The organism is Avibacterium gallinarum, assembly GCF_002921135.1.
GTDB lineage: Bacteria > Pseudomonadota > Gammaproteobacteria > Enterobacterales > Pasteurellaceae > Avibacterium > Avibacterium gallinarum.
In genome coordinates, this window is sequence record NZ_PQVJ01000019.1 from 115081 (window position 1) to 157636 (window position 42556).

The window sequence follows — 42556 nt, forward strand, 5'->3', positions numbered from 1 at the left end:
TCCTGCGTTTTCGGGTGTTCAAGGCGAATGGCATAAGCGTGCAAAAACAACCGATCTAAACCTAATTCCGTCATTTTGCTATCAAACTGTTTATCGCCATATTTGCTGTCTAAGGCGATAGGGTGGCCTGCGTATTGTGTATGTACGCGAATTTGGTGAGTTCGCCCAGTAACAGGGGACGCTTTTACCAAGGTAGCATTGTCATAGCGTTCTTCAATGCTAAATAAGGTTTCTGACGGTTTGCCTTGCTCGCTTACGCACACAATCCGCTCTCCGCCAGCTAATTCATTTTTCAGCAAGGGCGCTTTGATCGCTTTGCAGTGAGATTGCCATTGCCCACGCACTAAGGCGAGATAATCTTTGCGTACTGTTTTATTACGCAGTTGCTCGTGCAAATGACGCAACGCCGAGCGTTTTTTCGCCACTAATAAAATGCCTGAAGTATCCCGATCTAAACGATGAACTAACTCTAAAAAACGTGCTTCAGGACGCAATGCTCTTAAGGCTTCAATCACGCCAAAATCTAATCCACTGCCACCGTGTACCGCAATGCCCGAAGGCTTATTGAGTACCAATAAGGCATCATCTTCAAAAATAATTTGCTGTTCTAATTGCGCAACTTTGTTGAGCTTTTTCGATACTGGCGCTTGCGTTTTCTCACTCACACGCACAGGCGGCACGCGCACTACATCACCGCTTTGTAGTTTATATTCTGGCTTAATTCGTCCTTTATTGACCCGCACTTCGCCCTTGCGCAAAATGCGATAGATTAAACTTTTCGGCACGCCTTTGAGCTTATTTAACAAATAGTTATCAATGCGTTGCCCCGCTTCATCTTCGCTAATCTGCAACATTTTTACGCTAGGATTTACAATTTTTTCATCAGTTTTTTTCGACATTGGTTTCATTTTATCCTTTGCAAAATTGGGCGGATTATAGCACAAATGAGCGGATTTACCTTGCTAAAAAATCCCTATCGTTAGATAATAGAGCGAATTTTTGCCAGCTTACTGGGAAAAATGAAATAAACGCAAAGACAACGCCGCAAACGGCATAAGACGTTGTTTTATAAAATAAATTTTGTCCAAATTAATTTTGTTACTGCGATAACAGAATAAAAAACAGACAATAAGTGTGATAAAAATCACCCACGCTTGCAAAATAATTATTTCAGTCATTTTGTTTGTATCGAAAATTGTTCTTCGATAACGCAATCAATGCACCCAGCAACTGACAGTCGAGAGAATGACATTTTGCGACAGACACGAGGTCGATTGCGAAGCCAAAGTGCGGTGGTTTTTTATGACAAATTTAAGATGAAAATATAAGAGAAAATCGAATGAAAAGAATGTTAATCAACGCAACCCAAAAAGAAGAGTTGCGTGTTGCCCTCGTTGATGGGCAACGTTTGTTCGACTTGGACATTGAAAGTCCAGGCCACGAACAAAAAAAGGCCAATATTTATAAAGGCCGCATCACCCGTGTTGAACCTAGCCTTGAAGCCGCATTTGTTGATTACGGTGCGGAACGCCATGGTTTCCTTCCTTTAAAAGAAATTGCTCGTGAATACTTCCCTGCGGATTATGTGTATCAAGGTCGCCCAAATATTCGTGATATTTTGCACGAAGGGCAAGAAGTTATCGTTCAAGTAAACAAAGAAGAACGTGGCAACAAAGGGGCGGCGCTCACCACTTTCGTTTCCTTAGCAGGTAGCTATTTGGTGATTATGCCAAATAATCCAAGAGCTGGCGGAATTTCTCGCCGCATTGAAGGGGAAGAACGTTTAGAATTAAAAGAAGCCTTAAGCTCGCTTGATGTGCCAGAAGGTGTGGGGTTAATCGTGCGTACCGCCGGCGTGGGCAAATCCCCAGAAGAATTACAATGGGATTTAAAAGTCCTATTACACCATTGGGAAGCCATTAAACAAGCCTCTGAAAGCCGTCCCGCGCCATTTTTAATTCACCAAGAAAGTGATGTGATTGTCCGCGCGATTCGTGATTACTTACGCCGTGATATTGGCGAAATTTTGATTGATAATCAGAAGGTTTATGAAAAAGCCAAAGCACACATTAAATTAGTGCGTCCTGATTTCATTAATCGCGTTAAACTCTATCAAGGCGAAGTGCCATTATTCAGCCATTATCAAATTGAATCGCAAATTGAATCAGCGTTCCAACGTGAAGTGCGTTTACCGTCTGGCGGCTCAATTGTGATTGATGTGACTGAAGCGCTCACCGCTATTGATATTAACTCGGCACGCTCAACCCGTGGCGGCGACATTGAAGAAACCGCGCTCAACACTAACCTTGAAGCGGCTGATGAAATCGCGCGTCAGTTACGCTTGCGTGATTTAGGTGGCTTAATTGTTATCGACTTCATTGATATGACCCCAATTCGTCATCAACGTGAAGTGGAAAATCGTATGCGTGATGCGGTGCGTCAAGATCGTGCGCGTATTCAAATTAGCCGTATTTCTCGTTTTGGCTTATTAGAAATGAGCCGTCAGCGTTTAAGCCCGTCTTTAGGGGAATCTTCCCATCACGTTTGCCCGCGCTGTCAAGGCACAGGGAAAATTCGTGATAACGAATCACTCTCTCTGTCTATTTTACGTTTATTGGAAGAAGAAGCGATCAAAGAAAACACCAAACAGGTTCACACTATTGTGCCGGTGCAAATTGCTTCTTACCTGCTTAATGAAAAACGTAAAGCCATTAGCAGCATTGAAAGACGCCATAACGTAGATATTGTGGTTGCCCCAAATGAGGCAATGGAAACACCGCATTTCAGCGTATTCCGTGTGCGCGAGGGTGAAGATGTTCACGAGTTAAGTTATAACTTAGCCAAATTACATCAAGATCAAGATGATAATTTTGCCGCAGAAGAATCTTTGGTTACGCGCAATATTGAAACCGCGGCAGTAACTACTGAAAGCGTGCTAGAAAATGCAGCGGTATCTTTAGCGATTGAAACGCCAGCGCCAATGCCTGTGGCGAAGAAGGAAAATAAACCTTCATTAATTTCGCGTATTTTAGCGAAAATTAAATCGCTCTTTGTGGAAGAAAAAGAAACAAAGAAAACGCCAAATCGTTCTAATAAAAACAACCGCCGCCGCAATCAAGAACGCCGCAACACGCGCCGTAATCGTAATGAAAATGGGCGTAATGTGGAAGATAAGCGTCAAGAGAAAGTGGTGGAACAAGAAACACGTTCGTCCCGTAAGGCAAAAAAAGCACAAGCTGATGAAAACCAGCAAAATCATCTTGTTGAAACTAAGGTGATTGAAGAAGTGATTGAGCAAGCGCAACCACGCCGCCAACGCCGTGATTTACGCAAAAAGGTGCGTGTTGCCGAAGTGCAAGAACCTGTTGCACCAACAACAGAAACAGCAGAAGTGGTGGAAACGCGCCAAGTTGCAGCATTACCTGTTCAAAAAGACGCTGTTGAAGTCAATGCAGTAGAAAATGTGGTAACGCCAGCACTTGAAATTGAGGAAAATACAGAGAGCGGTGAAAAACGTCGCGATAATCGTCGCCGTTTACCACGTCATTTACGCGTGAATAATCCTCGCCGTCGCCGTCAATCGCAAGGCGAAGAAAAATCACCAATGCCATTATTTGCCGCCGTAGCATCACCAGAATTAGCCAGTGGTAAAGTGTGGATTGATAGCAATGTATTTACCAATAATAAAGGCAATGCGTTTTTATCCGTAGATGAATTGCTTGAGCAACAAAATAATCAATCAGAAGCTGCAGTGGTAACGCCGGCGACGAAATTGATTGTGCAAAACAGTGCTGATGAACCTAAACCATTAGCGGGATTTATTACCCAGCCTGCGAATGAATCGGTGGAGAAGAAAGTTCAGGCTTCTTTACAGCGTTTAAATTCAGTGAGTGCAGAGCCTGCGGCTAATGCAGTGGAAGAGTTTTCTCAACCAGCAAAAATTGAGGAAAAAACCGACCGCACTTATGAATTTACAGGGCGTTTAGGTACGGTATCCGCCGTGGAGCATACCAAAGCGCAAATGACCTTGGCGAAAGCGATTGAAAGTGAAAATACGGCTTATCCAATCGTGCAATGGAAAGAGTCGCGCTATTATTTTTATGGGCGTGGTTCGGCTGGTCATCATAGTGCGATTAGCCACGTTTATTCCGAGCCAACCAAAGCGGTAGCCGAAGAATAATCGCTTTCCTGATTGAATTAAAACCGAGCATTAATATTCTTAATGCTCGGTTTTTTGTTTAAGCCCTAATCAAGTTGCTGTAAAAAAAAGCAATCAATTTAATTTTTATTTTCTTGCTTGACTTGGTATAGCAAAATTCGTATTATTCACCTCGCTTAAATCACGGAGGAATGGTCGAGTGGTTGAAGGCACCGGTCTTGAAAACCGGCGAGGGTTTACGCCCTCCGTGAGTTCGAATCTCACTTCCTCCGCCATCAAATTCTTGAGAAAGCCCTCCTTAATAAGAGGGCTTTTTCTTTATCTAAAATTTTATTTGTTATTTTCTGTTCAGGGTTATTACGAAATTCTTTTCATTTTGTCATCTCCCGTTTTTCCTGAATAAAAATCTTTAAACCACTTTAAAATACAGTGATGAAAGGCATTGTGAAAATTGTTCTTACCTAATCGCAGTGTGGAATTCATTGTGCTGTTTTAGGAAAATGCCAGCATCGCTTACGTGATCAAGCTTGCTTTGGGGCGTTAATAATGGAACGAAAGAAAGGAAAAGCATTTTGTTTAAGCACAATATTCAAATCAAATTGGTTGGTAAGATCAGTAATAACACAGCAAATCAGGTGGCAAAACTGTTTGCTGTTGCGGCGTTGATTATCGCGTTCGCTGTGTTGTTGGGAATAGGGGCGACATTGTTCAGTTATTTTTAGTCAGTCAATGTTTTCATTCGGCAAAAAATAAGTGCGGTGGAAAATTTGGAAATTTTTCACCGCACTTAATTATTTTTGTTAAATGTAATTATTCTTCTTCAATAAAGCGAGTGGCTTTGTAACGCGGATTCATCAGATTTTCTAAAGAGAGAATATCGTCAAGTTGCTCTTCTGTGAGTAAGCCACGTTCTAGTACCACTTCGCGCACGCTTCTTCCTGTTTCTGCACAAATCTTACCAACAATATCACCATTGTGGTGGCCGATAAACGGATTGAGATAAGTAACAATGCCGATAGAATTTAATACATAGTTACGGCACACGTCTGCGTTCACGGTGATGCCATTCACGCATTTATCACGCAAGTTCACACACGCATTGCTGAGAAGTGAAATGGATTCAAACATTGCTTGACCAATCACCGGTTCCATTACGTTGAGCTGTAATTGCCCAGCTTCTGCGGCGAAAGTCACGGTGGTGTCGTTACCGATCACTTTAAAGCACACTTGGTTCACCACTTCTGGCACAACTGGGTTTACTTTGGCTGGCATAATGGACGAACCTGCTTGTAATTCTGGCAAGTTGATTTCATTTAGCCCTGCTCTTGGGCCTGAAGATAAAAGACGTAAGTCATTACACACTTTGGATAATTTCACCGCAGTGCGTTTTAATGCACTATGCACCATCACATAAGCGCCACAGTCGGAAGTGGCTTCGATTAAGTTTTCAGAAGGTACGCAAGGCAGTTGGCTGACTTCAGCAAGGTATTTCACCGCCAGTTCCGCATAGCCTTCAGGGGTGTTTAACCCCGTACCAATGGCGGTTGCGCCAAGATTGACTTCAAGCAGTAATTTTGCTGTGCGTTTTAGGTTACGCACTTCTTCTTCCAATAACACGGAGAAAGCTTTAAATTCTTGCCCTACGGTCATTGGCACGGCATCTTGTAATTGGGTGCGTCCCATTTTTAGCACATCGGCAAACTCTTTGGCTTTGGCTTCAAAACCTTTTTGTAGATAACGGATATTTTTCAGCAAGTGCATAATGCTGTTATATACCGCAATGCGGAAGCCCGTTGGGTAGGCGTCATTGGTGGATTGGCTGGCATTAACGTGATCCATTGGATCGATAATGTCATATTCACCTTTTTTATGCCCGAGCAATTCCAACGCAAGGTTGGCGATCACTTCATTGGTGTTCATATTCACGGAAGTACCTGCACCGCCTTGATACACATCTGTTGGGAATTGATCCATACAGCGTCCATTTTCTAGCACTTCATCGCAGGCTTTGACAATGGCATTGGCAATTTTTTTCGGAATTGCCCCTAGCTCGCCATTGGCTAGCGCGGTGGCTTTTTTCACCATCACCATTCCGCGTACAAATTCTGGCACGTCAGAGATGGTATCATCTGAAATGTTGAAATTTTCCATTGCGCGCAATGTGTGAATGCCCCAATAGGCATCATTTGGCACTTCGCGTTCACCTAATAAATCCACTTCAATACGAGTATCTTTCATAATAATTTCCTTATGCTCGGTTGTTCGTGAAATCATTATAGTCATTTCATTAGGCGAAAAAATTGAGCTAGATCACATTGCGAAAAAGGGATCTAAGATATTAATTTATCGCTAGAATTAGATTTTTTTGTGCTTCAAGGCGGAAAGCATTTTATCGCCTTAACAGGAAAGCGAAAAAATGTTCCTTAAACTTAATGCAATGCCGTCTTCATCATTGCTCGCAGTGATTTGTTTGGCAATGCGTTTAATTTCCTCTGGTGAATTGCCCATTGCAATGCCTAAGCCCACATATTGCAGCATATCAAGATCATTAAAATTATCGCCAAAAGCAATGATGTCTGCTTTATCTACGGCTGCTCGCTGTGCCATAAATTGAATGGCATTGGCTTTGGTCGCCGCTTTGTTCATTATTTCTAAATATTCTTTTTTAGAACGGTGAATAGAAAGCTGTGGAAATTGTTGTTTAAGCAAAGGCTCAATTTGCTCAATCTGTGTCGCTTCGCCCATTAATAAAATTTTGTGTACGTTACTTAAATGTTGCGGTTTTTCTTTTGCTTTTAGCCCTGTGATGTCGCTTTCTTGCTTAATCCAATGGCTGTCTAAATCTGTGGTAAACCAATCAAGATGAGAATAATAGCTCACTGAAAGCGTAGGGTGCTGGGCTAAGATCTGATCCAGTTGAAGCAAAAGCGTATTTTCTAAGGTGATGGAATAAAGTGCGGTGAGATTTTTGTCTAAAATTAATGCCCCGCTGTAGCAGACAATTTCATTTTCATTATGAAGTTGTTCCATATAAGGCAAAATGGCGTAAGGGGGGCGCGCGGAAACAGGAATAAAAGGAATGCCTTGCTGCATAATGCGTTGTATGGCTTGTGCCGTTGCTGAGCTAATTTGATGTTGGCTATTTAGCAAGGTGCCGTCCATATCTGAGAAAACCATTTTATATGTCATTGTCTTTACTCCTTTTCGAGCCAAATTGCGTTTTCATTCTAAGAATCCCTCAGCAAAAAGTAAAGGTTATGTAAATAGCTTCTCTTTTCTTCGCTTCTTTTTGTGATACAGATCATATTTTCAACAAAAAGACGTTTAATCTGCCAAAAATTAGGATTACACTTTCTGAGTATTTGCAATCGGTTGCATTGCTTTACTTATTTTGCTGAAACGTTTTTTCAAACAAATTTGGAGGTTATATGACCCATATTATTGTTGCAACGCACGGTAAATTTTCAGAAGAACTGGTAAATTCAGCGGCAATGGTTTACGGCGAAGATGAAAATACCCACGTTGTAACCTTTTTACCGGGTGAGGGTGGAGAGCATTTAGTCGAGAAATATCAGGCGATTATTGCCCAATTACCAGAAAATGAACCCGTTCTATTTTTGGTGGATTTATTTGGTGGTAGCCCTTATAACGCGGCAAGCCGTGTTGCCACAATGCGTGGAGAAAATACAGATATTGTAACTGGCGTGAATTTGCCAATGCTACTTGAGGTGTTAGACGCGAAAGACGACGCTTCTCTCGCGGAATTAGTGAGTACGGCAAAAGAAGTGGGCGTGGCGGCAGTGCGTTCGTTCCAGCCTGAGAAAACCACAACAAAACAGGTAGCGCCTGCTCAAGTTGCCACTTCAGAAACACCAAAAACTTCAGAAAAAAGCACCGCACTTACTGGCAATATGAATATTTCTTTATTACGCATTGATAGCCGTTTGATTCACGGTCAGGTGGCGACCTCTTGGGCGAAAGCAGTGAAGTGCGAGGCGATTTTTGCGGTGAGTGACGAAGTGTCTGAAGATCCAATCCGCCGTGATTTGCTCTTGCAAGTTGCGCCAGAACATTTGAAATCCTATGTGATTCCCGTAGAAAAAGCCATTAAGGTTTACCACAATCCGAAATATGCAGGGAAGAATATTCTGTGGCTGGTAACCAATCCAACAGATATTGTTCGCCTAATTGAAGGGGGCGTGAAAGTGGATAAAGTGAATGTGGGCGGTATGACTTATAAAGAAGGCAATCAGCAGCTTTCACAAGCGGTTACCGTAAACCAACAAGATGTGGAAGCGTTCCGTAAATTATTAGATTTAGGGGTTGATCTGAGCTTGCAACAAGTGGCAAGCAGCCCGAAAGAACCATTAACCAAACAAAAACTTGACGCATTAAAATTCTAATTAAGAGGACTTATTTATGACGACTATGGAAATTATCCTCGTTACCCTTGTTGCCGCAATTTGCGGTATGGGGAGCGTGTTAGATGAAAGACAAACTCACCGTCCACTAGTGGCTTGTACGCTGATCGGTTTAGTGCTAGGTGATATTACTTCTGGCGTGATTATTGGCGGTACGCTCGAAATGCTTGCCCTTGGCTGGATGAACGTTGGGGCGGCAATGGCGCCTGATGCAGCCTTAGCCTCGGTGATCGCAGCTATTTTGGTGATCAAAGGTGGGCAAGATAAAGGCACGGCGATCGCTATCGCCATTCCTGTGGCAGCGGCCGGGCAGGTGCTAACCATTTTTGTGCGAACCCTCACGATTTTCTTACAACATAAAGCCGATGATTTTGCTAAACAGGCAAATTTCAGAGGTATTGAACTGTGCCATTTTTCAGGCTTAGCCTTACAAGCGTTAAGGGTAGCTATTCCAACTTTCTTCGTGGCACTAGTGGCAGGCACAGATACTGTAACCACTGCCTTAAATGCGATTCCTGAAGTAGTAACCCGTGGCTTACAAATTGCAGGGGGCTTCATCGTGGTTGTGGGCTATGCAATGGTGATTAATATGATGCGTGCTGGCGTGTTAATGCCGTTTTTCTTTATCGGCTTTGTCATCGCCTCTTTCTCAAACTATAACCTTGTTGGTTTAGGGTTATTAGGGGCCTGCTTAGCATTAATTTATATCCAATTAAACCCACGTTTTAATCAAGCAACCCTGCCTGCTGCAAGTGCGAGAAAAGAACTTGCAGATGATGAACTTGAAGGTCTATAAGAGAAGGAATTGATTATGTCAGAGAAAAAACAATTAACGAAAGCGGATATTCGTAGCACTTACTGGCGTTCAACATTTTTATTAGGCTCATTTAACTTTGAGCGTATGCAAGCAATGGGTTTTTGTGTATCAATGATTCCTGCCATTAAGCGTTTATACAGTAAAAAAGAAGATCAAGCCGATGCGTTAAAACGCCACCTTGAATTTTTTAATACCCAGCCTTGGGTGGCTTCCTCCATTATCGGCGTAACCGCAGCAATGGAGCAAGAACGTGCTAACGGTGCGACAGACATTGATGATGCGGCGATTAGTGGCGTGAAAGTGGGGTTAATGGGACCATTAGCTGGTGTGGGTGATCCGATTTTCTGGGGAACATTACGCCCTGTCCTTGCAGCCTTAGGGGCTGGCTTAGCCATTAGCGGTAGCCTTTTAGGGCCATTATTATTCTTTATTGGAATTAATATTTTCCGTGCATTAACCCGTTGGTATGGTTTCCATTATGGTTATGCAAAAGGCACGGAAATCGTGCAAGATATGGGCGGTGGTCGCTTACAAAAATTAACCCAAGGGGCATCAATTCTCGGTTTATTTGTTATGGGGGCATTGGTATCCAAATGGACAACCATCAATATTCCGCTTGAATTATCGCGTTATGTTAATGCACAAGGACAGGAAGTGGTAACTACTGTGCAAAGTGTGTTAAATGAATTGCTTCCGGGGCTTGCCGCATTGGGTTTAACTTTCTTGTGTATGTACTTATTACAGAAAAAAGTGAACGCAATGTACATTATTTTTGCCTTGTTTGGTGTGGGCATTGTGGGATATTATTTTGGTATCTTAGCTTAATTTATCGGGCGGTTTAGTGAATAAACCGCTTTTTTATTATCAGTTGGCAAGAGAGCAAAAGAAGGAATATTTAATGAAGTTTAAAGATCTGATCAAAGCCCCCGAAAGTGAAGGGTACCTAAAAAATAGCTCCAAATTAATTACCGCACTTTTTATTATTGGCGGTATTGCCTATTACCCAACGAAAGGATATGGCACGGTGATTGCCCTGGTAATCGCTCTGATGATATTGGTAGGGCAAAAATTATTACTTTCACAAATTAATAAAGATTTTGCGGAAATGTATTTCGCTAAATCACAATTTGAGCAAAATCAGAACCCTGAGTATCTCACTTTTATCCTTCTCCGTTCTGATCAAATTCTGCAAGACAATAAGGTGCTATCGCAGAAAGCGAAAAAAGAATTATCGGCTTTACAGCAATATGCCACAGAAAAATCTAAACAAATATAGTCGGTTAAGTTCAAAATAAGACGAGGATTTAATCTGTAGATAGTACAAATTGTATGGTAAGGTTCGTAGCCTTGTATGAAAGTGAAATCAATTTAGCTATATTTTGTTAAACGATTATAAATGGGCTTAATGCAATGATTAAGCCCATAAAAACTAAGGAAAAAATGACCGCACTTGAAGTATTAATGCGGTAGCTCAGGGAAGAGCATTTTTATCACATCTAACGTCAAACGGCGGGATTTTCCTGAGTAAGGGAAAATGTGCATCATCATCATTGGATTAAAGTTGGCTTCAATCACGCCCCAAGATTGTAGACTTGGTTCGGCAGGTTTGTGGAGATCTGGAATGATGAGATCCACGCCACACACCGCAGCACCCATTGCTTTGGTGATGCCCACCGCGAGGGCTTTATAGCTCGGGTGCATTTCGTCTGTCATATCAATGCTATCGCCGCCCGTGCTGATGTTTGAATTGGCACGCAGTTGCACTATACGCCCCGCATCGGGAATGCTGTCCACGGTTAAACCTTGCTCTTTGAGCTGGAGTTTTTCAATATCGCCAAGAGCGATTTTTTTCAGTGGGGTACGGCTGCCGTCGCCACGCAATGGGTGATCGTTTTTCGCCGCGACTAATTCTGCCACGCTGTGTTTGCCATCACCCACCACATTAGCTGGCACACGCAATAATACGGCAAGTGTTTCTTCACCCAACACAAAGAAACGATATTCCGTACCACTTAAATAATCTTCCACCATCACTTCTTTATCTTCACGGAAAGCGATTTCAATGGCTTTCGCAAAATCTTCGCGGTTGCTGACCCCTTGTTGGAAAATGGTGATGCCTAAGCCGTAATTGGTGGATTTTGGCTTAATCACTACGGCGCGCCCTTCAAATAAGCCGTAATTCGCAATGGCTTGTTCGGCGGAGGTAAATTCCAAACTCTGTGGCACGTTAAAGCCTGCTTTATGCAACACTTTTTTGGTTACCACTTTGTTTTCCATAATTAATGGTGAAATGTAGCTGTCTTTTGAGGTCATATTGCCGTTTTTCACATATTCAATATGATCGCCCACTTGCAAGCAAAGGAACTGATCCTGCTCGTCTAAAATTTCTGTTTTGATGCCTTTTTGGATCAAATCAAACAATAACGCTTGGGTGGATAATTCCATATTATCGAAGGCTTCCAATGCATAAAAACGCTCAAAAGCATTAGCTTTATATTGTTGTGCGAGAGCTGCCCCAAGTTTTTGGTAATCACCAGCTTTTTCAATGGCTTGCACTAAACGTCCACCAAGGGTTAAAGCTGGATCAGCAAACTGTTGTAATTTTTGTTGCACGATTTCACTAATTTCTTGCGGTGCGTGAATGTCTTGCAACATTGCTAATAGTTGGTTTAATAATTGTTCACCCTCAGCGGCATATTGGGTTGGTGAAAGGGGATTTTCTAGCGCCACTTCAGCCAATCTTGCCTTACCTAATTCCACGCCATTTTGATCCACGGTTTCATCAAGCCAAATCATTAATAAGACGAAATAATGGATAAATTTCGCATCAGTAAGAGAAATACCGCATTGCTCAAATGGGTTGAGATCGAACAATCTAAATTCTAAATATTGAATGCCGTTGTTAAGCAATTCGCGGGCTTTTTTCGCACCACGCAAACGCACATTGGAATAAAACTCTTTTTCGGCAATCAGCTTTCCGCTGTTTACCCAATGCTCAAGGCTTTCTACATATTGCTCAATGCTGTCGAAAGACACTTTGATTTCAGGATCATTCACATAGCCATATTGGCTCGAACGCAGGCTTCGCACATATTGCCCCGCTTTTAATGGGTTGCCTTGTTTGAAATAATTGTCTTGCACCGTTGGCGTAGCTGCTAGTAGATATAGCATAACCCATTGATAGCGAAGGAAATTTTTCGCCATTTTGAGGTATAAATCGTTCTGAAATCTGACCGCACTTTGTTCTTTGTCTTGCAACTTAAACAGGGCCTGAATAAATTCAGGATCAAGCTGGAAGTTGTAGTGAATGCCACTTACCATTTGCTTATTTTGGCCGTAAGATTTCACCAAATGCTCGCGATATGCCACATCTTCGGGGTTATCTAATTGGGCGACTTTGATCTGATCTTCAGGCGGCAAGCCCGCTGGCATACTGAGTGGGAAGAGGTATTCTTCTTCAGGTAGTGAGCGAAGCACCACTTGATGAATGGCAGAAAGCCAACGTAGGCTGTCTTCTAAATTTTTCTGCGGTGGAGTAATGAGTTCCATCTGGCTTTCAGCAAAATCCGTTTGAATATAAGGGTGATACGATCGATTGCCAAAAACCTTAGGGTGTTCAGTGGTTACGATAGAACCGTCTGCGTGTACACGCTGGCTCTCTTTTTCAATCCCAAATGAGCCTTGTTGGAATAACAGCCCAAGATGGTTTTGTTTAATGGTTTGTTGGATTTTCATATTTTTCCTTCTATTCAAGGTCAGGACAATGCTGACTATTATCTAAGCTCATTACTAAAAAGGCAAAAACTAAATCTTTATGAGTTATAGCGATTTGATCTTAAACAAGCATCGCATATTTCGCCATAAAATAGATAGGCGGATTTTACTCCGCCCCAGTTAAATCTTAGTTAGTTTTTGCTTAGCGATGCTTAATGCTCTTCTCTTGCGTGGTTTAAGCTGTATTTTGGAATTTCCACCACCAAATCTTCATTACCAATTTGGCATTGGCAGCTTAAACGGCTATCTACTTCTAAGCCCCAAGCCTTGTCTAGCATATCGTCTTCGGCTTCGGTGCTTTCATTTAAACTATCAAAACCTTCGCGGATCACAACGTGGCAGGTGGTACAAGCACAAGACTTGTCGCAAGCGTGTTCAATTTCAATGCCGGCATCTAATGCCACATCTAATAAATTATCCCCTTCGGCAGCGTCCACCACCATTCCTTCCGGACAAAGGGTTTCGTGAGGTAAAAAAATCACTTTAGCCATAATCACTATTCCTTAAAATTCTCAATTTCATCAATAGAATGCCCTGAAAGTGCCGTTCTGATGGATTTATCCATACGCCGTGCGGCAAACTCTTGCGTGGCACGATCCAAGGCTTTAATGCCTTGCTTAATGGCAAGGCTATCTTCTTGTTGTACTAATTCTTGCAGCGAAATCAACGCATTTTTCACCGCACTTAATTCTTCATCATTCAGCAGACTTTCGTCCTGTTGCAAGGCAGAATGCACGCTTTCAATCACGCGAGTGGCTTCCACGCGCTGTTCCGCTAATAAACGTGCTTGAATGTCTTCTTTGGCGTTTTCCATTGAAGCTTTAAGCATTGCGGCAATTTCTTCATCAGTTAGCCCGTAAGAGGGTTTCACCTGAATGGAAGATTGCACGCCAGTGGATTTTTCCATTGCGGTTACGCTCAGAAGACCATCTGCGTCCACTTGATAGGTTACGCGAATATGCGCTGCCCCTGCTGCCATTGGCGGAATACCACGCAAGGTAAAACGCGCCAGAGATCGGCAATCTGCCACCATTTCACGCTCGCCTTGCACAATATGCACGCTCATTGCGGTTTGACCGTCTTTAAAGGTGGTGAACTCTTGCGCTCTTGCCACAGGAATGGTGGTGTTGCGTGGAATGATTTTTTCCACTAAACCGCCCATTGTTTCAATCCCTAATGAAAGCGGGATCACGTCCAGTAGCAGCATTTCGCTATCTGGCTTGTTACCTACCAAAATATCCGCTTGAATAGCCGCACCAAGTGCTACAACTTTATCAGGATCGATAGAAGTTAATGGTTCACGTTGGAAAAACTCGCCCACTTTTTCACGCACAAACGGCACACGGGTTGAACCGCCCACCATCACCACTTCACGCACATCTTGCGGGCTGATACCAGAATCTTTTAATGCACGGCGACAAGCCATTAATGAACGTTTCAGCAACGGCTCAATGAGCTGATTAAAGGTTTCACGGCTAAGCTCGCCTTGCCAATTTTGATATTCAACGCGGCTGCTTTGCGCGTCAGACAACTCGGTTTTCAGCTGTTTCGCTAAATTCCAAAGCTCACGGATTTGTTGATCATTTTTCGGTGCAATGCCAGATTGTTCCACGATCCAATCGGCGATGAGATGATCGAAATCATCACCGCCCAATGCGGTATCACCGCCCGTAGCCAGCACTTCAAACACGCCTTTGGATAAACGCAAAATAGAAATATCAAAGGTGCCGCCGCCTAGATCGTAAACGGCAATGACGCCTTCTTGTCCGCTGTCTAATCCATAGGCAATGGCAGCAGCGGTGGGTTCGTTAAGTAAACGTAATACGTTTAACCCTGCCAATTTCGCTGCATCTTTGGTGCTTTGACGTTGTGCGTCATCAAAATAGGCTGGCACAGTGATCACTGCTCCTTGCAATTCGCCGCCTAGGCGTTTTTCTGCAAGTGCGGTCAATTTTTTCAGAATTTCGCTTGAAACTTCAATCGGGCTACGCACACCTTGTGCGGTTTCAAATAAAGGCAAACCATTTTCACTTTGCTGAAAACGGTAAGGCAAATTCGGGTAGCGATGTTGCACGTCCGCCAATGAACGGCCGATTAAACGCTTAACAGAAATAATGGTATTTTGCGGATCAAGACTGGCTAATTCCCCTGCTTCATACCCCACAAGCACGGGCTGGTTGGCAGAAAAATTAACAGTTGAAGGCGTTAATGCGCGCTCTTTTTCGTCCAATAAAATTTCTGCCATTCCACTGCGCACGGTGGCAACAAGGGAATTGGTTGTGCCAAGATCAATGCCCACCGCTAATTTGTGTTGGTGCGGCGCGCTGGTTTGTCCTGGTTCCGCAATTTGTAATAAAGCCATTGTTATTCTCTTTAAAAATCCATTAAGTTGTCTTCAATGCGTTCAACTTCAAGTAACAGTTTTTTGATGAAACGTAAACGATCCGTCAGCATTTGTGCCGTTGCCCAATCTTGCGCAGAAAGTGCGGTGTTTAATTGGCTTAAAATTTCCTGCCGTTGTGCGCTGATTTGATCGGAAAACTGCATTAGCGCATCGCTGTCTTTCTGCTGTTCAATGTCTTCAAGTGCTTCGCGCCATTGCATTTGTTGCATTAAAAATGCCATATCTTGGCTGGTTTTTTCTTCCACATTCTGGCTGCCTAAATGCAAGGCGATAATGCTATCAGCACGGGCAATGGGATCTTTTAATATTTGCAAGGCATCATTCACTTCTGCCGATTTTTGCATTGCTAAACGCTGTTCTTGCGTTGAACGATGTGCAAAATTATCGGGATGCAGGGATTTTTGCAATGCCAAATAACGGTTATTCAAGAGATCAAGATCAAGTGAAAATGCCACTGGCAAATCAAACAATGCAAAAGGATTGCTCATTGGTGTTCCTATTAAACGTTAAAACTTTCGCCGCAGCCACATTCATCTTTCACGTTAGGATTGGTGAATTTGAACCCTTCGTTTAAGCCTTCTTTGACAAAATCAAGTTGTGTGCCGTTGAGATACACTAAGCTTTTGGTATCCACGATCACTTTCACGCCGTGATCTTCAAAAACTTGATCGTCTTCATTTAAAGTATCCACAAACTCAAGCACATAAGCCAAGCCTGAACAGCCTGAGGTTTTAATGCCTAAGCGTAACCCAATGCCTTTGCCACGGTTAGCAAGGAAGGTTTTGACGCGATTTGCTGCACTTTCGGTTAATGTTACGCTCATAAGGTTCTCCACAAAATGATGAAAAGTGCGGTTAAATTTCACCGCACTTTTATTTGCTTAAATTATTCGCCGCGTTTTGCTTTGTAATCAGCGATAGCTGCTTTAATGGCATCTTCTGCCAAAATGGAGCAATGCACTTTTACTGGTGGAAGTTCTAATTCTTCCGCAATTTGGCTATTTTTAATGGCTTGGGCTTCATCAAGAGATTTGCCTTTCACCCATTCAGTGATCAATGAGCTTGAAGCAATGGCTGAACCGCAGCCGTACGTTTTGAATTTTGCATCTTCAATAATGCCGTCATCATTCACTTTGATTTGTAACTGCATTACATCGCCACAAGCCGGCGCGCCCACCATTCCGCTTCCCACGGTTGGATCTTTTTTGTCGAATGAACCTACGTTACGCGGGTTCTCATAATGATCGATTACTTTGTCGCTATATGCCATTTTTCTGTTCCTTTTGCTAAATTAATGGTGAGTCCACTCAATTGAGTTAAGATCAATGCCTTCTTTGAACATATCCCATAATGGGGATAATTCTCTTAATTTTTCCACCGCACCTTTCACCAGATTGATGGTGTAATCAATTTCTTCTTCGGTGGTGTAACGTCCCACAGTAAAGCGGATTGAGCTGTGTGCAAGCTCATCGTTTAATCCTAAAGCACGCAACACATAAGACGGCTCAAGGCTGGCTGAAGTACAAGCTGAACCTGATGAAACGGCAATATCACGCAATGCCATCATTAAACTTTCACCTTCTACATAGTTGAAGCTGATGTTTAGGTTGTTGTCCACACGGTGTTCCATTGAGCCATTCACATAGGTTTCTTCGATATCTTTTAAGCCGTTGTACAAACGATCACGCAATGCTTTTAAGCGCGGCATTTCGGTTGCCATTTCTTCTTTACAAATGCGATAAGCTTCGCCCATACCCACGATTTGGTGAACAGGCAATGTACCTGAACGCATACCACGTTCGTGGCCGCCACCGTGAATGATCGCTTCTAAACGAACGCGCGGTTTACGGCGTACGTATAACGCACCAATCCCTTTTGGCCCGTAAAGTTTGTGGCTTGACATCGACATTAAGTCCACGTTCAATTCCGCCAAATTAATCGGCAATTTACCCACACTTTGTGTTGCATCAGTGTGGAAAATAATTTTGCGCTCACGGCAAAGATCGCCAATGGCTTTAATATCTTGGATCACACCAATTTCGTTATTAACGTGCATAATAGACACTAAAATGGTGTCATCACGCATTGCATTTTTTAATTCTTCTAAGTCGATTAAACCGTCTGATTTTGGTGTTAAGTAGGTAACTTCAAAGCCTTCACGTTCTAATTGACGGCAAGTATCTAGCACCGCTTTGTGTTCTGTTTTGCAGGTGATAATGTGTTTGCCTTTGCTTTGATAAAAATGCGCAGCACCTTTAATTGCAAGGTTGTCAGCTTCTGTTGCGCCTGACGTAAACACGATTTCACGGCTATCCGCACCGATTAAATCGGCAATGTGATTACGCGCCACATCAACGGCTTCTTCTGCTTGCCAGCCGAATTTATGAGAACGGGACGCAGGGTTCCCGAACGTGCCTTCGATGGTTAAAAACTCCATCATTTTTTTGGCAACACGTTCGTCCACAGGGCAAGTTGCCGCATAATCTAAATAAATAGGTAATTTCATTCTACACTCCTAAAAAAATCTATTATTTTGCACCGCACTTTATTTATTAAAGCTAAGGGCTTCACTTTATTAAAGCTAAGAGCTTTATTTTTAAGGCAAAAGATTTTGATGATAAAAAAACTAAGCGCTTTCGTTTAGCATCACCAAATTGTCAAAATCTTTATGATGACGGTGCTGAGGCTTTTCCTGATGATGTTTTTCCACCAGTTCCGCCAAAGTAATTTCATTTAAAAAATTTTCAATTCGCTGGCTGAGTTCGTCCCATAATGAATGGGTTAAACATTGCTGCCCGCCTTTGCAATCCCCTTGTCCTAAGCAACGGGTTACGGTGATATTTTCATTCACCGCAGCGATGATCATGCCAATGGAAATTTTATCGCTTGGTTGCCCAAGCTGATACCCCCCACCAGGGCCACGCACACTTTTCACTAAACCGTGGCGGCGTAATTTTGCGAATAATTGTTCTAAATAAGAAAGGGAAATATGCTGTCTTTCTGAAATATCAGCCAAGCTAACAGGGCCATTTTCAGTATTTAATGCAATATCTAAAATCGCAGTTACAGCATAACGACCTTTTGACGTTAATTTCATCTTCTACTTCCTTCTAGCAATTAGGCGGTTATCTTACATAACCTTCTAAATTAGTCAACTATTCCCTATTGAAATTTCCGCTTTTTTCCACCGCACTTAACATTCCGCGTAGGATATTTAATTCATTTTTTTCCACTTCAGCGCGCAGATATAATCGTCTTAATTTTTGCATAACACCTTGATTTTGAATGAAACCTAGCTGTTGATAAAGACGTTCCGTATGGGCAAAAAAGTATTCTAATTCCTGTGCCGTTGGATAGGTGCTTTCTATTGATGAAAGAGAAAAATCCATGTCTTTTTTATTTCCTTCCTTTTTATTTTTTTCTAACCACGCCATTCTCAATTCATAGCTTATTAATTGCACTGCCATTGCTAAATTCAGCGAAGAATAATCAGGATTAGCAGGAATGGTTAAATGATAACGACATTTCAGCAATTCTTCATTGGTTAGCCCAATGCGCTCGCGCCCAAACACGATAGCGACTTTATGTTGTTTCGCAAAGGCGACCGCTCTTTCCGCACAAGCGCGGGGTTCAAGTAAGGTGCTTTGCAAATGGCGTAGGCGAGCGCTTGTGCCAATAACAAATTCACAATCCGCCACGGCTTGATCAAAGGTCGGCACGATAACCGCGTTTCTCACCACATCATCAGCCCCCACCGCTAACGCAATGGCTTGCTCATCAACACCTTGTTTTGGCGCAACGAGATAAAGCTGGTTTAATCCCATTGTTTTCATTGCGCGCGCCGCTGATCCAATATTGCCGCTATGAGAGGTTTCTACAAGCACAATGCGAATATTTTCTAACATTTTGATTCTGCATTATCTGACTACAAATTGTGGGTATTCTAGCACAATACCCACAAAGTGCGGTCAGAAATAGGAAAATTTTTCGCGCCCAACAGGGTTTTTCTCGCTTTTTGCTTAAAAAATCACTATAATTCGTGGCCTTAAATGATGTTCTTTAAAATCTGGTGGAAATATGAATCCAATGTTAAATATCGCTATTCGTGCGGCACGAAAAGCGGGCAATATTATTGCTAAAGGTTATGAACGCCGTGATGATATTCAAACGGTGGCAAAAAGTGCGAATGATTTTGTTACCAATATTGATAAAGCGTCTGAAGCAGCTATTATTGATGTGATCCAAAACGCCTATCCTGACCATACCATTATTACTGAAGAAAGTGGCGCGTTAGAAGGCAAAGAAAGCGATGTGCAATGGGTGATTGATCCACTAGATGGTACGACAAATTTCATCAAAGGATTACCGCACTTTTCAGTTTCTATCGCGGTTCGTGTGAAAGACAGAACCGAAGTTGGCGTGGTTTATGATCCTATCCGTAATGAACTCTTCACCGCTGTGCGTGGACAAGGCGCAAAAATCAACGAACTGCGTCTGCGTGCAGAAAACACCAAGCGTGAACTACAAGGTGCAATTTTAGCTACCGGTTTCCCATTCAAAAAAATGTCTGCAATGCCAATACAATTTGCAATGATGAGCAATCTTGTCAATGAAGGAAAAGTGGCTGATTTCCGCCGTACTGGCTCAGCAGCGTTAGATATGTGCTATGTAGCCGCTAACCGTGTTGATGGCTATTTTGAAATGGGCGTGAAAGCTTGGGACATTGCAGCAGGTGATCTTATCGCCCGCGAAGCCGGTTGTTTAGTCACGGATTTTGAAGGCGGACACAGCTATTTAACATCAGGCAACGTGGTCGCTGCCCCTGCGCGTTTAGTAAAAGAAATCTTAAACCAAATTCAGCCTTGTTTAGCCGTTGCTCGCTAAACAACGCATTTTTAATCTAAACCTCTTAAATTAGCTAAATCGGAAAATAGGCGAGTGAATAACTTGCCTATTTTTTTAGAAGAAAGATAAAAAAATCCCCTCATTAAAGAGGGGATAAGATGAAATTTATTTTGAATGATGAATTAGATGTTTACTTTTTTCTCAAAACGCTCTGCTGCGTAATCCCAGTTCACCACGTTCCAGAATTCTTTAATGTAGTCTGGACGGCGGTTTTGGAATTTTAAGTAGTATGCGTGTTCCCAAACATCTAAACCGAAAATAGGGTAGCCTTCGCAACCTGCGATTTCTTTACCCATTAATGGGCTGTCTTGGTTTGCGGTGGAAACCACTTCTAATTTACCGTTGTTTAACACTAACCACGCCCAGCCAGAACCGAAACGGGTTGCCGCAGCTTTTTCAAATTCTGCTTGGAATGCTTCCACAGAACCAAAATCACGGATAATGGCGTCTTTTAACGCACCTTGTAAGGTAGTGCCTTTTTTCAAGCTTTTCCAGAACAAGCTATGATTAACGTGGCCACCGGCATTATTGCGTAAACCTGTACGTTTATCTGCTGGTACTTCTGCTAATTTGGTGATTAACTCACCCGGGCAAAGCTCGGCAAATTGCGGTAACGTTTCTAAAATGGCGTTGGCGTTGTTCACATAAGCTTGGTGATGTTTGCTGTAGTGAATTTCCATTGTTTGTGCATCGAAATGTGGTTCTAATGCATCGTAGGCATAGCCTAATTCAGGTAGAGTGTAAGCCATAAAATTTTCCTTCTTAAAATAATCATTAGGTACTAAATTCTTGCGTATTCTAGCAAGAAACTTGATTAAGATCATTAAAAGTTTAAATTTCTAGCGAAAAATAAATAGGGCAGAAAATCTGCCCTATTTATTTTTCTTTTTTAAGCTTCTTGCTGTGCTTTTACTGCAGCGACCGCCACCATATTGATAATACGGCGAACGGAAGAGGCAGAGGTTAAAATATGCGCGGTTTTATTTACGCCCATTAAGATTGGCCCAATGGTGATTGGCGTTGCCGTGCCTTGTAGCAAGTTAAGGCTGATACGCGCCGCTTCCATTGTTGGCATAATGAGCAAGTTTGCCGCGCCTTTTAACGGGCTATCTGGCATCACTTCTTTGCGTAAACTTTCGGAAAGCGCAATGTCGCAGTGCATTTCACCGTCAATGATTAATTCTGGCGCTTTTTCACGCACAAGTTTTAACACTTCACGCATTTTTACTGCATTTTCATCATTGAAGCTACCATAGTTAGAATGGGAAACCAACGCCACTTGTGGCTCGATACCAAAACGGCGAACTTCTGCCGCAGACATTAAGGTGATTTCCGCTAATTCTTCTGCCGTTGGATTTGGATTAACGAACGTATCGGCGATAAACAAGTTGCCCGTTGGTAGCACCAAACCATTTACAGTAGCAGGAATTGCGCCTGCTTTCACACCAATGAAATCTTTGATTGCGCCTAAGTGAGAAGCATAAGGCCCAACCAATCCGCATAGCATAGCATCGGCTTTGCCAAGTTCTAACAACACTGTGCCAAGTGCGGTCGGATTATGCAACATTTTACGTTTTGCGCCTGATGGCGTCATTCCTTGGCGTTTTAACTTGTCGTGATAACGTTGCCAGCATTCGTCATAGTAAGGATTGTTTTCGATGTCGATAATGTCAAAATCACGCTCTGCTTCAAGATGTAAACCAAGTTTTTTGATTTTTTCTTCGATGATGTGCGTACGTCCTAGCAACACAGGTTGTGCAATGCCTAAGGTTGCAATTTCTTGCACGGCGTGAAGCACGCGCGTTTCTTCGCCGTCTGTCAGTAAGACGCGTTTTTTGTCTTGTTTTGCTTGGGCGAACACTGGTTTCATAAATAAATTCGTTTTGTAAACGAATTGAGTAAGTTTTTCTAAATAGGCATCAAAATCTTCAATTGGACGGGTTGCCACGCCGCTATCCATCGCCGCTTTCGCAACCGCTGGGGCAATTTTCACAATAAGACGCGGATCGAATGGTTTTGGAATTAAATAATCTGGCCCAAAAGAAATTTCCGCGCCACCATAGGCGGAAGTAACCACTTCGCTTTGCTCTGCCAAGGCGAGATCCGCAATGGCGTACACCGCTGCTAATTTCATTTCTTCATTAATGGTGGTGGCGCTCACATCTAATGCACCACGGAAAATGAATGGGAAACAAAGCACGTTATTCACTTGGTTCGGATAGTCTGAACGGCCTGTACAAACAATGGCATCAGGGCGAACTTCTTTGGCAAGTGGTGGTAAAATTTCAGGTTCTGGGTTCGCCAAGGCAAGAATTAGCGGATTTGGCGCCATCACTTTCACCATTTCTTGGGTTAATGCGCCCGCCGCGGAACAGCCAAGAAAAATATCACAATTCGGCATTGCATCAGCCAAGGTGCGTGTGCCGTTATCTTCAATTGCGTAAAGCTTTTTGGTTTCGTCCATTCGCTCATCACGGCCTTTGAAAATCACGCCTTTGGAATCGCACACGGTGATGTGTTCTTTTTTCATTCCAAGGGAAACCAACAAGTTCAAGCAAGCAATAGACGCTGCACCCGCGCCTGATGCCACTAATTTTACATCTTCAATTTTTTTATTCACAATGCGTAAACCGTTGATCACCGCCGCGGCTGAAATAATGGCTGTGCCGTGCTGATCATCGTGGAATACGGGAATATTCATTCGCTCACGCAATTTTTGTTCAATGTAAAAACACTCTGGCGCTTTGATGTCTTCCAGGTTAATACCGCCGAAAGTTGGTTCAAGTGCGGCGATAATTTCCACTAATTTATCAGGATCTTTTTCATCAATTTCAATATCAAACACATCTACGCCCGCGAACTTTTTAAATAGCACGCCTTTCCCTTCCATTACGGGTTTGCCAGCTAAGGCACCGATATTGCCTAAGCCTAGCACCGCTGTTCCATTAGAAATTACCGCAACAAGATTGCCGCGAGCTGTGTATTTATAAGCATTGGCAGGATCTTTTTCAATTTCTAAACAAGGCTCTGCCACTCCCGGTGAATAAGCTAAAGCAAGATCACGCTGTGTGGCGAGAGATTTGGTTGGGGTAACTTCAATTTTTCCCGGCTTTGGAAATTCGTGGAAATCAAGCGCCGCTTGGCGTAATTGTGCGTCCATAAAACAGTCCTTATAACAATTTGAAAAGGTTGTGAGAATAATTCAACACCCTATTATAGGCGAAAAAATCAGAAAATCTGTGATTTACAACACATTATTTACAATTCATTCACAAAATCAACCGCACTTTTGTTTTCGGTGTAGCTAGGAGCTTCTCACCAAGAGAAGTACTCTTGATTTTGAACAGCCCCTAGGGTTTTATGCCGAGATGTTGTACAATACTTCGCTTTTATTAATGAGAAAATCACGCAATGAGATTAGATAAATTTTTAGCCGAGCAAACAGGACTAACGCGCTCTCAAGCTAATAAAGCGCTACGCCAAAGTGCGGTGCAAATTAATGGAAAAATTGAGAAAAGCGGCGCAACCAAAGTGAGTGCGGAAGATGAGATTTACTTTGAGGGTGAGCGCCTTACTTGGTTTGAGGCAGGGCATTACATTATGCTGAATAAACCGCAAGGCTATGTTTGCTCCAATGATGACGGCGATTATCCGACAATTTATCAATTCTTTGATTATCCCCTTGCCGGCAAATTGCACAGTGCTGGGCGGCTAGATGTGGATACCACAGGGCTGGTGTTGCTCACCGATGATGGGCAGTGGTCGCATCGCATCACTTCACCAAAACATCATTGCAAGAAAACCTATTTGGTTACCCTTGCCGATCCCGTAGAAAATCATTATCAACAAGCCTGCGCCGAAGGCATTTTATTGCGTGGTGAAAAACACCCTACCAAACCAGCCAAACTTGAAATTATTGATGATTACAATGTGAATCTCACCCTAAGCGAAGGGCGTTATCATCAAGTAAAACGAATGTTTGCCGCCTTAGGCAACAAAGTGATTGGGCTGCACCGTTGGAAAATTGGCGATGTAGTGCTAGATGATCAATTAGAAGAAGGGGAATACCGCCCTTTAAGCGCAGAAGAATTAAACGCATTAAAATAAGGATAGCATTTTGAGCGAAAAAACGATTCATAAACCCAGCTTTATTTTCATTTTGACCCTTGGGCTACTTTCAATGTTGCCGCCGCTTGGGGTAGATATGTATTTGCCTGCCTTTTTGCGAATGTCGCAAGATTTGCACGTTAGCCCTGAGCAAATTCAGCATACCCTAACCTTTTTCGCTTATGGTATGGCGGCAGGACAGCTTTTCTGGGGGCCTGTGGGCGATAGCTATGGGCGTAAACCCATTATTCTGTTAGGCGTGATTGTCAGCGCTATTACTGCGTTAATTCTCACGACAATCAATCAAATTGGCAGTTTTACCGTGCTACGCTTTATGCAAGGCTTTTTTGGCGCAGCGCCCGTAGTTTTAGTAGGCGCATTATTACGCGATCTTTTCAGTAAAAATGAACTTTCACGCACAATGTCCACAATCACCCTTGTATTTATGATCGCCCCACTGGTTGCACCAATTATTGGTGGCTATTTGGTAACTTATTTCCATTGGCACTCTATCTTTTATGTGATTGCGGTAATGGGCGCACTGAGTACCTTGTTGGTATTTTTCATCATTCCTGAAACCCATAAAAAAGAAAATCGTATTCCTTTACGCTTAAATATTGTAGTGCGCAATTTTGTGAATTTATGGCAGAAAAAAGAAGTGTTGGGTTATATGTTTATGAGCGCCTTTGGCTTTGGTGGCTTGTTTGCGTTCTTAACTGCGGGATCGATCGTATATATCGGCATTTATGGTATTCCCGAGCAAAACTTTGGCTATTTCTTTATGCTGAATATTAGCGTGATGACCTTAGGTTCGTTTTTAAACGGGCGCTTGGTAACCAAAGTTGGCGCAGAAAAAATGCTACAAACAGGCTTGATTATTCAATTCATTGCGGCGATTTGGCTATTATTAGTGGTGTTTTTCGATCTCGGCTTTTGGTCAATGGCCATTGGCGTGGCATTGTTTGTAGGGCAGAATTCACTCATTAGCTCAAACGCAATGGCATCAATTTTAGAAAAATTCCCTGCAATGGCTGGCACAGCAAATTCAATGGTAGGCAGTGTGCGTTTCGGCACAGGTGCTTGTGTGGGATCGCTCGTTGCATTAATGAAAATTAATAGCGCCGCGCCAATGCTTTTAACCATGGTAGGTTGCTCATTTTTAGCGGTCAGCTGCTATTATTTCTTAACCTATAAGCGCTTATAATTTCGTTTTTTCCGTTAGCCCTGAAAGAATAGAACAATCAGGGCTATCATTCCCTTGGCAAGAACAATGCCAGCGCTGCAACAAATCCAACATTTCTTGTAAGCTCGCAATCTTATCTTTTAGCTCTGTAATATGTTGTTCTGTAATGGCTTTTACTTCGCGACTGGTGCGATTAGGATCGCTATTTAACCTTAATAATTCGCGAATTTGTTGCAATGAAAATCCCACTTTACGCGCGTTACTAATAAAGCGCAGCTGGCTTAAATCCTGCTCAGAATAAAAGCGATAACCCGATAAAGTGCGTTGTGCCTCAGGCAATAATCCCGCTTTTTCATAATCCCGAATTTGCTTGGCGGATAAACCTGCTTTCTCGGCTGCTTGGCTGATGTTCATTTTTTTCCCCATTTTATTTGTAAGTTTTCGTAAAGAACTTTTTAATTTTTTATCTGACTAATTCAACGACTATTCAATGATAATCTTAAAATTAGGAAATTCTTTTTATGTTATTTTCTCGGTTTAAATTAAAAAGCTCAACCCTTATTGCACTGGTTGCGCTTTATTTTACTTTAGTACTAAATATTGCATTTTACAAAAAAGTGTGGGCGCTGCACCCATTTGCGGGGCAGCCGGAAGATTATTTTCTTCTCACCGTTCCCATCTTTATTTTCTTTACGCTAAATGCGGTTTTTCAGCTTTTTGCATTGCCTATTTTGCACAAAGTGATTATTCCGCTGTTGCTGATTATTAGTGCCGCCATTGGCTATCAAGCCTTATTTTATGATGTGCATTTCACCACGGATATGCTCGAAAATGTGCTGCAAACCACGCCTGCGGAAAGTGTTCGTATGCTCACTTGGCAATATCTCGCGTGGATTGCGTTTTTTGGCATGTTGCCAGCCATTTTATACATTATAGTAAAGGTGGATTATCGCACTTGGTGGAAAGAGCTTGGTTTGCGCGTGGGCTTGATCGCTCTTTCTGGCGTAGTGATTTGGGGCATTGCGAAAGGTTTTTATCAAGATTACGCCGCCTTTGTTCGCAATAATAAGCCCGTTGTGAGCTTGCTTGTACCGTCTAATTTCATTAGTGCAGGCGTGAATAAAGTGAAACGCGTGCGTGAAGCCAATCGCCCTTATGAACAAATCGGTTTAGATGCACAACAAGCTAAACCTGATGAATATCGCCATTTCACCGTGATTGTGGTGGGCGAAACCACGCGTGCGCAAAACTGGGGGCTGAATGGCTACGCACGCCAGACCACACCAAAACTGGCAGCGCGTGGCAAAGACATCATCAATTTCACAGACGTTTCCAGCTGTGGCACATCAACCGCCATTTCCGTGCCTTGTATGTTCTCCTATCTCACTCAAGCCCAATACAATGGTGGCAAAGCGCAAAAAATGGATAATTTGCTCGATGTGCTACAACGTGCAGACGTGAATATTTTCTGGCTAGATAATAACAGCGATTGCAAAGGCGTTTGCTTGCGTGTGCCAAATGAAGTTACTAATATGAAAACGCCAGAATACTGTACAGACGGCGAATGTTTAGATGAGATTTTGCTGAAAGATTTCGACAAAATTCTTAATGAAAGCCAAAAAGATACGGTGCTGATTTTGCATACTATCGGCAGCCACGGGCCGACCTATTACGAACGCTACACGCCAGAATTTAAAAAGTTTGTGCCAACTTGCGACACAAACGAAATTCAAACTTGTAGCAACGAACAATTAGTGAATACGTACGATAACGGTATTTTGTATATTGATAATTTCCTTGATCAAGTGATCCAAAAACTGGAACACCGTGATGATTTGGAAAGTGCGGTATATTATGTGTCAGATCACGGTGAATCCCTTGGTGAGGACGGCATTTATCTGCACGGCACGCCTTATGCCATCGCGCCAGATTATCAAATCAAAGTGCCGATGTTCTTTTGGTTTTCCAAAACGTGGCAGCAAAATGAAGGCGTGGATTTAGACTGCCTGCGCCACAACGCCAGCGCCCAGCATTATTCCCACGATAATTTATTTAGCACCGTGATTGGAATGATGGATATGAATTTAAAAACGGACGTATATCAAAAGGATTTGGATATTTTGGCGAGTTGCAAAAAAGCGCATTAATAAAAATCACGAAAAACAAAGTGCGGTAGAAAAATTTAAAAAATTTGCACCGCACTTTAATTTGAGCAGTCAGAGATTATTTTTGTGTTAAATAATCTAGCACCACTTGATGATGTTCACCGGTTTTAAATTTCTCAAACACTTTTTCGATTTTGCCTTGTTCATCAATTAAGAAGCTAATGCGATGAATGCCGTCATAGGTTTTACCCATAAATTTTTTCTCACCCCATACGCCAAATTGTTCAGCGACTTGGTGATCTTCATCGGAAAGCAGCGTGAAATTCAAGGCTTTTTTCTCGGCGAAATTAGCGAGCTTTTTTGGGCTATCAGGGCTAATGCCAAGAATTACGACATTGAGTTTTTCAAGTTCCGCTTTGCTATCGCGCAGTCCGCAGGCTTGTGTAGTGCAACCGGGCGTGAGGGCTTTGGGATAGAAATAAACCAAGACTTTTTTGCCTTTAAAATCGGTAAGCGAAACTAGTTGCTCGTTTTGATCAAGTAAAGCAAAGTGCGGGGCAAAATCGCCCGCTTTTAATGTTTGCATAGTAAATATCCTTAAAAATTTGATGTTATTGAGAAAAAATGCAAAAAATTGCTTGCAAATTTTGGTTATTTTAGCGATCTTAAACAAACTTTTTCAAGCAAACTCAATAGACATAACAAAAATAATTCGGAGGTCTTTATGTCAGTAACGAATCCTTTATTTTACGGTAGTATTACCGCGTTGATTACCCCTATGGACTCACACGGTGAGGTCGATTTTGACGCACTAAAAAAATTGGTTGAGTATCATATCGCTGCGGGAACGCACGGTATTGTGTCTGTGGGAACAACAGGGGAATCTGCCACATTAAGCATAGAGGAAAACGTTAAAACAATTTTGAAGACCGTTGAATTTGCCGATGGACGTATCCCTGTAATTGCTGGTGCGGGTGCAAATGCCACCAGCGAAGCCATTACAATGACAAAATTATTAAACGGCAGCGGCGTTGCGGGTTGTTTGTCTGTGGTGCCTTATTACAACAAACCAACGCAAGAAGGAATGTATCAACACTTTAAAGCAATTGCAGAATGCACTGATTTACCACAAATTTTATATAACGTGCCGGGACGTACAGGCAGCGATATGCAGCCTGAAACTGTGGGGCGTTTAGCACAAATTGATAATATTGTGGCAATCAAAGAAGCAACAGGTGATGTGAGCCGCGTAGCGAAAATTAAACAGCTTGCAGGTGAAGATTTCATCGTGTTAAGTGGTGATGATGCGACAGGGTTAGAAAGTATCAAAGCTGGCGGTGAAGGGGTGATCTCGGTAACAAATAACATCGCTGCCGCAGATATGGCGAAAATGTGTGAGCTTGCTTTAGCGGGTAAATTTGATGAAGCAGAGGTGATCAACCAGCGTTTAATGGCATTACACAAAGATCTTTTTGTTGAATCTAACCCAATTCCTGTGAAATGGGCGGCTTATAAATTAGGTTTAATTCCAGAGCCAGTGTTGCGTTTACCACTGACAACATTAAGTGAAGCGGCACAACCAAAAGTGATTGAAGCCTTGAAAATCGCGGGATTATTATAATTTTTAGTAAAAATTCACTGAGGGGCGTTGAGTAGTCAATGCCCCTTAAACTTTTCTGCATTCTGATTGTCAAAACTGGCAATGAAATTTGTTTAACCTTGAGGATAAATTGATGAAAAAGTGGTTATTAAGCACGCCAATTTTAATGACATTAGTGGCTTGTTCAGCAAGCAATGAAAGTAAACAGCAAGCTAATGATAACTTTGAAAAATACGCTGAACAGCAAGTGGTTTTTGCACCCCTAGCAAGCGGTGGGGTAAATTTACCTGCACAAGATAACACTTATGCATTGCCGCAGCTTAATAAACAAGCACATCAAAAAGTGGATATTCGCCCACCAAGCACACCAATCGCAGTGATTAATAATTCCATTGCACAGTTTGACGGTGAGCGTTCTTTGATTGTTTATCCCTCATCGAAAGAAGCAGTTTATAGCTTAAATCAAGTAGCACGTTTATTAAAAGAACAAGGGATTACTTATCAATATCAAGATAATCGTATCGAAACTAGTTGGGCGGCAACGGGGCGTGCCGATGATATTGGAGACACACAAATTCGTTATTTGATTGAGCAAGTGCAATATCAAGGGGCGAGTGCGCTGGTTGTGTCAATTCTGCAAATGAAACGCGATAATATTATTTTCACCCCAACAGTGGCACAAAAGCAGCGTTATACCTCTGATCGTTTAAATCAGCTGATTGGTGAGTTAAATACGGCGTATCGTAAACAGCAAAGTGAATTAAATAGCACTGCAGTAACGCCAATTCAAACGCAATTAACCACAGATATAAACGGTCGTGCGGCATTAGCGTTAAATGCACCTTTTAACCAAGCGTGGCAACGTTTGCGTGGGGCGTTAAATCAAGTAGGATTTGAAACCACGTCAGAAAATCCGGGGCGTGGCTATCGTGAATTAAAATATAGTCCATTAGAAAAAACAGAATGGGCGAGATTTGGCGTGGCTTCGCCTGAATTAGAAAAAGGCGAGTATGCAATGCAACTTTCTGATTTAGGCAGACAAAGTGCAGTGGTGATTAGCGATGAAGACGGCAATGCGCTTTCGGGTAATCAAGCACAGTCTATTTACCAAGCCTTGCAAGCGATTTTAGCCAAATAAATTGTCATCAAGTAGTTCTTTGATGACACAGGGCGAGCCAGAATGTTCGCCCTTCGTTTTAACGATCATAATCCGCAAAAATAAAGTGCGGTCTTTTTTTATCAAATTTTTAAGGGCAAAAAATGCTGAGTTATCGTCATAGCTTCCACGCAGGCAACTTTGCCGATGTGCTAAAACACATTGTGCAAATGCTGATTATTGAAAGTCTGCAGCAAAAAGACAAAGGCTTTTATTATTTAGATACCCACGCTGGTGTGGGGCATTATCGCTTATTCGGCAATGAAGCTGAAAAAACCGGTGAATATAAAGAAGGAATCGGGCGTTTATGGGATCAAACAGAAATGCCTGAAGAAGTGGCGGGTTATGTCGCCCTTATTAAGAAACTGAATTATGGCGGCAAATCGCTACGATATTACGCAGGATCACCGCTGATCGCCGCACATTTATTGCGTCCGCAAGATCGTGCCTTATTAACGGAGCTACACCCAGCAGATTTTCCATTATTACGCAATAATTTCAAAGAATTTGATAATGTTACTACTAAACGCGATAACGGCTTTCAGCAAATTAAAGCCACGCTGCCACCCAAAGAAAGACGCGGGCTGATTTTGATCGATCCCCCTTATGAATTAAAAGAAGATTATGATTTGGTGGTAAAAGCCATTGAAGAAGGGGTAAAACGTTTTGCCACGGGCATTTATGCTATTTGGTATCCTGTGGTGCTACGTCAGCAAACCAAACGTATTATAAAGGGACTGGAAAACACCGGCATTCGCAAAATTTTACAAATTGAAATGGCGGTGCGTCCTGATTCCGATCAACGTGGAATGACCGCAAGCGGAATGATTGTGGTTAATCCCCCTTGGCAGCTAGAAGCGCAAATGAAAAAAATTCTGCCTTATTTAACCAAAACCCTTGTGCCAGAAGGAACGGGCAGTTGGAAGGTGGAATGGATTACACCAGAGTAAGAATTTACCGATTAGATTAATTAGTCGCTTTACCTCGTATTTTTCGGCAAAATAAGCGCAGATTTATTATGGGCTTTTCGCATTTACAGCCCAATTCACCAATTTAGGGAGTTAAAAATGACAAAACATTATGATTACATCGCCATTGGTGGCGGAAGTGGCGGTATCGCTTCAATTAACCGTGCGGCAAGCTATGGCAAAAAATGTGCCATTATTGAAGCAAAAGAACTAGGCGGAACCTGTGTAAACGTGGGCTGCGTGCCGAAAAAAGTGATGTGGTATGGCGCACAAGTGGCAGAAGCGATCAATCTGTATGCGCCAGATTATGGCTTTGATGTTGCGGTAAAAGACTTTGATTTCAGTAAGTTAGTGGAAAATCGTCAGGCTTATATTGGACGTATCCACAATTCTTATAACAATGTATTAGCTAAAAATAACGTGGACGTGATCGAAGGCTTTGCCAAATTTGTTGATGCCCACACCGTTGAAGTAAACGGCGAGAAAATCACTGCAGACCATATTTTGATCGCTACAGGGGCTTATCCTGCTCACCCTGAAATTAAGGGTGCAGAATATGGCATTGATTCTGACGGCGTATTTGAATTAAATGCGTTACCAAAATCCGTTGCAGTTGTCGGCGCAGGTTACATCGCAGTGGAATTAGCGGGTGTATTAAACAGCCTAGGCGTGGACACTCACCTATTCGTGCGTAAACAAAGCCCATTGCGTAGCTTTGATCCACTTATCGTAGAAACCCTCGTGGAAGTGATGGCACAAGATGGCATTCATCTGCACACTCACGCCATTCCAAAAGAAGTGGTTAAAAATGCTGACGGTTCTTTCACCTTAAAATTAGAAGATGGACGTGAGCAAACTGTTGAAAAAGTGATTTGGGCAATTGGTCGTAAACCAAATACGGCAAATATCAACCTTGCAGCAGCAGGCGTGGAAACTAACGATAAAGGTTTCATTAAAGTAGATAAATATCAAAACACCAATGTAAAAGGCATTTATGCGGTGGGTGATATTATTGAAGGAGGCATTGAACTCACCCCTGTTGCCGTTGCTGCCGGACGCCGTTTGTCTGAGCGTTTATTCAACAATAAACCAAACGAGCATTTAGATTACAATCTTGTGCCAACCGTAGTGTTTAGCCACCCGCCAATCGGCACTATCGGCTTAACTGAGCCGCAAGCCATTGAGCAATATGGCGCAGAAAACGTGAAAGTGTATAAATCATCATTCACGCCAATGTACAGCGCGGTAACCCAACATCGCCAACCTTGTCGAATGAAATTGGTTTGCGTGGGCAAAGATGAAAAAATTGTCGGCCTACACGGCATTGGTTTTGGTGTTGATGAAATGATCCAAGGCTTTGCCGTTGCCATTAAAATGGGCGCAACCAAAGCGGATTTCGACAACACCGTTGCTATTCACCCAACGGGTTCAGAAGAATTTGTAACAATGCGTTAATGTTAAGTGCGGTGTAAATTTTCATCATTTTTAATCAATCCAACCTTTCGGGGTTGGATTTTTTATTTATCTACGCACAAATTGAATGTTTTTTAATCTTTTTCTTTCCTGAAAAGAGAAAAAATAAAATTTATGTGAAAAAATGACCGCACTTTTAATTTGAATGGGGTACACTGAACGGCATAAATCTTATTTAGCATAATTTGTGTTGCGAACTTGAACTTTGCTAAATTGCCCCAATATGGGAGAGTAATTTCAAGTTTTAAGGAAAGAGAGAAAATATGAACGCCAGACGAACAAAACAAAAAACCATGCCTGTTTTACCATTACGCGATGTGGTGGTTTTCCCATATATGGTTATGCCATTGTTTGTGGGACGCGAAAAATCCATCGCCAGTCTTGAAGAGGCAATGGAAAATGGCAAACAATTATTATTAGTTTCGCAAAAAGCAGCCGAGTTAGAACAGCCTACGGTGGACGATGTGTATGATGTCGGCACGGTGGCGAATATTATTCAATTACTCAACTTACCAGATGGCACAGTAAAAGTGCTAGTGGAAGGACAGCAACGTGCCAAAATTTCCCATTTAGAAGACAATGGGCGTTTCTTCGAGGCAAAAATTGAGTTAATGGATACCCAATTTGGCGATGAAACAGAATTAGAAGTGGCACAGAATACGGCACTGAAAGAGTTTGAAAAATATATTGAACTCAACAAGAAAGTGCAGCCAGATGTGCTTTCCGCCTTGAAAAATATTGCAGATCCAGAGCGTTTAAGCGACACAATGGCAGCGCATATGCCGGTTTCAGTAGCGCGTAAGCAAGAAGTTTTAGGCATTGCAAATGTTGCTGAACGTTTTGAATATTTGCTTGGTTTAATGATTAACGAAGCAGGTATTTTAGAAGTTGAGAAACGTATTCGCGGCCGCGTGAAAAAACAAATGGAAAAAAGCCAGCGCGATTATTACCTTAACGAACAAATCAAAGCTATCCAAAAAGAGCTAGGTGAAACCGAAAGTACCGTTGATGAAGTAGAACAACTTCGTCAAAAAGTGGAAGAAGCCAAAATGCCAAAAGAGGCGAGAGAAAAAGTGGAAGCAGAATTGCAGAAACTGAAAATGATGTCGCCAATGTCAGCAGAAGCAACAGTAGTGCGCAGCTACATTGATTGGATGTTGCAAGTGCCTTGGCACAAGCGCAGCAAAGTGAAAAAAGATATTGTTAAAGCGCAGGAAATTCTTGATGCGGATCATTATGGCTTAGAGCGCGTGAAAGATCGCATTTTGGAATATTTAGCGGTACAAAGCCGTTTAAATCAGCTTAAAGGGCCTATCCTTTGCTTAGTTGGGCCACCGGGGGTGGGGAAAACTTCCCTAGGACAATCTATTGCCAATGCCACAGGACGTAAATATGTGCGTATGGCGCTAGGCGGCGTGCGTGATGAAGCGGAAATCCGTGGGCATCGCAAAACCTATATCGGCTCATTGCCTGGTAAATTGATCCAAAAAATGGCAAAAGTGGGGGTGAAAAATCCGCTATTTTTACTTGATGAGATCGACAAAATGGCATCGGATATGCGTGGTGATCCTGCCTCTGCGTTGTTAGAAGTGCTTGATCCAGAACAGAACTCTAACTTCAACGATCATTATTTAGAAGTGGATTATGATCTTTCTGATGTAATGTTTGTGGCAACCTCAAATTCTATGAATATCCCAGGGCCGTTGCTTGATCGTATGGAAGTGATTCGTTTATCGGGCTATACGGAAGATGAAAAACTCAATATCGCCACACGCCATTTGCTTAACAAACAAATTGAGCGTAACGGCTTGAAAAAAGGCGAGTTGAAAATCGAAGACAGTGCAATTTTAGATATTATCCGCTATTACACCCGTGAAGCGGGCGTGCGTGGTCTTGAACGTGAGATTTCTAAAATCTGCCGTAAAGCGGTGAAAAATTTACTGTTGAACCCGAAATTAAAATCGATCACGGTAAACAGCGATAACCTGAACGAATATTTGGGCGTAAAACGCTTTGAGTTTGGTCGTGCAGATACACAAAACCGCGTGGGGGAAGTAACGGGCTTGGCGTGGACACAAGTAGGCGGTGATTTACTCACCATCGAAGCCACTTCTGTTATCGGTAAAGGCAAATTAACCTACACAGGGTCGCTAGGCGATGTGATGAAAGAATCCATTCAAGCAGCGATGACCGTGGTGCGTTCCCGTGCTGAAAAATTAGGCATTGCGCCTGATTTCCACGAAAAACGTGATATTCACATTCACGTTCCAGACGGTGCAACACCAAAAGATGGCCCAAGTGCAGGGATCGCAATGTGTACAGCCTTGGTTTCTTGCTTAACGGGAAATCCTGTGAAGTCTGAAGTGGCGATGACAGGGGAAATCAGCTTGCGTGGTAAAGTGTTGCCAATTGGTGGTTTGAAAGAGAAATTGCTCGCAGCGCACCGTGGCGGCATTAAAACAGTGATTATTCCAAAAGATAATGTAAAAGATTTGGAAGAAATCCCAGAGAATGCGAAAAACAGTTTAGATATTCGTCCAGTGGAAACCATTGATGAAGTACTAAGCATCGCCTTAGAAAATCCGCCAGAAGGGGTTGATTTTTCTCACTTGATTACAAAAGAAGAAAAAACAACGCCACGCCGTAAAAGTAAACGTGCGGAAAGTGCGGTGAATTAATTGCAAGTTTTTTAATAATAAAGTCGGTAAAGAACAATCTTTGCCGACTTCTTTATTTTTATGCTGGCAATCAAAGCACTTTCGATTATAATTCTCAGGATTTGTCTTAATCTTACATTTAAGGATAACTTCAATGTTAATGGAAAAACTCAGCGATGCGTCAAACAGCATCTTGTGGAAGATTATTTTCGCACTAATTGTGGTTTCATTTGTATTAAGTGGCGTGGCAGGCTATATGTTCACACGTGTTGATACTTCTGCAGCCAAAGTAAATGGTGAAGAAATTTCCCAACAAATTTTCTTAGAACAATATAACCAAGAATATCAACGTTTTAGTGAACAGCTTGGGGCGCAATTTGCCGCAGTGGCGGATTCCCCAGAATTTGTGAATGGCTTACGTAGTTCAATTTTAGATCGTTTAATTAACCAAGAACTCTTGCGTCAATATGCCGCGGAATTACAGTTAGACGTAAGTGATAGCCAAATTCAACAAGCTATCGTGACCAGCCCAATTTTCCAAAAAGACGGCAAATTTGATAACGCACTCTATCAACAAATGTTATCAAACAATGGGTTAAGCGGTGATCGATATGCACAATATTTACGCCAAGGATTAACCTTACAACAGCTTAATGACGGTATTGCGCGTTCTGCGTTTACCGTATCTAGCCAAAATGAACGTGTAGCCCAGCTATTTTTCCAACAGCGTGATGTCCGTTTGGCTGAGTTTCCTTTAGCGGCTACTGTCGCGCAACAACAGGTGAATGAAGAAGAAATTAGCGCTTACTATAATGCGAATAAAGCCGCATTTGCCGTGCCTGAGTTGGTGAAAGTGCAATATCTTGATTTAACCCAACAAGCCGCGGAAAAAAATGTGAAGGTTACTGATGTAGAAATTGCGCAATATTATCAAGATAACAAAGCGCAATATATGACTCAGCATTTGGCGCATATCCAACTGCCAACGGAGCAAGAAGCCCAAGCAGTTTATGCGGATTTACAAAAAGGCGAAAGCTTTGCGGCGTTAGCGAAACTTTATTCTAGCGACAAAATTTCTGGCGCAAATGGCGGGGATTTAGATTGGGTTGTGGCAGGAATGATGCCACCGCAATTTGAAGCCGCAGCGCGTGAATTAAAAGCAGGGGAATATAGCCAGCCAGTTAAAGTAGATAACGCTTACCATATCATCAAAGTGGAAGATGAAAAATTCCTGCCATTAGAACAAGTGAAAAACGATATTGCTGCCAAACTTCGTAGCGAATTAAGCGCGAAAGAATTCTACGCAATGGAAAAACAAGCCAATGAGAAAGCCTTTGAGCAGCCAGATTCGTTACAAGCAGCAGCACAAGCGGCGGGCGTTAGTGTACAAGAAACAGGTTATTTCTCACGCAACGATATTCCAGCTGCTCTTAATTATGGCAATGTGGTTTCTGCATTATTTGATTCTGAATTAACTCAAGACGGGACAAACTCAGAAGCCATCAATGTGGGTGATCAGCATTCTTTGATTGTTCGTGTGGTGGAACATAAACCAGAAGGTGTGAAAACACTTGATGAAGCAAAAAATGAAATTGCTCAATATTTAAAACAGCAAAAAGCGGAAAAAATTGTGTTAGCTCAAGCTGAAAAAGTGGCGCAAGCGCTAAATGAAAATAGCAATGCTGCTCTGCCAAATGGCATTAAATTCGGCGAGAAAGCGCAATGGGTTTATGCTGAAAATAAAAATCCACAATTGCGTGATGTGATCTTCGCAATGAAAAAAGACACTGACAAACCTGTTTATACCGCAGCGAAGAATGGCGATAATAGCATTGTGGTGATTGAACTTGCTAATGTTAAAGACGGTGAGTTAAACGCAGAACAGCTTAAACAGTTTGACGCACAACTAAAACAAGCACAGCAAGTAGAGCTACAACAAGCGTTATTACAAGCGTTACGTGCGAAAGCAAAAATTGAAATTAACCAAGACTTTTTAGCTCAGCAAGAGCAATAATTCTCAGCATCAAAATTAAAGCGGCAATTTGTGATGACAGATTGCCGTTTTTTATTGGCTTTTAAAAAATTCGCTAGTTTTTCACCGCACTTTGTGGTATAAAGTGTGGCGTTATTTTGGCTAGAATTAGAAAGCAATTTTTATTTTAGACAAAATAATTTCAAACTTAATTTTTAACAATAAATCACACACATATCGCACGGATAAATCGGGGTGCCAAACGGTCGATTTATTTGGTATGTGGAGGCTAAACCCCAAACAAAAGGAAAATTATTATGGCACAAGTTTCAATGCGCGAAATGCTACAAGCTGGCGTTCACTTCGGTCACCAAACTCGTTACTGGAACCCAAAAATGAAACCATTCATTTTCGGACCACGCAACGGCGTTCATATCATCAACCTTGAAAAAACTGTTCCAATGTTCAATGCTGCATTAGCAGAATTAACTCGCATTGCAGGCAACAACGGTAAAATCTTATTTGTTGGTACAAAACGTGCAGCAAGTGAAGCAGTGAAAGCAGCAGCATTAGACTGTCAGCAATACTATGTAAATCACCGTTGGTTAGGTGGTATGTTGACTAACTGGAAAACAGTACGTCAATCAATCAAACGCTTAAAAGATTTAGAAACTCAATCTCAAGATGGTACTTTCGACAAATTAACTAAGAAAGAAGCATTAATGCGTAGCCGTGAGATGGAAAAACTTGAATTAAGCCTTGGCGGTATCAAAGATATGGCGGGGCTTCCTGATGCATTATTTGTTATCGGTGCAGATCACGAACACATCGCAATCAAAGAAGCAAATAACCTTGGTATTCCAGTATTTGCAGTGGTTGATACAAACTCTGCTCCAGACGGTGTTGATTTTGTTATCCCAGGTAACGATGATGCAGCGCGTGCAATTCAACTATATCTTGCAGCAGCAGCGGCAGCAGTAAAAGAAGGTCGCCAACAAGAAGTGGTAGCCGAAGAGAAATTTGCTGAAGCAGAAGCAGCTGAATAATTCAGGTGAATGCGGCGAAAGCCCTTATTAATCACAACGATTAATTGGTTAGCAGGGGGCTTATGTTCTCTGCTTTTTTACATAAGTGCGGTCAAAAATCGCATCAAATTTTGTGGATAGAGGATTTTAAAATGGCTGAAATTACAGCATCTTTAGTAAAAGAACTTCGTGATCGTACCGGCGCAGGTATGATGGAATGTAAAAAAGCATTAGTAGAAGCAAACGGTGATATCGAATTAGCGATTGATAATATGCGTAAATCAGGTCAAGCAAAAGCGGCGAAAAAAGCAGGCCGTGTTGCTGCTGAAGGTGTTATCATCGCGCGTGTTGCTGGCGACTACGGTGTAATGATCGAAATGAACTGTGAAACTGACTTCGTAGCAAAAGACGCTGGTTTCTTAGGCTTAGCGAATGAAGTGGCAGATTACGCATTAAACAACAAAGGCGTAACTATCGAAGCATTACAAGCTGAATTTGAAGAAAAACGTGCTGCATTAGTGGCAAAAATCGGTGAGAATATGACAATCCGCCGTGTGGGTTCAGTACAAGCACCTGTAGTAGGTTCATACTTACACGGTGCGAAAATTGGTGTATTAGTGGGCGCAGTAAACGCTGATGAAGAATTAGTGAAACACGTTGCAATGCACGTTGCAGCAAGCCGTCCAGAATATGTAAATCCAAGCGATGTACCTGCAGACGTAGTAGAACACGAGCGTCAAATCCAAGTGGATATCGCAATGCAATCTGGTAAACCACGCGAAATCGCTGAGAAAATGGTTGAAGGTCGTATGAAGAAATTCACTGGTGAAGTATCTTTAACTGGCCAACCTTTCGTAATGGATCCTTCTAAATCAGTAGGTGAATTATTAAAAGAGAAAGGCGCAGAAGTGGTTTCATTCTTACGCTTTGAAGTGGGCGAAGGTATCGAAAAAGTTGAAACTGACTTCGCTGCAGAAGTTGCGGCAATGACTAAATAATCATTGTAAAACCATAAAATAGAAAAGCAGATCTTTTGAGATCTGCTTTTTTATTGGGGAATATAATCTGTAAGATTACTATTTATTCAAATTAATTGATTAATTATTCATTTTAAACTATGCTATCCTCACTTTTGGAAAATTTAAGGATTGCAAATGAGTGCTTATAACAGACAAACCTTTGATGAAGTGATGATACAAAATTATGCGCCCGCAGAGTTTATTCCTGTGAAAGGGAAGGGGAGCAGAGTTTGGGATCAGCAAGGGCGAGAATATATTGATTTTACAAGCGGTATTGCGGTGAATGCGTTGGGGCATTGTCCTGATGAGATTGTGGCGGTGCTGAAAGAGCAAGGGGAAACGCTGTGGCATTCTAGCAACTGGTTTACCAGTGAGCCAACCTTGCAATTAGCCACAAAATTGGTGCAGAAAACCTTTGCGGATCGGGTGATGTTTGTTAATTCTGGCGCGGAAGCTAACGAGGCTGCGTTGAAATTGGCTCGTCGTTATGCGGTAGATCATTTTGGCGCGCAGAAAAGCAAAATTATTGCCTTTAAGCAAAGTTTTCACGGGCGTACATTATTCACGGTGAGCGTAGGTGGGCAAGCGAAATATTCTGATGGCTTTGGGCCGAAACCTGCGGATATTATCCACGTTCCTTTTAACGATCTTGCAGCGGTAAAAGCCGTGATTGATGACCATACTTGCGCGGTGATTGTTGAGCCAATTCAAGGCGAAAGTGGCGTGAAACCTGCTGATCCCACATTCTTACAGGGGCTACGTCAGCTTTGTGATGAAAACAATGCCTTGTTGATTTTTGATGAAGTGCAAACAGGTTTGTCGCGCACTGGCTATCTTTATGCTTATATGAAATATGGCGTTGTGCCTGATATTCTGACTTCTGCCAAAGCCTTGGGCAATGGCTTTCCAATTGGCGCAATGCTCACCACCAATGAGATTGCGAAAAGTTTTTCTGTTGGTGTACACGGCACGACTTTCGGCGGCAATCCCCTTGCTTGTGCTGTGGCGTCAAAGGTGGTGGACGTGCTTTCTGATGAAAAATTCTTGGCAAAAATCCACCGCACTTCAGAATTATTTATGCAGAAATTGACTGAGCTAAATCAAGCGTTGAATTTATTTAGCGAAACTCGTGGTGAGGGCTTGTTGATTGGCGCAGAGTTAAATGAGAATTATCAAGGAAAGGCCAGCGAATTTGTGAAACGTGCGGCTAAAAATGGACTAATGATTTTAGTTGCAGGCCCCGATGTCTTGCGTTTCGCCCCCGCGTTAAATATTAGCGATGAAGAATTGCAAGAAGGGGTTGTTCGTTTAGAAAAAACCTTGCAAGAATTTGTGTAATAGATTGTATTACAAAGAAAAACCTCGCATTTGGCGAGGTTTTTTATGGGCTTAAGAACGCTTCATAATCTCGAAAAACTCTTCGTTGGTTTTGGCAACGGCGAGTTTATCAATAAGGAATTCCATTGCTTCCACTTCCCCCATTGGATTAAGGATTTTGCGTAGAATCCACATTTTTTGTAGTTCGTCTGGGGTGGTGAGTAAATCTTCTTTACGTGTGCCTGAACGGTTAAAGTCAATGGCTGGGAACACACGTTTTTCAGCGATTTTACGCGAAAGATGTAGCTCCATATTCCCCGTTCCTTTAAATTCTTCAAAGATCACTTCATCCATTTTTGACCCTGTATCCACAAGTGCGGTTGCAATAATGGTTAAACTTCCGCCTTCTTCCACGTTACGCGCTGCACCAAAGAAACGTTTTGGACGATGTAACGCATTGGCATCTACACCACCAGAAAGGATTTTACCTGAAGCAGGGGTTACGGTGTTATAAGCTCGGGCAAGACGCGTGATACTATCTAATAAAATCACTACATCTTTTTTATGTTCAACTAAACGTTTTGCCTTTTCGATAACCATTTCAGCAACTTGAACGTGACGCGAGGCGGGTTCATCAAAGGTTGAAGCAATCACTTCGCCTTTTACCGAGCGCTGCATCTCGGTTACTTCTTCTGGACGTTCGTCAATTAATAACACGATAAGCACACATTCTGGATAGTTATGGGTAATGCTCTGTGCAATGTTTTGTAGCAACATTGTTTTCCCCGCTTTTGGTGGGGCAACAATCAAGCCACGTTGTCCTTTCCCGATAGGAGAGGCTAAATCTAAAATACGCGCGGTTAAATCTTCTGTTGAGCCATTACCACGTTCCATTCTTAAACGTGAATTGGCGTGAAGTGGGGTTAAATTTTCAAATAAAATTTTGCTGCGTGAAACCTCAGGTTTGTCATCATTAACTTGATCCACTTTTAGCAAAGCAAAATAACGTTCCCCTTCTTTTGGAGGACGAATTTTCCCTTCGATTTTATCCCCAGTTTGTAAATTGAAACGGCGAATTTGGCTTGGAGAAACATAGATATCATCAGGGCCAGCAAGGTAGGAACTGTCAGCGGAACGTAAGAAACCAAAGCCATCAGGCAGGATTTCTAACACACCACCACCGAAAATATCCTCACCGCTTTTGGCGTGTTGTTTTAGGATTGCGAAAACAATATCTTGCTTGCGTAAACGGGCTAGATTTTCTAAACCCATTTGTTCTTCACCGAGTTTTACCAGCTCGGAAACAGGCATATTTTTAAGTTCTGTTAAATGCATAATAATTTGAAATGTTGGTTAGATTGGAAAATGAATTTGTAATGAAGATGTTTGAACATAGAATGGGCGTAAAGTTACCATTAAATAGCGGTGATGTCTAGAAAATAAAGGGGTAAATAATAAAAAAATTGGCTAGTAATATTAATGCTAGCCAATTTTT

Annotated in this window: 36 protein-coding genes and 1 tRNA gene (1 of these 37 cut by a window edge); 20 read left to right on the top strand and 17 right to left on the bottom strand. The window is 42.2% G+C overall.

All coding sequences use genetic code 11. The features are described from left to right. On the bottom strand, positions 1-899 hold the 5' portion of the coding sequence (rluC, locus tag C3007_RS07850; RefSeq protein WP_103853962.1) for a 23S rRNA pseudouridine(955/2504/2580) synthase RluC. 79 nt of this gene lie to the left of the window's left edge; the window shows 899 of its 978 coding nt (coding positions 1-899); it begins with the start codon at positions 897-899; the stop codon falls past the left edge of the window. Between the two features lie 440 nt (positions 900-1339). On the opposite strand from rluC, the gene rne reads away from it, so the two are divergent. From rne to C3007_RS11560, 3 genes are all read left to right on the top strand, one after another. Beyond that, entirely contained in the window at positions 1340-4180 is a 2841-nt protein-coding gene (rne, locus tag C3007_RS07855) for a ribonuclease E (RefSeq protein ID WP_103853929.1), read from the top strand. A gap of 164 nt (positions 4181-4344) precedes the next feature. Further along, positions 4345-4434 (top strand) — tRNA-Ser (locus tag C3007_RS07860). A gap of 297 nt (positions 4435-4731) precedes the next feature. Continuing rightward, positions 4732-4881 carry a hypothetical protein gene (locus tag C3007_RS11560; protein WP_165779968.1) on the top strand — a complete coding sequence of 50 codons (150 nt, stop codon included), beginning with the start codon at positions 4732-4734 and terminating at the stop codon, positions 4879-4881. Between the two features lie 88 nt (positions 4882-4969). On the opposite strand, the gene aspA is transcribed toward C3007_RS11560, so the two are convergent. Next, positions 4970-6397, bottom strand: coding sequence for an aspartate ammonia-lyase (gene aspA / locus C3007_RS07865; protein WP_103853930.1), 1428 nt, complete (start codon positions 6395-6397; stop codon positions 4970-4972). Between the two features lie 159 nt (positions 6398-6556). Next, positions 6557-7348, bottom strand: a complete 792-nt coding sequence (locus C3007_RS07870) for a Cof-type HAD-IIB family hydrolase (protein ID WP_103853931.1) — start codon at positions 7346-7348, stop codon at positions 6557-6559. 239 nt (positions 7349-7587) lie between these two features. On the opposite strand from C3007_RS07870, the gene C3007_RS07875 reads away from it, so the two are divergent. From C3007_RS07875 to C3007_RS07890, 4 genes are all read left to right on the top strand, one after another. After that, a complete protein-coding gene (locus tag C3007_RS07875; protein ID WP_103853932.1) occupies positions 7588-8562 on the top strand; it encodes a mannose/fructose/sorbose PTS transporter subunit IIB in 975 nt (324 codons plus the stop codon). 16 nt (positions 8563-8578) lie between these two features. Then, positions 8579-9376 (top strand): PTS mannose/fructose/sorbose transporter subunit IIC, encoded by a 798-nt coding sequence (locus C3007_RS07880; RefSeq protein WP_103853933.1) that lies wholly within the window; start codon positions 8579-8581, stop codon positions 9374-9376. A 15-nt stretch (positions 9377-9391) separates the two neighbouring features. After that, positions 9392-10222, top strand: a complete 831-nt coding sequence (gene manZ / locus C3007_RS07885) for a PTS mannose transporter subunit IID (RefSeq protein WP_103853934.1) — start codon at positions 9392-9394, stop codon at positions 10220-10222. A 73-nt stretch (positions 10223-10295) separates the two neighbouring features. Continuing rightward, entirely contained in the window at positions 10296-10673 is a 378-nt protein-coding gene (locus C3007_RS07890) for a hypothetical protein (protein ID WP_103853935.1), read from the top strand. A 182-nt stretch (positions 10674-10855) separates the two neighbouring features. On the opposite strand, the gene gshAB is transcribed toward C3007_RS07890, so the two are convergent. From gshAB to trmJ, 9 genes are all read right to left on the bottom strand, one after another. After that, entirely contained in the window at positions 10856-13132 is a 2277-nt protein-coding gene (gene gshAB / locus C3007_RS07895; RefSeq protein WP_103853936.1) for a bifunctional glutamate--cysteine ligase GshA/glutathione synthetase GshB, read from the bottom strand. 191 nt (positions 13133-13323) lie between these two features. Next, positions 13324-13662 carry an ISC system 2Fe-2S type ferredoxin gene (gene fdx / locus C3007_RS07900; RefSeq protein ID WP_035686183.1) on the bottom strand — a complete coding sequence of 113 codons (339 nt, stop codon included), beginning with the start codon at positions 13660-13662 and terminating at the stop codon, positions 13324-13326. A 5-nt stretch (positions 13663-13667) separates the two neighbouring features. Then, a complete protein-coding gene (gene hscA / locus C3007_RS07905) occupies positions 13668-15533 on the bottom strand; it encodes a Fe-S protein assembly chaperone HscA (RefSeq protein WP_103853937.1) in 1866 nt (621 codons plus the stop codon). An 11-nt stretch (positions 15534-15544) separates the two neighbouring features. Further along, the gene (hscB, locus tag C3007_RS07910) at positions 15545-16063 is read right to left on the bottom strand and encodes a Fe-S protein assembly co-chaperone HscB (protein ID WP_103853938.1); all 519 of its coding nucleotides are present in this window, start codon (positions 16061-16063) and stop codon (positions 15545-15547) included. An 11-nt stretch (positions 16064-16074) separates the two neighbouring features. Beyond that, on the bottom strand, positions 16075-16398 hold the full coding sequence (gene iscA / locus C3007_RS07915) for an iron-sulfur cluster assembly protein IscA (RefSeq protein WP_035686194.1): 324 nt from the start codon (positions 16396-16398) through the stop codon (positions 16075-16077). A gap of 62 nt (positions 16399-16460) precedes the next feature. Further along, a complete protein-coding gene (gene iscU / locus C3007_RS07920) occupies positions 16461-16844 on the bottom strand; it encodes a Fe-S cluster assembly scaffold IscU (protein WP_035686196.1) in 384 nt (127 codons plus the stop codon). A 21-nt stretch (positions 16845-16865) separates the two neighbouring features. Next, the gene (locus C3007_RS07925; protein WP_035686199.1) at positions 16866-18080 is read right to left on the bottom strand and encodes an IscS subfamily cysteine desulfurase; all 1215 of its coding nucleotides are present in this window, start codon (positions 18078-18080) and stop codon (positions 16866-16868) included. A gap of 120 nt (positions 18081-18200) precedes the next feature. Continuing rightward, complete coding sequence (gene iscR, locus C3007_RS07930) at positions 18201-18671, bottom strand: Fe-S cluster assembly transcriptional regulator IscR (protein ID WP_103853939.1); 471 nt, start codon at positions 18669-18671, stop codon at positions 18201-18203. Between the two features lie 58 nt (positions 18672-18729). Further along, a complete protein-coding gene (trmJ, locus tag C3007_RS07935; RefSeq protein WP_103853940.1) occupies positions 18730-19479 on the bottom strand; it encodes a tRNA (cytosine(32)/uridine(32)-2'-O)-methyltransferase TrmJ in 750 nt (249 codons plus the stop codon). 172 nt (positions 19480-19651) lie between these two features. Between trmJ and suhB the strand changes: the two genes are divergently transcribed. Beyond that, positions 19652-20458, top strand: a complete 807-nt coding sequence (suhB, locus tag C3007_RS07940) for an inositol-1-monophosphatase (protein WP_103853941.1) — start codon at positions 19652-19654, stop codon at positions 20456-20458. A gap of 143 nt (positions 20459-20601) precedes the next feature. On the opposite strand, the gene sodA is transcribed toward suhB, so the two are convergent. Together sodA and C3007_RS07950 are read right to left on the bottom strand one after the other, a co-directional pair. Continuing rightward, positions 20602-21228, bottom strand: a complete 627-nt coding sequence (gene sodA / locus C3007_RS07945) for a superoxide dismutase [Mn] (RefSeq protein WP_103853942.1) — start codon at positions 21226-21228, stop codon at positions 20602-20604. A gap of 140 nt (positions 21229-21368) precedes the next feature. Beyond that, positions 21369-23639: an NADP-dependent malic enzyme gene (locus C3007_RS07950; RefSeq protein WP_103853943.1), complete on the bottom strand. Its 2271-nt coding sequence runs from the start codon at positions 23637-23639 to the stop codon at positions 21369-21371. A 251-nt stretch (positions 23640-23890) separates the two neighbouring features. Here C3007_RS07950 and rsuA point away from each other — a divergent pair, with 251 nt between their 5' ends. Next, positions 23891-24586: a 16S rRNA pseudouridine(516) synthase RsuA gene (gene rsuA, locus C3007_RS07955; protein ID WP_103853944.1), complete on the top strand. Its 696-nt coding sequence runs from the start codon at positions 23891-23893 to the stop codon at positions 24584-24586. 7 nt (positions 24587-24593) lie between these two features. Next, a complete protein-coding gene (locus tag C3007_RS07960) occupies positions 24594-25790 on the top strand; it encodes a Bcr/CflA family multidrug efflux MFS transporter (protein WP_103853945.1) in 1197 nt (398 codons plus the stop codon). Here C3007_RS07960 and cueR read toward each other — a convergent pair. After that, complete coding sequence (gene cueR, locus C3007_RS07965) at positions 25785-26183, bottom strand: Cu(I)-responsive transcriptional regulator (protein WP_103853946.1); 399 nt, start codon at positions 26181-26183, stop codon at positions 25785-25787. The two genes, C3007_RS07960 and cueR, sit on opposite strands and share 6 nt — an antisense overlap. 107 nt (positions 26184-26290) lie before the next feature. Between cueR and C3007_RS07970 the strand changes: the two genes are divergently transcribed. Next, positions 26291-27916 (top strand): phosphoethanolamine transferase, encoded by a 1626-nt coding sequence (locus tag C3007_RS07970; RefSeq protein WP_103853947.1) that lies wholly within the window; start codon positions 26291-26293, stop codon positions 27914-27916. Between the two features lie 76 nt (positions 27917-27992). Here the strand turns inward: C3007_RS07970 and bcp are convergent, their stop codons facing one another. Further along, complete coding sequence (gene bcp, locus C3007_RS07975) at positions 27993-28460, bottom strand: thioredoxin-dependent thiol peroxidase (protein ID WP_103853948.1); 468 nt, start codon at positions 28458-28460, stop codon at positions 27993-27995. Positions 28461-28598: 138 nt separating this feature from the next. On the opposite strand from bcp, the gene dapA reads away from it, so the two are divergent. The 9 genes from dapA (at position 28599) to C3007_RS08020 (ending at position 41082) form a co-directional block, all read left to right on the top strand. Beyond that, positions 28599-29495 (top strand): 4-hydroxy-tetrahydrodipicolinate synthase, encoded by an 897-nt coding sequence (dapA, locus tag C3007_RS07980; RefSeq protein ID WP_103853949.1) that lies wholly within the window; start codon positions 28599-28601, stop codon positions 29493-29495. A 112-nt stretch (positions 29496-29607) separates the two neighbouring features. Further along, the gene (bamC, locus tag C3007_RS07985) at positions 29608-30612 is read left to right on the top strand and encodes an outer membrane protein assembly factor BamC (protein ID WP_103853950.1); all 1005 of its coding nucleotides are present in this window, start codon (positions 29608-29610) and stop codon (positions 30610-30612) included. 122 nt (positions 30613-30734) lie between these two features. Continuing rightward, a complete protein-coding gene (locus C3007_RS07990) occupies positions 30735-31580 on the top strand; it encodes a 23S rRNA (adenine(2030)-N(6))-methyltransferase RlmJ (RefSeq protein ID WP_103853951.1) in 846 nt (281 codons plus the stop codon). 117 nt (positions 31581-31697) lie between these two features. After that, a complete protein-coding gene (gene gorA, locus C3007_RS07995; RefSeq protein WP_103853952.1) occupies positions 31698-33053 on the top strand; it encodes a glutathione-disulfide reductase in 1356 nt (451 codons plus the stop codon). 281 nt (positions 33054-33334) lie between these two features. Further along, positions 33335-35749 (top strand): endopeptidase La, encoded by a 2415-nt coding sequence (gene lon / locus C3007_RS08000; protein ID WP_103853953.1) that lies wholly within the window; start codon positions 33335-33337, stop codon positions 35747-35749. Between the two features lie 133 nt (positions 35750-35882). After that, positions 35883-37742, top strand: coding sequence for a peptidylprolyl isomerase (gene ppiD, locus C3007_RS08005; RefSeq protein ID WP_103853954.1), 1860 nt, complete (start codon positions 35883-35885; stop codon positions 37740-37742). A gap of 275 nt (positions 37743-38017) precedes the next feature. Continuing rightward, on the top strand, positions 38018-38746 hold the full coding sequence (rpsB, locus tag C3007_RS08010; protein ID WP_017807014.1) for a 30S ribosomal protein S2: 729 nt from the start codon (positions 38018-38020) through the stop codon (positions 38744-38746). 131 nt (positions 38747-38877) lie between these two features. Next, positions 38878-39723 carry a translation elongation factor Ts gene (gene tsf / locus C3007_RS08015; protein ID WP_017807013.1) on the top strand — a complete coding sequence of 282 codons (846 nt, stop codon included), beginning with the start codon at positions 38878-38880 and terminating at the stop codon, positions 39721-39723. 156 nt (positions 39724-39879) lie between these two features. After that, positions 39880-41082 (top strand): aspartate aminotransferase family protein, encoded by a 1203-nt coding sequence (locus C3007_RS08020; RefSeq protein WP_103853955.1) that lies wholly within the window; start codon positions 39880-39882, stop codon positions 41080-41082. A gap of 51 nt (positions 41083-41133) precedes the next feature. Here C3007_RS08020 and rho read toward each other — a convergent pair whose 3' ends face one another. Beyond that, positions 41134-42396 carry a transcription termination factor Rho gene (gene rho / locus C3007_RS08025; protein WP_103853956.1) on the bottom strand — a complete coding sequence of 421 codons (1263 nt, stop codon included), beginning with the start codon at positions 42394-42396 and terminating at the stop codon, positions 41134-41136. Positions 42397-42556 lie beyond the last annotated feature (160 nt).

What these genes read in the sequence shown, in the direction of transcription:
- rne (WP_103853929.1), top strand. Translation starts at nt 1,340, where the DNA reads ATGAAAAGAATGTTAATCAACGCAACCCAAAAAGAAGAGTTGCGTGTT.
- aspA (WP_103853930.1), bottom strand. Translation starts at nt 6,397, where the DNA reads ATGAAAGATACTCGTATTGAAGTGGATTTATTAGGTGAACGCGAAGTG.
- C3007_RS07870 (WP_103853931.1), bottom strand. Translation starts at nt 7,348, where the DNA reads ATGACATATAAAATGGTTTTCTCAGATATGGACGGCACCTTGCTAAAT.
- C3007_RS07875 (WP_103853932.1), top strand. Translation starts at nt 7,588, where the DNA reads ATGACCCATATTATTGTTGCAACGCACGGTAAATTTTCAGAAGAACTG.
- C3007_RS07880 (WP_103853933.1), top strand. Translation starts at nt 8,579, where the DNA reads ATGACGACTATGGAAATTATCCTCGTTACCCTTGTTGCCGCAATTTGC.
- manZ (WP_103853934.1), top strand. Translation starts at nt 9,392, where the DNA reads ATGTCAGAGAAAAAACAATTAACGAAAGCGGATATTCGTAGCACTTAC.
- C3007_RS07890 (WP_103853935.1), top strand. Translation starts at nt 10,296, where the DNA reads ATGAAGTTTAAAGATCTGATCAAAGCCCCCGAAAGTGAAGGGTACCTA.
- gshAB (WP_103853936.1), bottom strand. Translation starts at nt 13,132, where the DNA reads ATGAAAATCCAACAAACCATTAAACAAAACCATCTTGGGCTGTTATTC.
- fdx (WP_035686183.1), bottom strand. Translation starts at nt 13,662, where the DNA reads ATGGCTAAAGTGATTTTTTTACCTCACGAAACCCTTTGTCCGGAAGGA.
- hscA (WP_103853937.1), bottom strand. Translation starts at nt 15,533, where the DNA reads ATGGCTTTATTACAAATTGCGGAACCAGGACAAACCAGCGCGCCGCAC.
- hscB (WP_103853938.1), bottom strand. Translation starts at nt 16,063, where the DNA reads ATGAGCAATCCTTTTGCATTGTTTGATTTGCCAGTGGCATTTTCACTT.
- iscA (WP_035686194.1), bottom strand. Translation starts at nt 16,398, where the DNA reads ATGAGCGTAACATTAACCGAAAGTGCAGCAAATCGCGTCAAAACCTTC.
- iscU (WP_035686196.1), bottom strand. Translation starts at nt 16,844, where the DNA reads ATGGCATATAGCGACAAAGTAATCGATCATTATGAGAACCCGCGTAAC.
- C3007_RS07925 (WP_035686199.1), bottom strand. Translation starts at nt 18,080, where the DNA reads ATGAAATTACCTATTTATTTAGATTATGCGGCAACTTGCCCTGTGGAC.
- iscR (WP_103853939.1), bottom strand. Translation starts at nt 18,671, where the DNA reads ATGAAATTAACGTCAAAAGGTCGTTATGCTGTAACTGCGATTTTAGAT.
- trmJ (WP_103853940.1), bottom strand. Translation starts at nt 19,479, where the DNA reads ATGTTAGAAAATATTCGCATTGTGCTTGTAGAAACCTCTCATAGCGGC.
- suhB (WP_103853941.1), top strand. Translation starts at nt 19,652, where the DNA reads ATGAATCCAATGTTAAATATCGCTATTCGTGCGGCACGAAAAGCGGGC.
- sodA (WP_103853942.1), bottom strand. Translation starts at nt 21,228, where the DNA reads ATGGCTTACACTCTACCTGAATTAGGCTATGCCTACGATGCATTAGAA.
- C3007_RS07950 (WP_103853943.1), bottom strand. Translation starts at nt 23,639, where the DNA reads ATGGACGCACAATTACGCCAAGCGGCGCTTGATTTCCACGAATTTCCA.
- rsuA (WP_103853944.1), top strand. Translation starts at nt 23,891, where the DNA reads ATGAGATTAGATAAATTTTTAGCCGAGCAAACAGGACTAACGCGCTCT.
- cueR (WP_103853946.1), bottom strand. Translation starts at nt 26,183, where the DNA reads ATGAACATCAGCCAAGCAGCCGAGAAAGCAGGTTTATCCGCCAAGCAA.
- C3007_RS07970 (WP_103853947.1), top strand. Translation starts at nt 26,291, where the DNA reads ATGTTATTTTCTCGGTTTAAATTAAAAAGCTCAACCCTTATTGCACTG.
- bcp (WP_103853948.1), bottom strand. Translation starts at nt 28,460, where the DNA reads ATGCAAACATTAAAAGCGGGCGATTTTGCCCCGCACTTTGCTTTACTT.
- dapA (WP_103853949.1), top strand. Translation starts at nt 28,599, where the DNA reads ATGTCAGTAACGAATCCTTTATTTTACGGTAGTATTACCGCGTTGATT.
- bamC (WP_103853950.1), top strand. Translation starts at nt 29,608, where the DNA reads ATGAAAAAGTGGTTATTAAGCACGCCAATTTTAATGACATTAGTGGCT.
- C3007_RS07990 (WP_103853951.1), top strand. Translation starts at nt 30,735, where the DNA reads ATGCTGAGTTATCGTCATAGCTTCCACGCAGGCAACTTTGCCGATGTG.
- gorA (WP_103853952.1), top strand. Translation starts at nt 31,698, where the DNA reads ATGACAAAACATTATGATTACATCGCCATTGGTGGCGGAAGTGGCGGT.
- lon (WP_103853953.1), top strand. Translation starts at nt 33,335, where the DNA reads ATGAACGCCAGACGAACAAAACAAAAAACCATGCCTGTTTTACCATTA.
- ppiD (WP_103853954.1), top strand. Translation starts at nt 35,883, where the DNA reads ATGTTAATGGAAAAACTCAGCGATGCGTCAAACAGCATCTTGTGGAAG.
- rpsB (WP_017807014.1), top strand. Translation starts at nt 38,018, where the DNA reads ATGGCACAAGTTTCAATGCGCGAAATGCTACAAGCTGGCGTTCACTTC.
- tsf (WP_017807013.1), top strand. Translation starts at nt 38,878, where the DNA reads ATGGCTGAAATTACAGCATCTTTAGTAAAAGAACTTCGTGATCGTACC.
- C3007_RS08020 (WP_103853955.1), top strand. Translation starts at nt 39,880, where the DNA reads ATGAGTGCTTATAACAGACAAACCTTTGATGAAGTGATGATACAAAAT.
- rho (WP_103853956.1), bottom strand. Translation starts at nt 42,396, where the DNA reads ATGCATTTAACAGAACTTAAAAATATGCCTGTTTCCGAGCTGGTAAAA.